Annotated in this window: 79 protein-coding genes, 1 other RNA gene and 2 pseudogenes (2 of these 82 cut by a window edge); 7 read left to right on the forward strand and 75 right to left on the reverse strand. The window is 64.9% G+C overall.

What is annotated here, in order from left to right; genetic code table 11:
- From QXH22_RS05625 to QXH22_RS05690, 14 genes are all read right to left on the reverse strand, one after another.
- A protein-coding gene (locus QXH22_RS05625; protein ID WP_306275116.1) for a hypothetical protein crosses the window boundary here: on the reverse strand, positions 1-386 show its 5' portion. 340 nt of this gene lie to the left of the window's left edge; 386 of the gene's 726 nt are visible here — the first part of the coding sequence; its start codon is at positions 384-386; its stop codon lies beyond the left edge, outside the window.
- Positions 387-430: 44 nt separating this feature from the next.
- Positions 431-1294: a fibronectin type III domain-containing protein gene (locus QXH22_RS05630; RefSeq protein WP_306275117.1), complete on the reverse strand. Its 864-nt coding sequence runs from the start codon at positions 1292-1294 to the stop codon at positions 431-433.
- A gap of 238 nt (positions 1295-1532) precedes the next feature.
- On the reverse strand, positions 1533-1994 hold the full coding sequence (locus QXH22_RS05635; RefSeq protein WP_306275118.1) for a hypothetical protein: 462 nt from the start codon (positions 1992-1994) through the stop codon (positions 1533-1535).
- 35 nt (positions 1995-2029) lie between these two features.
- The gene (locus QXH22_RS05640; protein WP_306275119.1) at positions 2030-2467 is read right to left on the reverse strand and encodes a hypothetical protein; all 438 of its coding nucleotides are present in this window, start codon (positions 2465-2467) and stop codon (positions 2030-2032) included.
- Entirely contained in the window at positions 2468-2878 is a 411-nt protein-coding gene (locus tag QXH22_RS05645) for a hypothetical protein (protein ID WP_306241624.1), read from the reverse strand.
- Complete coding sequence (locus tag QXH22_RS05650) at positions 2871-3272, reverse strand: hypothetical protein (protein ID WP_306241625.1); 402 nt, start codon at positions 3270-3272, stop codon at positions 2871-2873. The genes QXH22_RS05645 and QXH22_RS05650 overlap by 8 nt, the downstream gene beginning before the upstream one ends.
- The gene (locus QXH22_RS05655) at positions 3269-3715 is read right to left on the reverse strand and encodes a hypothetical protein (RefSeq protein ID WP_306241626.1); all 447 of its coding nucleotides are present in this window, start codon (positions 3713-3715) and stop codon (positions 3269-3271) included. The genes QXH22_RS05650 and QXH22_RS05655 overlap by 4 nt, the downstream gene beginning before the upstream one ends.
- Positions 3712-4020, reverse strand: a complete 309-nt coding sequence (locus QXH22_RS05660; RefSeq protein WP_306241627.1) for a hypothetical protein — start codon at positions 4018-4020, stop codon at positions 3712-3714. The genes QXH22_RS05655 and QXH22_RS05660 overlap by 4 nt, the downstream gene beginning before the upstream one ends.
- Positions 4021-4032: 12 nt before the next feature.
- Positions 4033-5091: a major capsid protein gene (locus QXH22_RS05665; protein ID WP_306241628.1), complete on the reverse strand. Its 1059-nt coding sequence runs from the start codon at positions 5089-5091 to the stop codon at positions 4033-4035.
- Between the two features lie 3 nt (positions 5092-5094).
- Complete coding sequence (locus tag QXH22_RS05670; protein WP_306241629.1) at positions 5095-5562, reverse strand: head decoration protein; 468 nt, start codon at positions 5560-5562, stop codon at positions 5095-5097.
- A gap of 15 nt (positions 5563-5577) precedes the next feature.
- Positions 5578-6246, reverse strand: a complete 669-nt coding sequence (locus QXH22_RS05675) for a hypothetical protein (protein WP_306241630.1) — start codon at positions 6244-6246, stop codon at positions 5578-5580.
- 147 nt (positions 6247-6393) lie between these two features.
- Positions 6394-7476, reverse strand: coding sequence for a hypothetical protein (locus QXH22_RS05680; RefSeq protein WP_306241631.1), 1083 nt, complete (start codon positions 7474-7476; stop codon positions 6394-6396).
- A gap of 82 nt (positions 7477-7558) precedes the next feature.
- Positions 7559-9100, reverse strand: a complete 1542-nt coding sequence (locus tag QXH22_RS05685; protein ID WP_306241632.1) for a hypothetical protein — start codon at positions 9098-9100, stop codon at positions 7559-7561.
- A gap of 35 nt (positions 9101-9135) precedes the next feature.
- Positions 9136-10839: a hypothetical protein gene (locus QXH22_RS05690; RefSeq protein ID WP_306241633.1), complete on the reverse strand. Its 1704-nt coding sequence runs from the start codon at positions 10837-10839 to the stop codon at positions 9136-9138.
- Positions 10840-10939: 100 nt separating this feature from the next.
- Here QXH22_RS05690 and QXH22_RS05695 point away from each other — a divergent pair, with 100 nt between their 5' ends.
- On the forward strand, positions 10940-11287 hold the full coding sequence (locus QXH22_RS05695; RefSeq protein ID WP_306241634.1) for a hypothetical protein: 348 nt from the start codon (positions 10940-10942) through the stop codon (positions 11285-11287).
- A gap of 46 nt (positions 11288-11333) precedes the next feature.
- Here QXH22_RS05695 and QXH22_RS05700 read toward each other — a convergent pair whose 3' ends face one another.
- The 27 genes and pseudogenes from QXH22_RS05700 to QXH22_RS05830 all read right to left on the reverse strand — a co-directional run bounded on the left by QXH22_RS05700 (position 11334) and on the right by QXH22_RS05830 (position 24740).
- Complete coding sequence (locus QXH22_RS05700) at positions 11334-11930, reverse strand: HNH endonuclease (RefSeq protein WP_306241635.1); 597 nt, start codon at positions 11928-11930, stop codon at positions 11334-11336.
- 171 nt (positions 11931-12101) lie between these two features.
- Positions 12102-12419: an HNH endonuclease gene (locus QXH22_RS05705; RefSeq protein WP_306241636.1), complete on the reverse strand. Its 318-nt coding sequence runs from the start codon at positions 12417-12419 to the stop codon at positions 12102-12104.
- Complete coding sequence (locus QXH22_RS05710; RefSeq protein WP_306241637.1) at positions 12419-12574, reverse strand: hypothetical protein; 156 nt, start codon at positions 12572-12574, stop codon at positions 12419-12421. Before QXH22_RS05710 ends, QXH22_RS05705 begins: the two co-directional genes overlap by 1 nt.
- Positions 12575-12584: 10 nt before the next feature.
- Entirely contained in the window at positions 12585-12806 is a 222-nt protein-coding gene (locus QXH22_RS05715) for a hypothetical protein (RefSeq protein WP_306241638.1), read from the reverse strand.
- Entirely contained in the window at positions 12806-12961 is a 156-nt protein-coding gene (locus tag QXH22_RS05720; RefSeq protein ID WP_306241639.1) for a hypothetical protein, read from the reverse strand. The genes QXH22_RS05715 and QXH22_RS05720 overlap by 1 nt, the downstream gene beginning before the upstream one ends.
- 145 nt (positions 12962-13106) lie before the next feature.
- On the reverse strand, positions 13107-13319 hold the full coding sequence (locus QXH22_RS05725) for a hypothetical protein (RefSeq protein ID WP_306241640.1): 213 nt from the start codon (positions 13317-13319) through the stop codon (positions 13107-13109).
- 355 nt (positions 13320-13674) lie between these two features.
- Entirely contained in the window at positions 13675-14241 is a 567-nt protein-coding gene (locus QXH22_RS05730; RefSeq protein WP_306275120.1) for a GIY-YIG nuclease family protein, read from the reverse strand.
- Positions 14242-14259: 18 nt separating this feature from the next.
- Positions 14260-15207, reverse strand: coding sequence for a hypothetical protein (locus QXH22_RS05735; RefSeq protein WP_306241642.1), 948 nt, complete (start codon positions 15205-15207; stop codon positions 14260-14262).
- 179 nt (positions 15208-15386) lie between these two features.
- A pseudogene (locus tag QXH22_RS05740) lies at positions 15387-15587 on the reverse strand (WhiB family transcriptional regulator); the annotation flags it as partial.
- Between the two features lie 65 nt (positions 15588-15652).
- The gene (locus tag QXH22_RS05745) at positions 15653-15841 is read right to left on the reverse strand and encodes a hypothetical protein (RefSeq protein ID WP_306241643.1); all 189 of its coding nucleotides are present in this window, start codon (positions 15839-15841) and stop codon (positions 15653-15655) included.
- Positions 15838-16089, reverse strand: a complete 252-nt coding sequence (locus QXH22_RS05750; RefSeq protein WP_306241644.1) for a hypothetical protein — start codon at positions 16087-16089, stop codon at positions 15838-15840. The genes QXH22_RS05745 and QXH22_RS05750 overlap by 4 nt, the downstream gene beginning before the upstream one ends.
- The gene (locus QXH22_RS05755) at positions 16086-16589 is read right to left on the reverse strand and encodes a hypothetical protein (protein WP_306275121.1); all 504 of its coding nucleotides are present in this window, start codon (positions 16587-16589) and stop codon (positions 16086-16088) included. The genes QXH22_RS05750 and QXH22_RS05755 overlap by 4 nt, the downstream gene beginning before the upstream one ends.
- Positions 16586-16831: a hypothetical protein gene (locus tag QXH22_RS05760; protein ID WP_306275122.1), complete on the reverse strand. Its 246-nt coding sequence runs from the start codon at positions 16829-16831 to the stop codon at positions 16586-16588. The genes QXH22_RS05755 and QXH22_RS05760 overlap by 4 nt, the downstream gene beginning before the upstream one ends.
- Entirely contained in the window at positions 16828-17205 is a 378-nt protein-coding gene (locus QXH22_RS05765; RefSeq protein ID WP_306275123.1) for a hypothetical protein, read from the reverse strand. The genes QXH22_RS05760 and QXH22_RS05765 overlap by 4 nt, the downstream gene beginning before the upstream one ends.
- Positions 17198-17581, reverse strand: a complete 384-nt coding sequence (locus QXH22_RS05770; protein ID WP_306275124.1) for a hypothetical protein — start codon at positions 17579-17581, stop codon at positions 17198-17200. Before QXH22_RS05770 ends, QXH22_RS05765 begins: the two co-directional genes overlap by 8 nt.
- On the reverse strand, positions 17578-18657 hold the full coding sequence (locus QXH22_RS05775; RefSeq protein ID WP_306275125.1) for a hypothetical protein: 1080 nt from the start codon (positions 18655-18657) through the stop codon (positions 17578-17580). The genes QXH22_RS05770 and QXH22_RS05775 overlap by 4 nt, the downstream gene beginning before the upstream one ends.
- Positions 18647-18817, reverse strand: coding sequence for a hypothetical protein (locus tag QXH22_RS05780; protein WP_306275126.1), 171 nt, complete (start codon positions 18815-18817; stop codon positions 18647-18649). The genes QXH22_RS05775 and QXH22_RS05780 overlap by 11 nt, the downstream gene beginning before the upstream one ends.
- Positions 18814-19572, reverse strand: coding sequence for a site-specific DNA-methyltransferase (locus QXH22_RS05785; protein WP_306275127.1), 759 nt, complete (start codon positions 19570-19572; stop codon positions 18814-18816). Before QXH22_RS05785 ends, QXH22_RS05780 begins: the two co-directional genes overlap by 4 nt.
- Positions 19565-20005, reverse strand: a complete 441-nt coding sequence (locus tag QXH22_RS05790) for a hypothetical protein (RefSeq protein WP_306275128.1) — start codon at positions 20003-20005, stop codon at positions 19565-19567. Before QXH22_RS05790 ends, QXH22_RS05785 begins: the two co-directional genes overlap by 8 nt.
- Positions 19998-20174 carry a hypothetical protein gene (locus QXH22_RS05795; RefSeq protein ID WP_306275129.1) on the reverse strand — a complete coding sequence of 59 codons (177 nt, stop codon included), beginning with the start codon at positions 20172-20174 and terminating at the stop codon, positions 19998-20000. Before QXH22_RS05795 ends, QXH22_RS05790 begins: the two co-directional genes overlap by 8 nt.
- Positions 20175-20406: 232 nt before the next feature.
- Positions 20407-20907, reverse strand: a complete 501-nt coding sequence (locus QXH22_RS05800; protein ID WP_306275130.1) for a hypothetical protein — start codon at positions 20905-20907, stop codon at positions 20407-20409.
- Positions 20900-21307 (reverse strand): hypothetical protein, encoded by a 408-nt coding sequence (locus tag QXH22_RS05805; protein ID WP_306275131.1) that lies wholly within the window; start codon positions 21305-21307, stop codon positions 20900-20902. Before QXH22_RS05805 ends, QXH22_RS05800 begins: the two co-directional genes overlap by 8 nt.
- A gap of 85 nt (positions 21308-21392) precedes the next feature.
- The gene (locus tag QXH22_RS05810) at positions 21393-22904 is read right to left on the reverse strand and encodes a DNA cytosine methyltransferase (protein WP_306275981.1); all 1512 of its coding nucleotides are present in this window, start codon (positions 22902-22904) and stop codon (positions 21393-21395) included.
- A gap of 17 nt (positions 22905-22921) precedes the next feature.
- Positions 22922-23380, reverse strand: a complete 459-nt coding sequence (locus QXH22_RS05815; RefSeq protein ID WP_306241656.1) for an HNH endonuclease — start codon at positions 23378-23380, stop codon at positions 22922-22924.
- Positions 23368-23604: a hypothetical protein gene (locus QXH22_RS05820; RefSeq protein ID WP_306241657.1), complete on the reverse strand. Its 237-nt coding sequence runs from the start codon at positions 23602-23604 to the stop codon at positions 23368-23370. The genes QXH22_RS05815 and QXH22_RS05820 overlap by 13 nt, the downstream gene beginning before the upstream one ends.
- Positions 23604-24014, reverse strand: a complete 411-nt coding sequence (locus QXH22_RS05825; protein ID WP_306241659.1) for a hypothetical protein — start codon at positions 24012-24014, stop codon at positions 23604-23606. The genes QXH22_RS05820 and QXH22_RS05825 overlap by 1 nt, the downstream gene beginning before the upstream one ends.
- Positions 24015-24047: 33 nt before the next feature.
- On the reverse strand, positions 24048-24740 hold the full coding sequence (locus QXH22_RS05830) for a DUF6745 domain-containing protein (protein WP_306241660.1): 693 nt from the start codon (positions 24738-24740) through the stop codon (positions 24048-24050).
- Here QXH22_RS05830 and QXH22_RS05835 point away from each other — a divergent pair.
- A complete protein-coding gene (locus QXH22_RS05835) occupies positions 24727-25149 on the forward strand; it encodes a hypothetical protein (protein WP_306275132.1) in 423 nt (140 codons plus the stop codon). The genes QXH22_RS05830 and QXH22_RS05835 overlap by 14 nt on opposite strands.
- A 145-nt stretch (positions 25150-25294) precedes the next feature.
- Here the strand turns inward: QXH22_RS05835 and QXH22_RS05840 are convergent, their stop codons facing one another.
- The 19 genes from QXH22_RS05840 to QXH22_RS05930 all read right to left on the reverse strand — a co-directional run bounded on the left by QXH22_RS05840 (position 25295) and on the right by QXH22_RS05930 (position 34134).
- Positions 25295-25531, reverse strand: a complete 237-nt coding sequence (locus QXH22_RS05840) for a hypothetical protein (protein WP_306241662.1) — start codon at positions 25529-25531, stop codon at positions 25295-25297.
- The gene (locus tag QXH22_RS05845; protein ID WP_306241663.1) at positions 25528-25785 is read right to left on the reverse strand and encodes a YegP family protein; all 258 of its coding nucleotides are present in this window, start codon (positions 25783-25785) and stop codon (positions 25528-25530) included. Before QXH22_RS05845 ends, QXH22_RS05840 begins: the two co-directional genes overlap by 4 nt.
- Positions 25785-26672, reverse strand: coding sequence for a DUF2303 family protein (locus QXH22_RS05850; RefSeq protein WP_306241664.1), 888 nt, complete (start codon positions 26670-26672; stop codon positions 25785-25787). The genes QXH22_RS05845 and QXH22_RS05850 overlap by 1 nt, the downstream gene beginning before the upstream one ends.
- A 33-nt stretch (positions 26673-26705) precedes the next feature.
- Positions 26706-27059 carry a hypothetical protein gene (locus tag QXH22_RS05855; protein ID WP_306241665.1) on the reverse strand — a complete coding sequence of 118 codons (354 nt, stop codon included), beginning with the start codon at positions 27057-27059 and terminating at the stop codon, positions 26706-26708.
- Positions 27060-27070: 11 nt separating this feature from the next.
- Entirely contained in the window at positions 27071-28219 is a 1149-nt protein-coding gene (locus QXH22_RS05860) for a hypothetical protein (protein ID WP_306275133.1), read from the reverse strand.
- Positions 28216-29148 (reverse strand): YqaJ viral recombinase family protein, encoded by a 933-nt coding sequence (locus tag QXH22_RS05865; RefSeq protein ID WP_371934158.1) that lies wholly within the window; start codon positions 29146-29148, stop codon positions 28216-28218. Before QXH22_RS05865 ends, QXH22_RS05860 begins: the two co-directional genes overlap by 4 nt.
- A complete protein-coding gene (locus QXH22_RS05870; protein WP_306241669.1) occupies positions 29145-29333 on the reverse strand; it encodes a hypothetical protein in 189 nt (62 codons plus the stop codon). Before QXH22_RS05870 ends, QXH22_RS05865 begins: the two co-directional genes overlap by 4 nt.
- 53 nt (positions 29334-29386) lie before the next feature.
- Positions 29387-29722, reverse strand: coding sequence for a hypothetical protein (locus tag QXH22_RS05875; protein ID WP_306275134.1), 336 nt, complete (start codon positions 29720-29722; stop codon positions 29387-29389).
- Complete coding sequence (locus tag QXH22_RS05880) at positions 29719-30189, reverse strand: hypothetical protein (RefSeq protein ID WP_306275135.1); 471 nt, start codon at positions 30187-30189, stop codon at positions 29719-29721. Before QXH22_RS05880 ends, QXH22_RS05875 begins: the two co-directional genes overlap by 4 nt.
- Entirely contained in the window at positions 30186-30335 is a 150-nt protein-coding gene (locus tag QXH22_RS05885) for a hypothetical protein (protein ID WP_306275136.1), read from the reverse strand. The genes QXH22_RS05880 and QXH22_RS05885 overlap by 4 nt, the downstream gene beginning before the upstream one ends.
- Positions 30332-30589, reverse strand: coding sequence for a hypothetical protein (locus QXH22_RS05890; RefSeq protein ID WP_306275137.1), 258 nt, complete (start codon positions 30587-30589; stop codon positions 30332-30334). Before QXH22_RS05890 ends, QXH22_RS05885 begins: the two co-directional genes overlap by 4 nt.
- Complete coding sequence (locus QXH22_RS05895) at positions 30586-30921, reverse strand: DUF732 domain-containing protein (RefSeq protein WP_306275138.1); 336 nt, start codon at positions 30919-30921, stop codon at positions 30586-30588. The genes QXH22_RS05890 and QXH22_RS05895 overlap by 4 nt, the downstream gene beginning before the upstream one ends.
- Entirely contained in the window at positions 30918-31067 is a 150-nt protein-coding gene (locus QXH22_RS05900; protein WP_306275139.1) for a hypothetical protein, read from the reverse strand. The genes QXH22_RS05895 and QXH22_RS05900 overlap by 4 nt, the downstream gene beginning before the upstream one ends.
- Positions 31064-31315, reverse strand: coding sequence for a hypothetical protein (locus QXH22_RS05905; protein ID WP_306275140.1), 252 nt, complete (start codon positions 31313-31315; stop codon positions 31064-31066). Before QXH22_RS05905 ends, QXH22_RS05900 begins: the two co-directional genes overlap by 4 nt.
- Positions 31312-31566, reverse strand: a complete 255-nt coding sequence (locus QXH22_RS05910; protein WP_306275141.1) for a hypothetical protein — start codon at positions 31564-31566, stop codon at positions 31312-31314. Before QXH22_RS05910 ends, QXH22_RS05905 begins: the two co-directional genes overlap by 4 nt.
- 496 nt (positions 31567-32062) lie before the next feature.
- Positions 32063-32305 carry a hypothetical protein gene (locus QXH22_RS05915; RefSeq protein WP_306275142.1) on the reverse strand — a complete coding sequence of 81 codons (243 nt, stop codon included), beginning with the start codon at positions 32303-32305 and terminating at the stop codon, positions 32063-32065.
- 286 nt (positions 32306-32591) lie between these two features.
- Entirely contained in the window at positions 32592-33002 is a 411-nt protein-coding gene (locus tag QXH22_RS05920; protein WP_306275143.1) for a hypothetical protein, read from the reverse strand.
- Positions 32999-33823, reverse strand: coding sequence for a phage antirepressor KilAC domain-containing protein (locus QXH22_RS05925; RefSeq protein WP_306275144.1), 825 nt, complete (start codon positions 33821-33823; stop codon positions 32999-33001). Before QXH22_RS05925 ends, QXH22_RS05920 begins: the two co-directional genes overlap by 4 nt.
- Positions 33820-34134: a helix-turn-helix transcriptional regulator gene (locus QXH22_RS05930; protein WP_306275145.1), complete on the reverse strand. Its 315-nt coding sequence runs from the start codon at positions 34132-34134 to the stop codon at positions 33820-33822. Before QXH22_RS05930 ends, QXH22_RS05925 begins: the two co-directional genes overlap by 4 nt.
- 169 nt (positions 34135-34303) lie before the next feature.
- On the opposite strand from QXH22_RS05930, the gene QXH22_RS05935 reads away from it, so the two are divergent.
- From QXH22_RS05935 to QXH22_RS30440, 4 genes and pseudogenes are all read left to right on the forward strand, one after another.
- Entirely contained in the window at positions 34304-35188 is an 885-nt protein-coding gene (locus tag QXH22_RS05935) for a hypothetical protein (protein WP_306275146.1), read from the forward strand.
- A 62-nt stretch (positions 35189-35250) separates the two neighbouring features.
- On the forward strand, positions 35251-35694 hold the full coding sequence (locus QXH22_RS05940) for a hypothetical protein (RefSeq protein ID WP_306275147.1): 444 nt from the start codon (positions 35251-35253) through the stop codon (positions 35692-35694).
- A complete protein-coding gene (locus QXH22_RS05945) occupies positions 35676-35912 on the forward strand; it encodes a DUF3263 domain-containing protein (RefSeq protein WP_306275148.1) in 237 nt (78 codons plus the stop codon). Before QXH22_RS05940 ends, QXH22_RS05945 begins: the two co-directional genes overlap by 19 nt.
- Positions 35909-36010 (forward strand): annotated as a pseudogene (locus QXH22_RS30440) (DUF2510 domain-containing protein); the annotation flags it as partial. The gene QXH22_RS05945 and the pseudogene QXH22_RS30440, both read left to right, overlap by 4 nt.
- A 39-nt stretch (positions 36011-36049) precedes the next feature.
- Here QXH22_RS30440 and QXH22_RS05950 read toward each other — a convergent pair.
- The 14 genes from QXH22_RS05950 to prfB form a co-directional block, all read right to left on the reverse strand.
- The gene (locus QXH22_RS05950) at positions 36050-36502 is read right to left on the reverse strand and encodes a hypothetical protein (RefSeq protein ID WP_306275149.1); all 453 of its coding nucleotides are present in this window, start codon (positions 36500-36502) and stop codon (positions 36050-36052) included.
- Positions 36503-36516: 14 nt separating this feature from the next.
- The gene (locus QXH22_RS05955) at positions 36517-37443 is read right to left on the reverse strand and encodes a site-specific integrase (RefSeq protein ID WP_306275150.1); all 927 of its coding nucleotides are present in this window, start codon (positions 37441-37443) and stop codon (positions 36517-36519) included.
- 212 nt (positions 37444-37655) lie between these two features.
- Complete coding sequence (locus QXH22_RS05960; protein WP_306275151.1) at positions 37656-38240, reverse strand: HNH endonuclease; 585 nt, start codon at positions 38238-38240, stop codon at positions 37656-37658.
- 238 nt (positions 38241-38478) lie between these two features.
- Positions 38479-38846: a transfer-messenger RNA gene (ssrA, locus tag QXH22_RS05965) on the reverse strand.
- Positions 38847-38999: 153 nt separating this feature from the next.
- Complete coding sequence (locus QXH22_RS05970) at positions 39000-39962, reverse strand: ferritin-like domain-containing protein (protein ID WP_306241802.1); 963 nt, start codon at positions 39960-39962, stop codon at positions 39000-39002.
- A gap of 133 nt (positions 39963-40095) precedes the next feature.
- Entirely contained in the window at positions 40096-40941 is an 846-nt protein-coding gene (locus tag QXH22_RS05975; protein ID WP_306275152.1) for a maleylpyruvate isomerase family mycothiol-dependent enzyme, read from the reverse strand.
- Between the two features lie 124 nt (positions 40942-41065).
- Complete coding sequence (locus QXH22_RS05980) at positions 41066-42091, reverse strand: tetratricopeptide repeat protein (RefSeq protein ID WP_306241804.1); 1026 nt, start codon at positions 42089-42091, stop codon at positions 41066-41068.
- Positions 42091-43299 carry a 26S protease regulatory subunit gene (locus tag QXH22_RS05985; protein ID WP_306275153.1) on the reverse strand — a complete coding sequence of 403 codons (1209 nt, stop codon included), beginning with the start codon at positions 43297-43299 and terminating at the stop codon, positions 42091-42093. Before QXH22_RS05985 ends, QXH22_RS05980 begins: the two co-directional genes overlap by 1 nt.
- A complete protein-coding gene (gene smpB / locus QXH22_RS05990) occupies positions 43296-43784 on the reverse strand; it encodes an SsrA-binding protein SmpB (protein WP_306241806.1) in 489 nt (162 codons plus the stop codon). Before smpB ends, QXH22_RS05985 begins: the two co-directional genes overlap by 4 nt.
- Positions 43785-43786: 2 nt before the next feature.
- Positions 43787-44680: a permease-like cell division protein FtsX gene (ftsX, locus tag QXH22_RS05995; protein ID WP_306241807.1), complete on the reverse strand. Its 894-nt coding sequence runs from the start codon at positions 44678-44680 to the stop codon at positions 43787-43789.
- Positions 44681-45370: a cell division ATP-binding protein FtsE gene (gene ftsE / locus QXH22_RS06000; protein ID WP_306244352.1), complete on the reverse strand. Its 690-nt coding sequence runs from the start codon at positions 45368-45370 to the stop codon at positions 44681-44683.
- Positions 45371-45414: 44 nt separating this feature from the next.
- The gene (locus tag QXH22_RS06005) at positions 45415-45888 is read right to left on the reverse strand and encodes a hypothetical protein (RefSeq protein ID WP_306275155.1); all 474 of its coding nucleotides are present in this window, start codon (positions 45886-45888) and stop codon (positions 45415-45417) included.
- Positions 45885-46874 (reverse strand): mechanosensitive ion channel family protein, encoded by a 990-nt coding sequence (locus tag QXH22_RS06010; RefSeq protein ID WP_306241809.1) that lies wholly within the window; start codon positions 46872-46874, stop codon positions 45885-45887. Before QXH22_RS06010 ends, QXH22_RS06005 begins: the two co-directional genes overlap by 4 nt.
- Positions 46864-47979 (reverse strand): peptide chain release factor 2, encoded by a 1116-nt coding sequence (prfB, locus tag QXH22_RS06015; RefSeq protein WP_306241810.1) that lies wholly within the window; start codon positions 47977-47979, stop codon positions 46864-46866. Before prfB ends, QXH22_RS06010 begins: the two co-directional genes overlap by 11 nt.
- Before the next feature lie 42 nt (positions 47980-48021).
- Between prfB and QXH22_RS06020 the strand changes: the two genes are divergently transcribed.
- Positions 48022-49380: an FAD-dependent oxidoreductase gene (locus QXH22_RS06020; protein WP_306241811.1), complete on the forward strand. Its 1359-nt coding sequence runs from the start codon at positions 48022-48024 to the stop codon at positions 49378-49380.
- A 58-nt stretch (positions 49381-49438) separates the two neighbouring features.
- Here QXH22_RS06020 and QXH22_RS06025 read toward each other — a convergent pair whose 3' ends face one another.
- On the reverse strand, positions 49439-50273 hold the 3' portion of the coding sequence (locus tag QXH22_RS06025; RefSeq protein WP_306241812.1) for an FAD-binding oxidoreductase. The gene runs 755 nt beyond the window's last position; the window shows 835 of its 1590 coding nt (coding positions 756-1590); its start codon lies beyond the right edge, outside the window; it ends in the stop codon at positions 49439-49441.

A 50273-nucleotide genomic window follows, 5' to 3' on the forward strand; every position in this document is an offset into this window, starting at 1 on the left:
TCTTCGACGCCCTGGAACAGTTCAGCGGCGAACGAGTCCTTCATGTTGAGTACGCCGAGTTCGATGACCTGGGTCATGGTCAACTGCCGTACCCGGACCAGCGCGCCGGACGGCAGGTCGACGTCGAACTCCGGGCGCTTGCGGAACCCGTACACGCGCGGCCGCGGCGCGGGCGTGGGTGCCTCGGACGCAGGCGAAGCCGCCGGCGCCGGCCCCGGCTGGGGGTCGGCGGCCGGCGGCTCCGGTGCAGCAGCTCGGGTGTCGCGAGGCTCGTACGCGCAACCCGCGACGTGCGGGCCCGTGACCAGGGTTCCGCAACACCAGTCCCGCTTCTTGCCTGCCGGGACTGATGTGATCTTCTGCTGCTTCTCGATTGGTGATGTCATCACGGCCTCCTACGGGCTCAATGGATGGGGGGTACCGCCGCCGGTTACGACGTGGTGGCGGAAACGGGCGAGCAGTACTCGCCGGTGGTCGAACCGAACACGCCCGCGACGCGGAACTTGTACGCCGTGGCAGTGGTCAGGGTGGTGACCGTGGTGTTCGGGGTCGTCGGCTCGCCGCCGCGCCCGGACGTCACATCGGTCCACGATGTGAACGGCGAAACGGCTTGCTGCACCTTGTAGCTGTCCGCGGTCGGCACGTCGGTCCACGACAGAGCCACCGATGTCGCGGTGATCGTGCCCACGGTCAGGTTCATCGGGATCGGCAGCGGGTTCGGCGACGGAGTCGACCCCAGCGTGGTCTTCGTCGCGTTGTAGTCGATCTCCCACAGGTAGTCGGCGTCCTCGCCGGGCATCGGCGTGCCCATGAAGTCGATGCTGGGGATCATGAACGCGCCGTACTTCGAGTCGAGCGCGATCTTGCCGTTGGCCTTGCAGCGGAAGATGCGGATGACGTTGTCGCCGCCGCCGTTGGATATGACCTGACCCTCGACCCGCCAGTACGGCCGCTGGTCGGAGCCGCGCTTACGCAGCGTCCGCTTCAGCGTCGGCCCGACACCCGACTCGATGAGCTGCGCGCCGGTGATGATCGCCAGCGTCGTCAGGTCAAGGCCGCCGCCCTCGAGCGTGCCGGACACCGTGGCGCCCTTGCCCTGAATCGCGACGGACGCCTTGTCGTCGCCGTCGAGGGTGTCGTTGTCCTCGTTCTCGGTGAACGCCAGCGTGCGCGCCAGCGGCAACCGGTAGGCCGTCTCGGCCAGGATCGTGCCGTCGGTGTCGGTGTAACCGCAGATCCACAGCCGGTGAAGACCGTAAGGCTTGGTGTCCGGGTTCCCAAGTGATGCAACCATTTAAGGGGTTTCCTTTCGGGGGGAACGGGCTCCACGGCCTCTGAGTTCTTTCAACCTGATCGTTTTCTGCGGGGTGAAATCCGGCAGCGAATAGCGGTGCAGGACAACGGAATCCTTATCGCTGCAATGCCTGCACTTCACTTCGACGGTGTCGCCGTCGACCACCTTGAAATGCAGCCCGCCCTGGCAGCGGACATCAACGACGTCCTCGGGGCTGTTGGGCTGCGGCTGCACGGGGCTACTGGTCGACTTTGTTGCCGGCGCCGTCGACCAGCTCGAACCGCACACCGTTGTACTTGCGGTCGTCCTTGAGCAGGTAGTTCAACTGCAGCTCCGACAGCCGCGACACCGGGATCCGCCAGTTGTTGTCGAAGTTCCACACCAGCGGCTCACTCGCGGGGATACCGACGGCGTTCCAGTGCTGCGGGGTGATGGTGGTCTCCGCCGACGCCACACCCACCCGGGAAGCGGGGCTGCCGTCGCCCTGGAAGCCGCTCGGCCGCGACACCACCTGCTGCGCGGCGCGCAAAGGAACCACGTACTGCACGAACCGCTCACTGGGGTCGCCGGGCTCGGCCTTCTGCTCGGCGGCCTGCGCCTGCGCTGCGACCTTCTCGTCTTCCGACACCGCCGGCGCCGCGCCCTCGGGCGACTCGATCGGCGGAGTGCTGCCGCCGCTGCGGGGGGTTCCTGCTGCCATTACCGTTGTCCCTTCCTGATGGTTCCGCACCCGCGTCAGGGTGCAATTACCTTGCTGGCCAACGCCATATACGACGCCGACTTACAGATCGTCTGGTAGCCCTCGTCCTCGAAATCCAGGCCGCGGCCCTCGAACCCGACGTAGTCCAGTTGCCAGCCGTCCTCACCGACAACGGGATCCGTGGAGTCTTCGACGGACCTGAACAGTTCGTCGCAGCGGTCGATCATGTCGTCGATCCGCCCGAACCGCGTCGACACCTTCACCGGGATATGCACATACAACTCGAAGTGCCGCTCGGCGTTCGCCTGAATTTCCTCGCTGAAATCGGTGTGCCGCCAGCAGATCACGATGAACGCCGCCGCATCCGGCCGCTGATCAGTGGCGTACTGCTCGATCACCATGAACCCGGCCCCGCCCAACTCCGCGAGTCGGGCGTCGGCGTTCAGCAGCGTCCAAACCGCGTCGCGCGCCATCTATCCGGCGTTCTTCCGAACCTGCGACAGCGAGCCGCGGAGGTTCTTCATCATCCGCTTACCCATCTCCGCGACGGCCGGCATGATGATCTGCCACTTGCCGTTGTTCTTGATCTCCAACCAGATCCCGTAATCGACGCCGTGCAGGAACCAGATTGTTTTGTGGGAGCCCTTCAGCTCCGGAACCGTCTTCAGCCCAGCCCGGGCCGCCCCGGGAATCCGGTCCTTGCGGTTACCGGTGTCGTCACGCCAGCGGGCGTGTTGCTTCATGTAGGCGGTGCCGTCGACCGCCGTCAAACCCATGACTGTGTTGATGGTCCGTTCGTAGTCGTCCTTCAACTCGGACACGTTGCCGCGCAACTTGATCAGGCCGCGATTCAACTCCGTCAGGCGGCCGAAGGACTTAGCCAAAGCTGTGCCCCGCCACCTTCAGCCATGCCGTCACCGTCGCCTTCACCTGGTAGGGCTGGGTGCGGTCGACAACCTGCACTTCGTAGCTGGCAGCGTCGTCCTCCCACGTGTCACCCTCACCGATCACCGCGTCGTAGGCGCCGATCATGTCGAACTGAAACTTCCGCGACGTGCCGCGATCGGTCTGAGAATGCTCAGCACCGTCCAGTCCGCTGGTCTTGAACTTCGCGAACACCTGCGCCGGACGTGGAGCCGCGGGCGCGTAATCCCTACCCCGCCCCTCAGCCCCGGCCCCGGCGGCGACCGGTGTCAGCGCGATCGGCTGGCCGCGCAGCTCGAGCAGTTCCGCGACGAGTGACCTTGCGTCGCCGGTCATCTCGTCGGCGGGAATCATGGGCGGATGCTGTAGGGCGGAGGTTGAATTGTGATGGTGCCGAACTTTGTTCGGCGGGTGTGCAGCCGCACGCGGTCCAGCTCGTCGGAGGTGAACTGCACGCGTCCGCGCGTCGGATCTGCCCCGAAGGTGCGGCTGACCGTGATATCGGGCATGGTGCGCGTCAACTGATTCGCGCCGTCGGGGTGGCGGTACAGGTCGAGCACCTTATCGGCGACCAGCCGCACTACCCGTTGCCGCCGATCGGGGTCGCCGGCGGCTTCGGACTCGGCGTCGATGGCCGCGGCGTCCTTGCGCAGCGACGGCACCTGGAACATCAGTTCGTCTTCGACGTCGATGATCCGCTTCACTACCCAGGCCAGCCGGTTCGAAGGGAAATCGCCTTCGAACCGGCTGGTGACATCATCCTGGGTGGCGAACTTGCCGCCGGTGGGGTCGGTCATTCGACCGGGACACCGGCTTCCTGGCAGGCCGCGATGATCTCGTCGCGGTCCTTGCCTTCCACGTCGACTTCGTGGGATTCGGCGTAGGCCGCCCACGCGTCGCGGCTGGAACCGCGCCCGGACTGCGGCGGCGGCCCGTCGGTGCCCGGCTCGTCGTCCTCCGCGTCGGGGTCGACGCCGAGAACATACGGGTTGGTGATCTGCTTGCCCGCCCACGACGGGATCTCGTCACCGGGCAGCAGGCAGTGCTGCTTGCCCTTCTTGTCGGTCACGTACACCGCGAAATCGCTTTGATTGGTTGCCATTTCAGCTTCTCCTTATGCGACTGTTGCGACGAGGATCTTGCGGGGGTCCGCGAGCACCGGCAGCACAACGCCGTCGACGAACGTGGTCTTGCGGAACGGCGGCTGCTCCTCGCGGACCAGGATGCCGATGATCCCCTGCGCCGACTGAACCTGAACGTTGTTGGCGTTCAACTCCATCGACGTCGTCGGGACGCCCCATGCGGTGAAGCCGAGCGTGGACAGATCCGACGGGAGGAACAGCAGCTTGTTCGCGGGGAACGCAGCCGTGGTGGCACCGTCGACGTCGAAGCTCGAGTTGTAGATCGAGCCGCCGGGCTGACCGTCGGTCGGCACGACGAACGGCGGGATACCGAAGCCGGCCAGGAACGCGTTGATCTCCGCGATCGACACCCACGTCACACCGGTGTTGGCGCCCTTGATCGCGTTGATCAACTGGGTGTTCTGCATCAGATGCTGAACGACCGCCAGCGACGTCTTGAACTGGCCCTGCGGCATCCCGTTGACGGCCGCGTACACGCCGGTCCACGTGATCAGGTCAGTCAGCGGCGTCGACGCGCTGTGGTTGGACCACAGAGTGCCCGCGGTGACCAGTTGGCCGCCCGCGATGCCGTAGTCGACCTGCTGCTGCACACCGTTCTCGTTGATGGTCAGCACACCGTCGGTGAGAACGTCACCCCACGCCAGCTCGACACGGTTTTGGGCGTACCGGGTCAGGTTTGTCAGGTCGTCGTAGATCGCGTCGACCAGGATGTTCTGAATGGTGCCGCCGTAGCGGGCCATTTCCTTCTGCCGGCGCTCGTACTCGCCCACGCTTAACTGGCCGCCGAGCGGGAGCATCCGCACGCGCTTCTCGGCGCCGGTGTCACGCGGAGCGACCCAGAACGAACCATCCCAGTTCCGGAACTTCGCAGCCCGGTTGGTCTTGGTGATCGTCGCGAAGTCGATCTCGTCGGTGTCGTAGTTCCGCGTCGGGAACATCTGCGTGAACATGTTGTTCGACGGCAACGGCACCTGCTGTGTGAACGTGATGGTGTCTTCCAACGGCAAAGGGCCGTCCAGGAAAAGAGCCATTTGTTACGCCTCCCAACGGATCTGGTTCACAGCCGCCTTCGCGGCGGTGAGGCTGGCTGAAGCGGTGACGGTGCCCGTGTTCGACGTTCCGTCGAGCGCACCGGTGATGCCGGTGCCGGTCGCGAAGGGCAGCTTGCCCACCGACACGATCGCGTCGTTCACGACGGCTCCGGTGCCGACCTTCGCTGCGGTCGAACCGTTCTGCCGCACCGCGCGCACATCGGCGTAGGTCAGGCCATAGGCGGTCTGCCGGCCGTCGCTGGCCGCCGCGTCGTACGGGCCGAACAGTCCGGTCGCGGTGACCTTGCCCAGGACGGTGCCCGACGGGATGAACCCGTTCGGGTAGTGGGTGCCCGACGTGAACTTCGAGATGTCCAGGGTCACGTTGAGCTTGACGTCGGGCTCTTGCAGGAGCCACTGCTTGTTGCCGACCTGATAGGTCGTCGTCTGCAACGAAATGTCGGTCGACATAGCGTGCGTCCTTTCTTACGGGGTTTTGGTTTTGCCGAAGCGTTTTTCCGCCGCGGCCTTGCCGGCATCGCCGGGTCGAGCGGGAACACCTGTCCCGCCGCTGTGCTGTCCCCACGACCGCTGCTGGTGCCCGTTGTTGTGGCCCTGCTGCTGGTCCTGTCCACCCGTGCCGAAAATGGCTGTCAGGTGGCCCATCACCTTGTCTTCGTCGATCACGCCGTTCTCGTCGGCGAACTTGGCGGGGTCCGTAACCGCCATGAACGACTTCAGTTGCTCACCCTTGAGCACCTGGCCCGCCAAGCCCTTCAGCTCAGCAGCCTGGTACTTCGGCCGCCACTCAGCGTCGGCCGCCGCGCGAGCTTCCTCCGCGGCCTTCTTCGTCGCCGCGTTCAGCGCCTTCTCGTCAGATGACAACTTTTCGTTCCGCAGGTTTTCGTTCTCCTGCTGAAGCTGCGCAACCTGTTCTGGTGTAACACCTTTGAACGCTGCCAGCTTGTTGTCCGTTTGACGATTCTGGTGCTTGTAGTAGTTCGCGCGCTGCTCCGGGTTCATGTCAGCGACGGGCGTGTTCTCCGGGAACCCCTTATCGGGCGCCCCGAATTGCTGCCCTTGGCCGCCCTGCTGCTCGCCGCCCTGCTGGGCGCCGCCGTCTTGGGCTGCCTGCTGCTGGCCTTCGCCGTTCATCGCCGCCCCCCTGTCCGTGCACCCATAACGGGCTGCGCCAGGCCGAGGCCGGAGGTTAGGTGAAAAGGTAACGTGGACAATGCAACTCCCCATATCGGGTGGTGTTTCGCCCATAACGGGCGTCCCGCCGGAATCGGCGGAAGTTCTTTACTTGGCGAGTTCGGCTTCGAACTTCGCGATCTGCGCCAGGTGGTATGTGACCTGCGGAGAATCCTCAGCCAGACCGCGTGCGCGCAGGTCTTCCAGGCTTTTCTTCAGCAGCGGCAGGTGCCGGGCCGCTATGTCCGCCTTCGACTCAGGCTTCGCACCCGGATCGATACCGGTGCCGCCGGCTTTCTTCACCGACTGCGCAGTTCGTGGCCGGTACTTCTTCTGCGGCACCAACACCGGCCCCAGCTCGCCGTGCTCGTCGACCTGATAGCGGGTGCGCTTGAGATGCGCCACCGATGTACCGCCCGCGTCCTTGTACAAGGCATTCAGATCGACTGCGTTCAGATCATCGGCCGGATCGTAGTCCTCGGTTACCGCCGCGATCGTGCACTTGCAGTGCGCGTGGATCGGCATCAGTTCGGCGATCTTGTAGATCCGGTCAGACGCCGCGATGCACATGCCACACGTCCCGCCGCGCGACAGTTCCGGATGGATAACCCGCCGGTACCCGGTGATCTTCACGCGGTTACGGCCGCGCTGCCCGCCGCCGTCCAGGTTCACCGCCTGCGCGAGCACCTGCTGTTGCGCCAACCGCTGCGCCAGCATCAGGTTGTCGTCGATCAGGCTGTCGAGTCGCTGGCTGGCCTGCTGCGCGGCGTCCAGGCCGTCCTGCGACTGCACATACCGGAACAGCGCGGCCGGGCGCTGCAGCACACTTTCGGTGGTCATATCGGCCGCCGACACCTTCACGCCATCGACAGCCGCGTAATCGACCGTCACCGCGTGTCGGTGTAACTGCAACTGACCCTTCCGGAGCGACGCACCGGGCGCGCGCACATCAACAGGGTTCGACGGTGTCCCGGTGATCCGGATCCCCAGCGCGGCGAGCTGCTGGCTCTGCCCCGCCGCAGCCACCCGTGTTGCGGCAGTCTGCGCCGACGACAACAGCCCCGCCGCCTTCACCGTGAACTCGCGGACCTGCGCGTCGTCGTACGGGTTCACCGACAACCACAACTGGCCGATCGCCGCCTTCGCCCAAGCAGCCGCACTATCCCTGGCCGTGATGATCTGCTCCGACATTGCCGCCACCGCCGCGGCGGGATCAGGCGGGGCGCTACGCGCTGCCTGGACAGCCTCAGCGGCCGCCAGCGCCTCCGCGTAACTACTGGGTTTGGCTGGCGCTGTCATTCGCCGCCGCCGAGACACCAGGCGCCGCCGAAGGCGCAGCAGCAGGCGCAGCAGCCGGTGCCGCCGACTGCGACGACGTCGGCGCCGACGGCAGCCCAGCCAGTTGATCAGCCATCAGCCGCTGCACATTGCGCGCAGTCTCATCCGGAGACATGTTCCAGATCCGCTCGCACCGATCCTCAAGGGACAGTGTGCCCATCGCCTGCGACGACGCCGACCCCATCTCAGCCAGCGTCCGGAACTCAATCGGACCCCAATGCAGCCGCATCTTCCGGCCCCGGTCCTGTGCGCCGGCCAACGCGAACGCGATACGCCACAACAGCTTCAGCGACGGCGCCGAACGGGTCCGCCGGTCACGGACCTTCGACGTCAACGATTCCCGGATCAGGCCGGCTCCCTGTGCGGAACCATTCGCCGCGTCCGGCGTGATCAGGTGCAGCGGCGTGCTGGTCAGTGCGGCGAATTCCTCAACATCATCCCGCTTGCCCTTGAGTATTCCGCCGAAATCCGTCTGCTGCGACTCCCAGATCTTGAACCCAGCCGGTATGCGCCACATCGCGCCCGGGCCCGCCCGGAAAATCTTGTTCCAGTCGACAGGCTCAGATGATTCGGGGCTGTCTTGATCGTCTTCGTCTTCGTCGCCCTCGAGCGCGCGCTGCCGCAACGCCTGATACCAGAACCCGATGATCCGCTGCAGCGTCGTGTCGATGATCCGGTCCAACAGATCCAGGTGAGGCTCGTATTCGCCCAGCCCGTCGAGGTTTTCGAACCGCACAATCGGAATCCCGCCGAGCGCATCAAGACCTTCGATCGGCTCCGGCTCTGCGTCGGCCTGCCACAACCCCATACCGCCCTGATAGCGCAGCGTCCACTTCTCACCCGGCAAGAACAGAAACGCAACGTTCTCCTGCGTGATCGGGTCGAACTGATGCACCACAGCAGCACGCAGCCGAACGGGGTTCTGCCAGTCCGGGATCCCGATGCACCGCCGCGGATCAATCGCATGAATCGACGGCACCGGACGCCCATTCGACAACGTCGGCCCACCCTCAACACCCGGAACGACCATCGCATACGACTCGCCCATCGCGAACTCGAAAGCGTAAATGTCCTTGAGAACCGCAGCGAACCCAGTCTCATCCATGATGTCGGCGGCCATGTCATCGCCATCAGTGTCCGAATCCACCAACGTCGAAACCGACTGCAACTCAAGACGATCCAACATCGGCGCAATACACATCGGCGCATAATTCGACCGCGCCTTCCGCAACACACCGCGGAACACATCGTGATACTCCGGATCGAGCTGCGGCAGCGGCGGATCACCAACCTTGTACGACCACAACGTGTCCAAATATCGGTCCCGCGGGGTGCAGTACCGGGCAATGTGACCCGGCCCCTCAAGGCTGTGCACCGTCGCCGGCCGCGGCATCCGATCCCGCCACACCGGCCGCGTCGGCGCCGTGAACATCGCGTTGATCCGGTTAAACCATTCCTCGGGTTCAAGGTCAGTCACAGGGGCAGGAGCGGTCAAAGTCGTTCCACCTCCCCTTATCTGATTCGGGTGATCACACGTTTCTTGCGCCTGTTGCCGATACCGGCAGCGACTGCGTCCAGGCGCGCCTGCCATGCCATGACAGCCGCGTACGCGGCGTCGATCTTGTCTGGCGAGTCCGGGTACGCCTTGTAAAGCAGGTAGCCGGTCCGTACCTGGCGCCGGCGCGCGTTCAGTACGTGCCTGGTGAGTGCCGAAGACCCATCGTGGGTGCATTCTCCGTGCTCAATCGCAGCATGCAGCGACTTGACCGCCTCAACCGCGTTGACGCCCTTACCGCGCGGCCAGGCCGCGATCTTCGACTGCCCTGACGCGCGCACCTTCTGGTGCAGCTTGTCGCCGAACGCCGCTTCCCACTTCGCCACATGCTCAGCCCAACCAGACGGATCCGCGTAGAAGCCGACAACGGTGTACTTTCTGAACGCCATACGGATCACCGCGTCAACCTCAGCCACCGGCGGCTGCCAGCTGCTCTGATCGCCCGTCTTCACGCGATCGCGCCGCGACATCTCCGCGCGCGGAGGCTCCCACACCGACCGATCGCCGATCTCGAACAAGTGCCCATCTCGGACCCGGCAACCGATCAGCGCAGTCGCGTCCGCTTTGCCCTTCGTTCGGCCGCGGGAACCGTCGAACCCAAGAACGATGACGTCCTTGTCGGCGACGATCGCCTCGCCGTCGAAACACGCCCCCCACTCCGGTGCGGACACCCAGGAATCGGAGGCGTGGGTGATCTGATTCAGCAAGTCCGCGCGGAGCTGCTGCACATCCGACGCCGGGTCATACACCTGATCGATGAGCGGATCCAGCTCCGAATGCCCAGGAGGGCATGGCGGGTCGTGAATCACGCAACCGTCAGGGTGTGCAGATGAATCGCCGTAGGCGACACGCAGTCCCCACGTTAGCGACTCGACATCCCACATGTCGGTGTCCGCCGGCGCTTCCCGATGGTCGTACAGCAGACCGGGGTTTCGGGCGCGCCCATCGCGAATGTCGGCGGCATAGGCCGCGCTGGCCTCAGCGACCGAATTCTGCCCCGGGATGAACGCGTTCGGCGACTCAAGCGTCCGGCCACCGTTCTTCGCCGCGTTCGTCCGGATCGCCTGCGCCAACCTGGGACCGTTGTTCGACGGCACCCATTCCTCGGTCTGGTCCAGCGTCGCGAAGATGATCGGCGCTCCCTTGGTGGTGCGCGCCGACGTCGTGATCTGCTTGATCTCACCGCGAGGCAAGAACACAACCGAATCCATCGGCCGAAGCCCCGGGTAATTGTCGACCGCGGGACCGTTACGGACCATCTCAAGCAGCGGCTGCCACGTGTTGGCCGTCTGTTCCTCCGACACCGCGGCGATATGAATCAGCGGAGTCTTGATCGACCGCCACGGCCGACCAACAGGCTGCCCATCGGCATCCCAGCCCGCCGGAACCACATCAGCGAGCCCTTCCGCCAACGCGAGCGCCCCGAGCAGCGGGGACTTGCCCCAGCCACGCGGCCGCCCGAGTAGCCCGCGGTGGTGCTTGAACCGGCCTGTCTCCGGGTCGATCTCGTACCAGCGGAGGATGAAGTCTTCCTGCTCGGTATACGGCACGAACGGCTCGTACTCGTCGCGGCCGGGCGCGGCTAGATTCTCAGTGATCCAGTCAAGGACGTAGTAACCGAGTGTCGGCACCTCCCCGGGTACCGACGGTTTCCACGGCATCTACGCCGAATCTGGAACTGCCCGCAGCGGGCCGCGGCGGGCACGAGAACCGGTCGCATGGGGGGGAGTTGGCTTCGAATTGGCTGCCGGGTCGGCGAACGTGAACTGGATTCCCAACCTGGCCCGATCCTCCGGAGTCGCACCGAACTTCGCGGTACGCAACCGCAACTCCGAAGCCACCTTTAGATCACCGGACCAATACGCCGCGTGCAGCCGCGCTGTGTCCAGCAACTCCGACCAGTCGTTCGCCGTGAACTTCTTCGACAGCTCCGACTCCGACCACATCTTCCACCAAGACCGCGTCTGCGCCGGCCACCGAAACTTCGCCGACCTCGTCACGCCGTCCTCGTCAACCCACGTCACCGTGAACGACGGCAGCGGTGGCTGCTTCGCGACCTTGGCATCGATCTTCTCCGTGCCGGACTCGCGCGCCTTCGCAGCACCATGACCGGCCAGGCGGCCCGCCTCGGTAGGGGCTGGTCCACGTCCCGCCATCAGATCACCGCCAATTGCTCGCCGCCGCCGCGGGCACCTTTGACCGAGTTGCACCGAAAGCACGCCGTGGCCACATTCGCGCGGGTGTGCTCCCCTCCGCGCGACAGCGGAATCAGGTGGTCGATCGTCGGTGCCAACGGGTTCGGCACCACTTCAGACGCCCGGCACTTCTTACGGCAGATGTGGCACCGGTAGCTGTCTCGCAGGAAAATCTCGGCCGCCGTGAACTTCTCCACCACTGCCGTCTTCTTCCGCGCGCGCCGACGACGCCCGTGCTCAGCATGAGCTGCCCAAAACTCGGCCGTCTCCCGCCGCGATTCGTACGACGCCTTCGCGCCGCAGCGATTCGAGCAGTAGCGGCGGCCGGAATACTTCGACGTGAACTCGTCGTCGCAGACAACGCATCGGCCGACTCTCATCGGCTGGCGCTTGCGTTCTGCAGTTGCCTGAGTCCACTTCTCGAAGCGGCCATCCAGGCGAGCAGCAGCAGAACAGTTCGCTGCCTTGCAGGTGTCGTTGCAGTACCTGCGGCGAATATCGGCCTCATCAGGAAGCGGTGTCGAACAGAACCCGCAAATGCGTTGTGTAGCAGCCATATCGGCTTTCCTCCCAGCGCCATATCGGCTCGTCAGAGGTGATCACGAAGGTGCCCGAATCGCCAGACCCAGGCTCAGCCCGAGCCACAGAACCCCACGGCGTCCGCCCTTGCCGCCTGGGAGGGGTGGATGCCATGGGGGGTATGCGGTGTACCGCCGGGGGTATCCCGGTCAGGTGTGGTGCAGGCGGGCCGGGTGCGACTCAGGCTGGCGTTTCCAGGCGCTCTGTCCGCGTGTGCTCTCGCCGCGGGTCTTGTCGCGGTGGCAGGGCTCGCAGATGGCGCGGGCATTGCGTGGGTCGAGCTTGGCGCCACCGGCCGCGACGTTGTGGTCGTGGTCGACCTCGTCGGCGTGGCCGATGCAGTTAGGGCCGCGGACTTGGCAGCGGTTGTGGTCTCGCTTGAGGACTTCGACGCGTAGTTTGCGCCATGCTCTGGTGCCGGTGATCTTGCTGCTTGCGGTCCTTGGCCCGGACCAAGCTGGGGGCATCAGTACCAGTAGCGGCGGCCGAGGACGGGGCGTCCGGTGGCGCCGAGTGCGAGTAGCACTGCGCCGATGAACAGCAGGATCCAGCCGAGGGTGACGAGGGGTGCGATGGCGAAGACGTAGCCGAAGATGAGCAGGATGACGGCGATGGCGATCATGGTGTTCCCCCTAGTGTTTGGCTGTTGGGCCGTGGCCGAATACGCGGACGAAGTATTCGGTTGCGAGTCCTTTGGCTTTGGCTTCGCTCATGTACTGGCGCAGCAGGTTGTACAGCGTGGTCCAGGGCTTCGGACTGTCGGCCCACTTGGCGCGGCCTGGCCCCGTGGTCCAATACGCGTTCAGCGATGCGGATGCGCCTACGCCGGGGCTGGTGTCTACTCCTGCGGCCATCAGCGGTTCCCCTTCATCAGCTTGGCCAGTGTGTTGCGGTCGATGAGTTTGTCGAGGATCGCGTTCCACAGTTCGGCGCGGAGTTCGTCGCCGGCGTTGCGGGCTTGGTTCTGGTGTTCGCGGGCGTAGGCGAATAGGCGTGGGAGTGCAGGCATGTTGGCCTCCTGCGGGCACAAAAAAGCCGCTTTGCCCGGGTCTGGGCATAGCGGTTCCAACTGGTTATTCAGGGTACTACAAATTTCGCCGCAGAATCGGCATTATTGCTCCCGACGTGTCTACCCTTACGCCGATCAGCGGTTCTTATGTTGGGTCGCAGTCGAGGTCGACAACGCCACGCTCGCGGTCGCGCGTTTTCCGTAGCAGCCGGAAATAAGCGCCGAGTGCTTCCTTCTCGTCGTCAGTGAAAGGCTGTACCGAGCAAAGGGTTACACCCTCGACGGTGGTGCTGAATTGGGTGGCATCGCCGCCGCCCACGAGATCATCGCGGCCCGTCGTGCCGTGGAAGTCAGGCATGTTTCCTCCTACCGATAATTGAGCGGACGGTCAGCTTGTCGAGACGTGGGGCGTCATGCGACTTGCCCTTTGAGTCTCCGCTTGAGGCGGACGAGTTCGATGTCTTCGATTAGCCAACGATCGTTGGTGGGGCGCACGCCGTACTGGCGTGGCCAGTTGGACCGTATTGACGCTGGCGACAGCTTGAACTCGAGTGCGACTTCGACCGTCGTCATCCAGTTCGGGGGGGCTTCGCTGTCAGGTATCGCCCAGGTCGCGCCGAGTTGATGAATGGCCGGTAGGAGTTGTGATCGGACTGTCTCGGGTGTGGCTTCCCAGAGCAGGGCAACTAGTTTGCTGAGTTTATCTTCCCGATTCATGGTCCGGTGACCCTGTTGTTGAGCAGTTCGATGACGGCGTTGGTCCATTCGTCGTCGGACCATTCTGTTTCGCAGTAGAAGCAGCGCAGGGTGTCGGTGGTTGGGATTCCTTCGGCGTCGACTTCTCGGTAGACGAAGAAGCGGCGGCATTTTAGGCATGGGTAGTGTTGGTGGGAGAATTCTGGTGGCGGGTCGTCGTCGGCGATGCTGTCGGGGCTTTGGAAGTGGTTGGCATCGCGGCCGAAGACGGATTGCGCTTGGGCGCGCGCTTGGCGCAGCCTGATTTCGGATTTGGGCGGCGGCTGGGGTTGCCAGGTGCCGGCGATGTTGTACTTCGGCGATTCACGGCGGATCGCGGACAGTTCGGCATCCATGAGTTCTTGCCGGGAGGTGAAGTGTTCCATGGTGGAGCTGGTGACTTCGGAGAACCAGGACTTTTCATGCTGGTGTGATTTGAAGCGGGAGCTTGGGTTTCGGGTGATTCCGATGTACAGCAGTTCGCCGTCCACGTTGAAGAACCGGTAGAGCACGTGGTGGCGTTCGCGTTGCTCGCGTCGTTGCATATTTGTCATTTTATCTTGCTACACAGACGTTTTGGTGTGTTCTAGTACGGCGTTGGCGAAGTCTGCTGCGGATACGTTGGGGCAGTCGAGTGCGAGGGTGAACTTCCACGTCATCTCTGCGAGCAACCATTCCGCCCATGTGCGTTTTGTGCGTTCGTCTTCGATCGTGGTTTCGAACTGTTTGAGTTTCTCGGCGTCCATGTGTGTGGCCTCCATGTCTTCGGCGTCGCGGCGGCATCGGAATTGGTAGATCTCGAACGTCCAACTGCTTTTACATTCGGCGCAGGCAACGAAGTCGTCTACTCCGCCGTTCTTCCGGTGGGTAACGGTTCTGCTGCAGCGGCGTGTGTGGCAGTTCGGGCAGGCTAGTTGCACTGATTGGTGGGTGTTCTGGTCCCCGAGGATGGCATGGGCGACGCGGTGGCATCGGACGATCTCTAGTGCTATGTCGATTCCGGTTTTGTCGACGTAGGTGGTGGATTCTCCGGTCTTGCGCCATACGGTGACGGTTTCTGCTGGTGCTTGGAGCAGGCGGTCGATGTTGGGTTCGACGAGCCGGGTGCACGCTTGGACGATTCGTCGTTGTTCGCGGTCAATGCGGGACTTGGGTTGGGGGGTGTCGGTGTTGAGGTATTCAGATACGCGGGCTGCGGCCGCGATGAGCCATTCCGCCAGCGCGTCTTTCGCTGCGTCGACCTCGACGTCAATGGGAATGGGTGGAGTTTTGGTTCCGGAGATGCGTTCACTGCTGCCGCGCATGGCGCGATCGCCGAGTGCGTTGTGCAATGAGTCCCAGACTGTCAGTGATTCTGTGATAACGGTGTGTACGTTGCGTCGGCAGGAGTCGCAGAGGGTGTCGGGTTTCTCGGTGATGGCTGGAAGTTCGACGTTCTTTCCTTCGACTTCCTCGACGGCTTGGCTGCGGCACGCGCGGCCGGCGAGGCACCGGTGGCGGCTTTCGGTCATGCGGTTGCTCGGGTTTCGAGTCGGTTGCGGCGTGCGTCGCTGCCTGCTTGTTTGCATGCGTCGCAGGAGTTTTCACCTTCGCGGGAGTGTTTTTTCTGCCCCGCTTCGGTGCCGCATTGGGGGTGCTGGGTTGGCGGTTTCAGGGGTATGTGTTCGGTTCGTTGCGGGCGGCGGGGTCGGCCGATGTTGAGTTTCCGGCGTTCGCATACGGACAGCCCGGCTCTGACTCCGAATCGGTCATCGTGGGAGAGTGCGTCGGTCAGGCATTCTTCGCGGACCTCGCAGTTCGCGCAGACCCGTTTGGCTTCTTTGGTTGACCCACCTTTGTCGGGGAAGAAAATTTCGGGGTCAACTTGTCGGCAGAGCGCCAGATCACGCCAATTCTCTTTGGGTTCATTGGCGTCAAGTCCCCAGGATGATCTGCGTGTGGACGTGTGATCTTCAGTCACGGGTTCCTCCTGGGGTGGGTGCCGGCTTGGCATGCTGGGCAGGTGGTTTGGTCGTTGGCGGTGTGGATGAGCCAGCCTTGGTTGCGTGCGGCCATGTGTGCGGCTTCCTGGTCGGCCGCGGTGACGGTGAACAGGGCGCCGCCGCAGTAGCGGCGGTCCCGGCAGCGGATCGTGTGGTCGGTCATTCCGTCGGACCCGCCAGATCGTCTGTCAGATAGCGGATTCCAAGAGTTGCGACACCCAGCGCGCCCTGCGGTGAAGCGTCAGAGGTTGCGTATCCGGTGACGTAGGAGATTCCGTTCGGTGTGTCTTCGCATTGGGTCATCACGCCGTATGAGACGAACCAGTCGGTGAGTGCGGCGACGTCGCCGTTGGCGTCGGCAATGTGGGCGCGGATCGCTGATTCGATCGCTTGCAGGGTTTCGGCGCTCATCGTTGGATCTTTCGGCGGATGGTGTCGCGGATTCCGCGTCCGCGGCCGTGGTTGGTGGCGTCGATGAGGCGGCGTGTGGCGAGGACGAGTGCGACCCAGGAGTCTGCGTTTCCGGGCCAGGATGCTTCGAGCATGTCGGCGAGTGCGCAGACGGCTAGGGGGTCGTCGGGGTCGGTGAAGGTTCCGCGGATTTGGGTGATGGTTTGGTCGAGGTGTTGGGCGGTTTCTTGGACGTACTTCGCTTGGAGGTCGAGTTGGGCCGGAATGACTAGGTGCGGCCTGTCACCCTCGGGCGCCCCTGAAAGTTCGTCTCCGGGCGAATGGGGCCGGTTTCCGGCGGCCTCTGGCTCGCTCCCGGCGGGCCGGAAACCTTCGCAGTCGCAGTCCGCGCACGCGTACGGCTCAAACTCAGCATGCTCATGCTGGTACGTGCCGATGACTTGGCCGTCGGCGATCAGCAGGTCGTCGCAGACGCACGGATCCGGGTTCGGCGCGGTCACGCGTCGACGCTCCACGTGAACTCCAAGCCGTGAACCTGGGCCGTCTTCACAGCGCCGCCGTCCAGATTCCAGGGGATGCCCGCCATGCTGGTGATGCCGCAGCCGTACTGATCACCGATGACGCTGATGGTGCACACGTGACGTCCGTCGGACGTGATCTGCACGGTCTCCTGGTACTCGGCGGCGTGCAACCGGTGCGCGATCTGCACCAGCTTCCACGCCAACCACTGCCGAACCTTCACTGCTGGCCGCCTTCCTGTGCCGGTGTGGGGTGTTTCTCGTCGAACGCCGTGTACAGCGCCCGGATCTGCTTCACCGCGGCCGACGACAGCAGCGCCTGGTTCTCCGCGATCCGGCGTACGCCGTGGAACACCTCGAGCTGGGAGTTGAGGACGTGGAGCCGGGCGACGGCTTCGGCGATCTTCGGCTCACGATCCGGCGCCGGGGTTTCCAGCTCACTCGTCGGATATCCGAACGGTGCCGACGCGGCTGGTCCGGTGTGCTTGCCGCATGTGACGCAGTTGCCGTCCGGGGCGGCGGTGGATCCGTCGCGGATCGCGCAGGGGTCGGATTCGCGCGGCTGATCCGCGCACGCGATGTCGAGGCGGTCACTCATGGTCGACTGCCTTCATGGCGGCGAAGCCGCCCGTGATCGCGGCCATGCGGTCGCGGTTGCGCGCTTCCAGGGCGGCGTCGCGCTGGTCTTCGCGGGCCCGCCGCGCAGCCTCTGATTCGCGCTCGGTGCGGTCGCGACGGATCTCGCGGGCAAACGCGATGATCTCGGCCGGCTCCGGGGCGTCAGCGGCTCCGAGCGCGCGTTTCTTGACGGCCGCGATCAGGTCTGGCAGCTCAAGGTGGTGGACGCTGAACAGGTCTGCCCAGACGCGCGCGGTGGCGAGCGCGGCTTGTTCGTCGTCCATGCGGGGGGCGGTGCGGTGGTGGCATGCGGCGACGATGGTCATGACTTCGAGTGCGTCGGCGGGGGTGGTCATGCGATGCCTTTCGGGGTTTCGGTGGTTTCGATGGCGGCTTGTTCTCGGGCCCGTTCGCGTTGGGCGAGTTCGGCGACCGCACGGAGCTTGTTTGCGGGGCGGCCGGTGTTTCCGGGCTGCGCCCGGGCGCGTTTGACGCAGTCGCTGTAGACCGAGGGCAGGAACTCTGGGAGTCGTGCGTCCTCGCGTCGGTCCCATTCGCGGATGGCTTCGCGGATCAGGGCGTCGGGGTGGTCGGCGTGGAACAGTTTGTCGACTTGGACGGCAAGCCGTTCGATGGTCTGCCGGGGGTAGGGCGCGTCGGTGCCGAGTTCCTGGCGGACGACGGTTTTCGCGGCGCTGGATGGGTGCTGTTTGGTGGGTTTGGCTGCGTTGTCGATGTATTCGGGTTCGGCGGCGGGGAGCGGCGGCTCGTCTTGCGAGTCGTCGTCGTCGCTTTTTGTAGCGGTAGCGTTAGTAAGAAAAGCGTTAGTAGGGCCACCCTTGGAGCCACCCTTAGCGCCGTTCTGGCCGTAAGGGTTAGCGGCACCGTTAGACGCAGGGTTAACCCCACCGTTACGGCCACCGTTGGGGTCGGGGTTGTGGGCACCATTGAAGGGCTCCAGAGATGCCGGATCGATCGCCTTCTGTCCGAGCATGCTCTGCACTGCCGGACGTTCCCAGGACGTCGATTTCGGCTCGGCGGCGCGTAGTTTCAGCACCTCGAAGACGATCACGCCGCGCAGGATTCGGGATGCCAGGTTGGCTCTGGCGTTGGCTACAGAGACGGCCATGTTGGGTGTGCGCCAGAGGCCGTCATGTTTGATCCATGACCGCAGTAGGCACTCATCGGTGTCAGTGTCGATGATGAGGAACAGTTGCTGGGAGAGGGTTTCGGCGGCGGCTTCGATGCGTGGCACGGTCCAGTCGGCGGCGCGTTGGGCGAGTTTGCTGGGGCTCCACTCGTGCGCACCGCAGAGCGTGCGTCCAGGGCTGGTGTAGAGCGTCATGTACAGGCATTGGGCGTCGGCCGGCAGGTCGAGCCAGTCGTCGTCTCCCCAGATATCAAGGTGAATTCGGGCATGGTCACGCGCCACGTTGCGCCTCCTCACGTCTCGTCAGTCCCGGCTCATACGGCGTCACATGTGCCCGGTGGCAGTCGTCGCACCGCACCCGCCCCGCGCTGTAGGGCACCAGCCCGCACACGCAGCACAACCCCTGCCGGTACCGGGCGTTCTGCTCGTCGCGGGTGCTCATGCGCCAGCCTCAAAGTCCAGGCACTGTTGACCTAGGCGGCGCGCGGCGGCCTCGCACTGCGCCTCACGCAGTTCAACCCCTATCGCTCGCCGCCCAATATTTCGGGCCGCGACGAGTGTTGATGCAGATCCCGCGAAGGGGTCGAGTACAAGTCCATTGGGGGGACAGGCGTACTCGATCAGTGGCTGAAGCAAACCGACAGGCTTCTCGGTCTCGTTGATCGCGCGGCCATGCATAGATCGCGCGAAGATGACCGAGCGCATGAGGCGGGGACCGCCGTCAAATGACTGATATGCGGAGCCATCAATATTTCCCGTGTGTGTCGGGCGCGTCTTACGTCGAACCGCTCGCGCGGTGGCATCGGGCGTTGTCGGTACTCGGTGATAAATGTCCGACCAACGGACGTCGCTGCGGTACCAGTGCAGTGCGTGCTCATGAACCCGCTTGAAACGATCGGCGTGGAATCCGCTGCCATTGTGCTTCTCCCAGACCAAATCTTGTGACAGCCGCCAGTCGTCAAACTCAGAGGCGCGCTGAAGAAACATGCGCATGGAGCCGAAGCACCACATGGACTTGCCGTGCGGCGACACCGCATTGGGCCAGTTGGCAGGCCACTTGTCCCAAGCTAGCGAGGTCTCTCCATATGGCGGATCGGCCACGATGACATCGGCTATGGCGCCAAGACTCGGAAGCAACTCTCGAAAGTCGCCCAGGAACAGTTGGACCTGCTCGTCGGTGTAGTACGGCTCAGGCATCGGTCGTCACCACTTCCCACTCGCCCACTTCCGCGCGTTCGACGTGTGCCCGGCAACCCCACTCACGGAGCTGCTTGGCCATCGCGGCAGGTCCGCTGCGTTGCATGAATCGGCGTGTTGGCGCGATTGGCACTGCGATGACGTCGTAGCCCGGTGCGCCGGGGTATCCGGTTGCGTAGTCGGGCGTTTCGCCGTCGTCACCGATGCAACGGGTGTGGCGAGGTGGGTAGGCGAAGCTCGCGGGGCCGGGTAGGTATTTGTCGAGGTCGGTGGGAAGCCAAGCGGGGCAGGCGCAGTCGGGGTCGGCGTGCTTGCTGCTTGCGCAGGCCGCGATGACTTCCCACCAATTCAGCGGCTGGTCGGCGAACGGCTTGCCGTCGGGTGTAGGCCAGTGGTCGACAACGAGGCGGTACACGTAGCGGCGCTCAGGCATCAGTAACCGCCTCTGCAGCGTTGATCGGCCGCCTGGCCGCCATGGACTCGGCAACTTTGCGCAGGTGTTCAGGACGGTCGGTTGGGTAGCCAAGGCGGAGTAGGTAGTGCGCGATGCAGTCGGCGGGGTCGTCACCGGCGACAACGACACCGTTGATCGAGGCCTTCATGACGGGTGTCCAGTCCGTGGGGTGGGTTAGGCCGCAGCCCTGGATCTGGCAGGTGCAACTGAAGTGCTTGCAGCTCACCGCTTCACCGCCTCTGCAGCGCGTAACTCACTCAGCCGTTCGCAGATGCGTATCCATGCCGGGCCGTGATGAACGCACGACGCGGCGACCTCACGTCTGCAGATGCATGGCGGGACGTCTGTCATTAAGCCCGCCGTCACCAAGGGTTCCGCGCTCATGATTGCGCCGCCCCGCAGCCTGCGCAGTACTCGACACCCTCGAAGCGGTCGTAACGGCCCCTGTGCTCACACTCTGGGTCGTGTTCACCGCCCGCCGCTTTCGCAGCGTCAGCAGCGGCCAAGAGCACAGCGGCGAGAGCGCGGGCCTGGTCGGGCGTGTGTTCGTGAATCGCGCTGGTGTGGACCTTGCCGTGCTCTGCCCACACGTCGTAGCCGGCCCAACGCGGTGCGTGGTGGGGATCGTTATCGGGGTATCGGCCCCACCATGCGTCGAACTCACCGCCCTGGCCGCTGCCGGTGTCGTCGGGCTCCGGTAGTGCCACGATGGCGACACCTTCCAGAGACAGCAGCACATCGGCCACGTGGTCTTCGTGGCATTGGAAGTTGTGGAAGTCTGCGTGGCAGCCGCCGCAGACCCATTCCTCCGGTCGGCCGGCGCGGTGGAGTTTGAAGTGGTTGCGCAGTGCTTCGGCGAGTCGCGCGCGGACGTCAGACACCTTCGGCCTCCGCTCTCTCAATCAGCGCGAGCAGGTTCAGCCAGTACCATTCCTCGCTGTGATAGGTGGAGCGAGCCGGTCCCGTTCGCGCACGGTCACTGATTGCCTGCATCCGTGCGAAGTGCTCGACGCGCGTCATTCCGGACCGTAGTTGTTCCAGTTGCGCCCGTGTGTTTTTCAGCTCGGCGGCGAGCTGGTCAACCACCTTGAGCAAGACCGGAACATCGTCGCAGACCAAGTCGTGTAGCGCGTTCTCGTGCGGCCCCTCAACGCAGTTGCACTCGCTGGCCTCGATGAAAGAGAGTCGGCATTTGATGTCCGCCAACGATTCTGGGGCAAATATGCTGTCGCTACATCCCTGGACGATCACGTCGACGCGGTCTGCTACGTCGTCACTCATTGGTGATGTGGAGTGATTGGGTCGCCGTGCTCCTCCACCATCTTCGTGTGCTGCGGGAAGAGTTCGGCGGCGAAGTGGAGGTTGGTCATGCTGTGACTCCCAGCGATTCAGCGACGACGCCGACGAGATCCCGCGCGGCTGGCGGCGTTACGGCGTTCCCGGCCTGCCTGACCTGTTCGCGGCGGTTGCCGAGGATGCGGTAGGTGCCGGGGAAGTCCATCGCGGCGGCGATCTCGCGGGGCTCGAGCATCCGGAACAGGACGTCGTCGAGGTCGATGGTCGGCCGTTCGGCGGTCAGCAGCGACTGGTGGCCTGCGGTGGTGACGGTGCGGGCCGGTTCGCTGGCGGGCGTGACCATCTCGGCCCCATCGCCCTTGCTGCTGTTGTTGCGCATCAGCAGCGCGTGCCGCTCGGTGGCGGTGACGGTGGCCAGGGCGTCGCTGGTTGGCCGGGTGGTGCCGTTGCCGTAGTAGGCCGTGACGAGGCCGTGGTGGTTGCCGTTGGCGACTACCGTGCACAGCGGGTCGGACACCGGCCGGTGCTTGGAGCCGCCGCCGCGCAACTCGGCGATGAACGCCAGGCCGTCGTTCTCCCGTGTTGTGCGGGTGGGCGCCGGATCAGCGAGGGCCGTGGCGCGGTCCCGCCACGTACCGCCAGTCGGTACAAGGAACCCAGTCTCGCTGCGCGTCGTCATCGTGCGCACCGGCTGATCAACCGGCGCAGCCTGCTTGCCGTCGCGCCCTTCAACGGGCACCAGCAGCGGAGCCCAATACCGGTCAATCCCCGCCTGGATACGCGCCAACGTCTTCGCCGCAAGAGGCTTCGCCCGGTCCCCGATCCGCTGGCCCAACAGCGCCCAGTCGATGATGTCGGCGGCCGGACGGTAGTGCGGCTCAACGACGGTCACGCAGCCCCGCACCGGGCAGGTGTAGACGTACTGCTGGCGGTAGCGGCCCCACGGCGCGCGGTCGGCGCGCTTGAACACCTGCCGCGCCCGCACCTGCCCACACTCCGGGCACACCGCCGCGGGCGAAGTGACTCGTGTGAAGTCCGGACGCGGGTTGCCCTTGCGCCAGAACACCACGTACATCCGGTCCCGGGACTGCGGTGCGCCTGCGCCGAACGCCTGGGCGTGCATGGAGTTCAGGAATACCACGTGGTGGTCGTAGCCCAGCGAGTCCATCGCCATCAGCCACGCCTGAAACGGCTGCCAATGCCAGGCGTCGACGACGTTTTCGACGATCACCGCCTGATAGTGGTGGGCTTCGGTGAACCGTGGAACGTCCCACATGGTTGCCCGCGATCGTTCGGCCGCCGCGTCCGGCAGGACCTCGCCGAACAGATCCGGTTGCGCGTCGACACGCTTCTTGCCGCGAGCAACACTGTGCGAAGTGCATTCGGGACTTGCCCAGAGAAGATCTGTCCGGGGGAATCGGCGCGGGTTGATCTGCGAAATGTCCGCGCAGATGTGATCCGCCTGGCGATGGTTCGCCCCGTGAGTCTCAATCGCCAACTGCCAGTGGTTAGTAGCCACGCGTACCTCAACACCCGGCACCTGTATCGCACCAGTGCTTGAGCCGCCCGCTCCGCAAAACATATCCAGAAGTTGCAAAGTCACTGTGCTGCAGCCTTTCTAGCCAAATACCGCTGACGTAAACTGATACGGTCACACTCGGCGCAGTACCGGCGACCATTCGGGCGCGTCCGCACATTGCGCGGGTCGCTCCAATCGTGACCCTCCCGGCGGCAACTGGTCTGAGCCTTGCCGAGCCGCTTCATGTTCTCGGTATGGGTGACCGCGTCATGATGGGATGGTCTGACGCAGGCAACATTTCGGCAAACGTGGTCCAGATCGAGCCCAACAATGTCTTGGCCCGTCATCATCTTGAAGACGACCCGATGCGCGGGCTGGTCCCGGCCATCAACGCGGATGTACGGATACCCAGCGGAGTTGTGCCAGGAGTCGAACAGCCAGCACCTGCCTTCAACTGGTCGCAGCGGGCCACTTGGGATCGGGCCATTCGTGTCGATCTTGTATTTGATCCGATCGGGCAGATCCGTCAGTGTGAGCATCCGGCCACCTCCCGCTGCAGCGCGTACGCGGCCCGCACACCCCGGTCTCGCTCGGCGATCTCAGCAGCCGTCAGCGGGCGGCCACCCGGGCGCAGCATCGACCCGAACGCGGTGCGGCAGTCGCAGCACGGCTCACCCACGGCGGCGACAGGGTTCGGGCAGCCCGGGATGACGCAGTCGGGGAAAGCGGCGAGTTGCCCCGCCGCCCCCACCATCGCGTGCATCAGTCCTGCACCATCCGGATTTCTTCTGCCATCTCACGCTGACGACGAATTTCGTAACTACCCGGCGCGATCCCGTTGTAGCCGTGCTCCGGATGCCCCAGATACGCGGTCGACCCCTCCGGCACCGACAGCAAAGCCACCCGCAAATCCCGGGCGGAACCGGGCAGCACGTCGCAGAACACCGGTCCGTCCGCGGCGTAGATGGCGTGCGTGTTACCGCCGGACTCGCCTTGCACCACCGGCGTTCCAGCCGCCGGCACCGGACTCGTGGCCGTCACCGCGGCAGGCCGGACCAAGACATCACCCTGGCGTTGCATCCCGCCCAGCACGGGGATGTCGACATCCGCCATGTCCGTCGCCGTGACGACATCGACGCCAGTGGCCTCGATCATCTCAGTTGTTGTTGCCATTCTTATTTCCTCTCTTTGTGTTTCGACCCGTTGCTAGGTTGCGCGGGCCAGTTTCTTGTACTCCCGTTCGGTGAGGTCGAACGTCCACGCTGACGCCGCTATCGCAGTCCGGCAATCCGTCGGCACGGTCAGCCCGAATGTGTGGCGCGAGCCGTCGCGTTCACGGGTGGCGTTGTGCGCAACCAACACCCGAACCGGCCAGTCCAAGACGTTGCGGGGAACGTCGTACAGGCGCAGCACCTGGCCGGGGTTACCGGGGTCGGGAGCCTCGTCGGCGAGCTTCAACCCTGCCGCGGCCACATACCGGTCCCAGCCCATCTTCTCGATCGCGCAACGCCGGACCTCGGTGTTGCGTTCGGACATGATCCGTTCGATGTCCCAACCGGTTTCGATCAAATCGGCGGGAACACGGGTTCCGTGCCAGTAGTGCAGGCCCCACCCGTCCGACCAAGCGACTGCGGGGCCGGTCTCGCAGTGCAGACGGTGCGCACCGGTCGCCGACTCGACGTGCAAAACGGCGGGGGTGTCGCACACCATGACGAAGTCGCGGTTGGGCCACCAGTAGCCGGCGGACTGCGCATCTTGGTAGGCCTTGGATCGTTCCCAGGTGTCGCCGTCGAGTTGCAGTTCGACGACGTCGCGGAAGTAGGAGACGAACGCGGGCCAGTAGCACCAGTGGCGGCCGCCGATGTAGCGGTGCCAGAACAGTTTCTTGCCCTTCTTCACGGCGCTGCCCACGGCGCTGTACACGGCGCTGCCCACGGCGCTGCCCACGGCGCTGTCCACGGCGCTGTCCACGGCGCTGTACACGGCGCTGTCCACGGCGCTGTCCACGGCGCTGTCCACGGCGCTGTACACGGCGCTGTCCACGGCGCTGTACACGGCGCTGTACACGGCGCTGCCCACGGCGCTGTACACGGCGCTGTCCACGGCGCTGTCCACGGCGCTGCCCACGGCGCTGTCCACGGCGCTGTACACGGCGCTGTCCACGGCGCTGTCCACGGCGCTGCCCGGAGAAGAAATTTTCCGGACCGCCTCAATCGCCAAAGCAGCCAACGGAGCCGCGAACGCACCAACCATTGGCGACGACACCCGAATCACCGTGTTCGGCCACGGAATACCAGCGAACTCGTAACACCTCCGCGCCCCGGCTTCCCAAACCGCCCACTCCTCGTCAGTGAGTGGGGTTGTGCGCCAGCCGTATTCGATCCACTCCTGCGCGAAAGAGGACATGCGGTCGCGCTGGGCGGGCGTAAGTTCCGTCAGCTTTTTCTTGGTTGTCATTTCCAGCGTCCTACTCGTGGTTTGCGTGTGAGTCGTTGTCTGCGTGAGCGTTTGGGTTGTTGGTTGGCGGTGTCGCGGGCCATCTGCATGCGGGCGCCGTACCAGGCGGGCGGGTGTTTGATTGCGGTGGATTTGGGGCGGGCCGGGGTGGTGGCAGCCAGCAGGTGGGCGGGGACGTCGTCGACGCCCCATCCGTCTGGGCCGACGCCGGCGCGGATGTCGCGGAACCTCATGCGTGGGCCGCCAGTCGGAGGCAGGTGTTGCCGTGTTCGGCTTCGCGCATGTAGGCGGCGGTGTTGAAGCCGAACAACTGCACGATGGCGTCGATGCAATCCTGACGGTTCGTGTACCGCTCAGAGCTGACGGCGAGGACGCGACCGTTTCCGGCGTTGAGTGCGCGCCAGCGCCAGGGTTGTTGGCGTCCGAGTAGCCGTACGAGCGCGGGCGCCCGGATCAGGTCGACGTAGACGAGAGCGGTATCGGGCATCACTGCACCGCCAGGACGGGCTTGCCGGTCTGCCCGGTGACGGACTGGGTGATGGTGTACCAGGCTTCGCGGAGGATCTGGGCGGTCGGTTGGAGTTTGATCGCGAGTCCAAGGGAGCCGTTGGTGATGCGGGTCCGGAACTTGGCTTCGACGGGGTAGGTCTCGGGGTGTCCTTCCCACGGGCGCAGGTTGAGGATGATCACCTGTGGTACTTCGAGTTCGCGGCCCTTGCCGGCGGTGACGGTGTGGTCTTCGCGGTAGGTGAGTTTCAGGCCGCCGTGTGCGCGTTCGACTTTCGATTCGAATTCGCCGCTGGTTGATGAGCGGATGCTGTCGATGACTTCGAGCAGTTCGGCTTGGTCTGGGCTGGTGATGGTGTGTAGGAGTTCTTCGATTTTGTCGCCGAATTCGTTCTGGGGGTAGAGGCGTCCGGACATGGCGTGCCAGGCGGCCCAGTCGTCGTCTGCGGTGAGTTTCAGGGTGAGTTTGTCGTCGCGCCAGCCTGCGCCGGGGTCGTTGGTGGCGATGAGTCCGGCGTGGTCGTTGTAGATGGCGGTGAGGACGCCGCGCTTGGCGCTGCCCCACAAGGTGCCGGTGTCGCCGATCTGGTCGAGGGGTCGGCGGGCGAGTTCCGCGAGGAAGGAGTCGAGGTCGGCGACGGTGCGCTCGCCTTTGACGCGCAGCGGGGATGGGAATTCCGTGGGGTCGACTGCGATGTCGGTGACCTGCAGTCCGTGTTCTTCGGTGACGGCGACTGCGTGCTTCTGGTGCGGTAGCAGGCCGTTGATGATCTGCGCCTCATGCGGTGTCCGGACTATCGCCCCGGCTGGACCTTCGTAGCTGATAACGCCGAGTTCGGTTGCGGTGTCGTCGTTTGTGCTTGCCATGTTCAGAGTTGCCTTTCAGGGATTGGGTGAGGGTCAGTTGTCGCGGCCGGCGGCGGCGGATTTGTTGTCGGCGGGTTCGTCGTCGTAGAGGGATCGTTGGTTCGGGTCGTTGCGGTGCAGGCCGCCGTGGTCGTCGCCGAACCACATGGATGTGCGGGGGTCTTCGGGGATCTTGGCGGTGATCGAGTCTTGGATGCGGAATGCGTTGGGGATCTTGTCGACTGGCTTGATGTCGAGCTTCACGGTTACCGAGGCGGCTTTGCCGGTCTGCTGGACGGCTTCGACGGCCTCGCGGAGTTTCTTCGTGGCTTCGTCGTGGGCGCGGCCTTTGGCGTGTGTGAGTAGCAGGGTGGCGAATTCGGTTGCTTGATCGTTGTTTTCGGCCATGATGTTTCCTTTCAGTTGGTGCCGTCGAGGGTTTGTTGTTCGCCGCTTTCGACGTTGGCTTCGGCCAACGTGGCGGTGTTCAAGATCTCGGTGATCTCCGCACCGAGCCGGTTCTTCTTGTCATATTCGTTGAGCTTGTTCACGACTGCCCGGAGCTGGTCGTCGTCAACGCCGTCGCGGTGTTCGAGTTGTCCGACGGGTTTCCCGGCGAGTGCGGCGATGACGATGCGCTGGTCTGCTTCGTCGGTGCAGTCGCCTTGGCCGAGTAGCTGGAACATGCGGTTCAGCCACTTACGGCGGGTGGCCGGCGCCATGTCGTACCCGGCCGCGGCCACCTTCGGTTCCTGGGGGTCGGGGTCGCTTACCTGTTCCGGTTCCGGAGATTCAGTAACCACCGTCGGTTCCGGTTCCACGTCGACGTTGATGGCTTCACGCAACCCTTCGACGCCGCGCCGCTGCCGCTGGCTGACCACGCGCACCGGCGGCGCTGATTCGGACACCGATTCCTCAGTTGCGAGCTCGTCCGCCGAGTACGGCATGCCGAGTAGAATGTGGGGCGCGATCTCACGGCACACCACGGCCGTCGCCTTCGCCCGAAGCATCGTCCGAGGCTCGGTGATGTACTTCATGTTGCCCTGCAACTTGCCGTTCGAATTCTTCTTGTACTCACCGGGTTTGACCTCGACCGGCACGTACTGCGCCTTGACCGCGTCGGCCATTGTGAACCGGCACCGCTCGGACTCGCTGCCATCTGGTGACCAGGCTTCGATGTCGCAGGCTTCGTCGGTCGATTCGTGGGTCTGGAACCGGTAGCCCTTCGATTTCAGCAGCGCCTTCATCGTCCTGGCTTCCAGGCCGGGCTGCCCGTGGATGACGATGACCGACCGCAGCGCGGCGATGGGTGAGAGCCCAATTTCGGCACCGAACAGGATGGCTGCGGCACCGTCTCCGGGCTTGCCGCGGAACCGGTCTGGGACTAGAGCGGTGTAGCACATGCCTTCGGCGAAGAACTTCGCTTCGCGCATCGCGCCGACGTGTTCGCGCAGGGTGGTGATTGCCCCCATGTCGGGCAGGCGTGCTGGCGGCAGTAGTTCGAGCGAGCTGCCCGGTTCTGTGTCCTCGTCGTCGTAGAAGCGGGCGTCGGTGTCGGTGTCGGTCATGCGGTCCTCAGTTCTTCCAGTTGGGGCAGGTTCTTCGTTGCGAGGTTCAAGGCGACGCTGCCTTTGGCGTGCGGGCGGCGGTCAGCGATCCGCAGGTCGCCGACGCACGCGTATTGGGCGTTGCGCATCCGGTCGAGCAGTTCGGTTTTCAGTCCACGTAACCGAGCTTCGTGGTCTTTTGAGTCGGCGGCCGCTGCGAGTAGTTCCACGGCTAGATCGGGATCCACCTGCACCGTCTCCCCGGGTGTGATGTCGGGGTGGAGCTCGCGGACGCACTGGTAGGTGGCGACACTGTCGTCCAGGTCGGGCGGGAACTTGCCCTTCAGGGAGTGCCAGAACTCGGTGCAGCGTTGGTGAATCATCGCGACGACGTCGGCGTCGTAGTGGATGACGTAGGTGTGCGCCTCGAAGTACGGGCCGAGGACCAGCAGCTCGGCGGGGTGCTTCGTGTAGCCGGTGTACGCCATCTGCGCCAGGATCTGCGCGACGTAGTCGGCGGGTGCCTGGTCGGTGAAGAAGTCGCCCCAGTCTTCAAGGTGGCGGGCGGTCTTGAACTCGATCACCTTGCGGGCTCGGCCACGGCGGGCCCGCCGGTCCAGGGTGGCGGCGGCCGGGTAGCCGAACTTGTCGGGGGCGATGATCTGCACCTCCCCCGGGGAGAGTTGCCAGCCGGGGTTGCGGCGTTTCCAGATCGCGGCCATCGCCGGCTCGAAGTCGTGCCCCATGTCGAAGATGTCTTTCGGCGGCTCCGGATCAACCAGCCCCTTCAACCGGTGCCAGAGCCGATACGGCGACTCCCAACGCGAAACACCGAGGATGGCGGCGACTTTCGAGGGGGTGATGATTTGCATCCACTCCGGGCTGCCCGGCTCGACGAAGACGGGCGGGTTCGGTTCCTCACCGGCAACGAATTCGGTTATGGGGTTCACCGCGCGGCCTCCCATGCGCGTGACATTTCCCGCGCCGCTTGCGCTTTCACGATCAGCTGGTCCAGCGACGTCTGCGACATGTCCATCGAGCCGTGTCGGAAACGGACCGCGTACAGGGGTTCGGGCCAGCGGGACGCGTAGGGGTGGATGTGGATCAGTTCGCCGAGATTGATTGAGGCGGTCACGAACCTGTCATTGGAACGGACCAGGGTTGTGTGCGCGGCCGGCTTGTCTGTGCTCATGCGTTGGCCTCGAGCGTTTGGGCGTAGGCGATGGCGCGGCGTAGGCGTGCGCTGTATTGGTCTTTCCGCAGGCCGAGTTGGGCGGCGATTTCGGCGAGGCTGGCGTCGGGGTAGTCGACGCGGGCGTTGAGCGCCCGGTAGTAGCGGGCGAACATGCCGGCGGGTTTGCGGGTGTCGGGGTGGCCGTCCCATTTCCTCATGACGCGGACGGCTTTCCGTGCGGCGGCGACGGTGTGCAGGGCTGCGTGTTCGGTGCGGACGCGGTTGGCGGCGTGCAGCGATTCGATGCACTCGGGGTTTATCCAGCGGGCGCGGGAGCGATTGGCGGTCATAAGTCTGTCCTTGCTGCGGCGGGTAGTTCGTGGACCCAGGCGAGTAACTGGTCGCGGGTCATGTCGATGGGGATGGCGGCCAGGGCGATGACGGTGAGTTCTTGGAGTTGGCGGCGCCCGAGCCGGCTGAGGGTTCCCCACGAGAGATTGGGGTCTTCGTCGCGGAGCAGCATGGCTAGGTGTAGTGCGAGGTCTGCTGTGTCTTCGAGTTCGGCGGCGCGGGCGTCGGTGACTCTGCCGTCGGGGACTTGTGGCCGGTCTGGTTCTGGTGGGCGGTTGCGGATTCGGTTGACGGTGTTGGTGGATATGCCTGTGACTGCAGCGGTTTCGACTTCGGATGCGCCGACGAGTGCGAGGTGTCGGACGCGGCGTTCTTGGTCGAGGTCGTCGCGGTTGCGGTCGTAGTGGGCGAGGTGTTGGCGGGTGGCGCGGAGTGCGGGGTTGTACCGCTCGGTGGCTGCGGTCATGCTGCACCGCATTCGCTGTCGTGGGGGTGGTGGCGTTCCCAGAGGGTGACGGCGCGTGCGCTGGTGAGCCAGCGGTGGCAGCCGCAGTCGGTGCACAGGGCGAGGAAGCGGGCGGTGTCTACGGCACCGGCGTGGGTGGTCGTCATGCTGCACCGGTCCCGAACAGGTGCTCGATGCGTTCGGTGATGTCGCGTTGGGCTTGTGCTTCAAGGGCTTTGATGATTCCGCGTTCTTGGATGACGCCGCGCGGAATCGGGACTAGGTGCAGGGTGGTCTGGTCGGTGCCGGGCTGGTATTCGGCGTCGAACGCGCGGTAGCAGCCGCCGAACAGATCCGGCCCGTAGATGTGCTCAGGATCGAAACGCGTGCAGTCGCCCGGGAAGTTGATGGTGTCAGTCATGCGAGTTGGCCTTTCGGGGCGGGTGCGTAGGTGTCGGCGAACCGCTGCAGCAGCGGCAGGTGCCTGACGCATCGGGTCTGTACCGAGATGACGAGAACCTGCACCGCCTGGTCTGTGGTGAATCCGGAATCGTCTTGGATTGCTTGGATGACACCGGAGATTCCGGGGAAGCTGGGGTGGTCATCGAGGGTTCCGCAGACTGCGGGCGCGGCGATGCTGGCGTAGTTGATGACGTAGGGGGCAACGGGATCCGCATGCGCGGGCGCGGCGTTGCAGGCGGCGACGATGAGCGCGCCGAACAACATCAGCAGCAGCGCACGGGCGGCGGTCATGCGCGGACCGCCTGCAGCTCGCCGGACTCCCCACGGACCAAGGTGAACCCGGACGCGACCGCCGCGAACGCGATGACGATCTCCGCGCCCGGCAAACCAGACTTGCGGACATTCGCGATGAACTCCTGGAACGCTTCAGGATTCACCGCGCACACACCAGATCGAGGTGGTACCGGGTTGAGACCGTGCACAGGCAGTCGGCGGGGTGTTCACGCTCGCGGCGGGCGCGCTGCCGCTCGAACCGGAAGTTGATCCCGGCGGTCGCGGCCAGGCACAGGAACGCGAGCACCGCGCCGACCAGGAACACGGTGTCCATGCCGGTCAACAGACCGGCCCACGTCGCCGCGGTCGCGATTTTCGCGCCGACGACCAGCACCGGAACCAGCGGCCTCACAGCGACGCCCCAGACAGCCGCAGCGACACCGACGCCGCAATAGCCTGCTCCACGACCGCGTTCCACTGCCGCCAACGCTCAATCGTGATCGAAACATGAACGCCGTCAGGATGCCCGGTCGGGCTGGTGCGGATCATCGTGCCGTACTTGTCTTCGTAGACAACAGCGGTCGGCGGTGTGTCCAGGTCGACGTACTGGCCCATGCACGTATAGGCGCGGCGCGGGGTCTTGGTAGAGTTGGTGTCGCTCACAGCATTTCCTTTCGAACTGTTGTTGTTGTGGGTTTTGGCCCGTCCCGGTGTGCGCCGGGGCGGGCCTACTTATTTGGAAACCGCTGCGGCTTCCAGCTTTTCGGCCAGATGCGTCCACGCTTCCGCCCCGATCACCGAAGTCGGTCCGACACGATCAGTGATGTGACGGCGCACCGCATACGCGGCGTCCTCGAGCTCGCCGACGGTGAACGATGGTTGCCCCGCGCTGGCCTCTGGGGGGAGGGAGCCGAGCGCGGGGCCGTCTTCTGCTGTGGGGCCGCGGTCAGCGTTGTCGCAGGACTCACCGTCTCGGCAGCAGAAGTCAGTTGAGCGCGCTCAGCGCAGCGAGCTTTCGCCCGTTCCCAATGGGCGTCTGCGACGTCGTTGAACATGTCGAAGTCGAAAAGAGCGACCGGGAACGCAGGCCAGCGCATCGGCCATAGGCTGCCCAGAGTGAACGACGCGGCGCCACCGTCCGCGCGCAACAACGTCCCGATCATCGCGTTCCCCCTGTGGTGGCTAGTGCTTTCGCGGTGTCGCGTTCCGCGCAGACCCGCTGGTTCTCCCTACGCAGCCGCGCAACCTCAGACCGCTCCGCTTCCAGACACGCCTGCAGATTCGCCTTCTCGCTCCGCAGCTTGTGGTTGTCGCGGCGCAGCGCGTCCAGCTCCCGCGTGTTGGCGTCCAGCCGGGAGTACACAGAGGCCGCGGTGACCACCTCGGGCGCCGCGGCGGTCATGAGGCGCTCCGTAGCCGGCGCCGGCCGCGTGAGGTCAACCCGTCAGCGATCGTGGTAGCGGCCGGTTCAGTGGGTATTGCTTCCACCGGCTCAGGAAGATGTTCGGGTCGGTTGTACAACGCCTCTTCCGCGGCGGCGATATCCGCATCCGTCATGAACCAGACCCGGTCAATCTTCTGTCCCCGGAACCGCTTCCGCTTCAGCTGCGTCGCCACCCAACGCTCCGGGTCACGCAGGCCGTGGTTCTGGCCGCAGATACGGCGGGCGGCCTCAGGCAACGGGTGCTTCATGAGGCGGGCCCCATTGATTGGTGAATGTCACGGAGTTTGCCGATCAACGTGCCCAGTTGTTCACGCGTCATAAGGACTTCGCCGTAGCAGACACCCTTCCCTCCTGCGCCGACATAGGCGTACTCGGTATCTCCCACCGACCCGAGCCCAACGACGGATTGTGCTTTCTGGCAGGCGACCTCAACAGGCTCGGCATAGAAGCTGAATCCCGGCATCGTGTTGGGCGGATAGTGGGCCGCAATCGCACGCAGACTCTGAATGTCTTCCAGGTCGGTCGACAGGATCAGCGGCGTCTCGTCATTGCCGGCAACGGTGATGTAGCAACCACCTTCACGGAGTTCGTAGGCGTAGATAGTGCCGTCTAACAGATTTGGCTGTGCCGGATCAGTCCGGATGAAATCACTCATTTTTTGACCCCCAACCCAAGCTTGTCTGCGATCTGCAGCGCGAATTCCTGCCGCACATAGAGGGTTTGGCGGACCTGCCCGTTATGGTGGCGCGCAACGTCGTGCTGCGGTCGAAGGTCGAACCAGTCGATGTACCGGGCGTAGGCCCGGTACTCGTACTCGTCAACGACGCGGCCCTGCTTCTTCGAGTACCGCTTCATGATCAGCCGGCGGTAGATCATCTTGTGCTCAACCAGGAGGGCGAACGCCTGGGGGCGGGTCAGTCCGAACTGTGCCCCCCACACCTCGACCAGCACGGCATCGTCGTTGGAGATGTAGCGGTCGTGGTAGGCGATCATCGGCGCGGCCGATTCGAGCGCGGCGGCGATGGCCGCCTTCTCCTCCTCGATTTCCAGGACCATGCGAGCGAGGTCCGCCTTGGTTACCAACTCGGCCTGCTGCCGCGGAGCGATCTCGGCCTGCCGCGTCTTGATCGCGAAGTAAGCCTGTGCCTCAGCGATTTTCGGCTTACGCGGGTCACCGTTCATCAGGACTAGGTAGCAGGCGAGTCGCGATAGTTCGAAGTCTTCGATTTGGCGTTCGCCGAAGCCGACGGTGACCATTTTGTTGACGCCAACAAAATTGGTGTGAACAGGCACTTTGGTGTTCTCAGCGGCGACCATGGCCCGCTCGATGGCGGCCGCGAAGTTGCGCCACGTCTCGTACTCGACGACGTTGCAGAGGTCGCGCGCGGTCCAATACTCCGAACCGTTGGCACGGACACGGCGGATCGCGTCAAACGGCGAACCACCGGAGTCAGCTTGAACCAGATCGTCACTCATGCCGCACCTGCCGCGGCCAGTTCCTCGCGCACGATTTCACGGATCAGTTCGCGAAGCGCAACATCATTGCCTTCCGCATCGACGTGCCGACGCCGTTCTAGGACAGATACCGGGACGTTGAGCGCGGTGGCCAGTCTGCGAGTGGCGTCGGCGCTCGGCATCTGGCGGCCGCGTTCCAGATCTGACAAATACGAGAGCGACATCGGAGGGTCGCAGGAGGCGGCAAGGTCCGTCAGGCTGCGGCCATCTTTGGTGCGCATGATGCGGAGCTCGTGCCATACCCCATGGGGATTCCGGGCGGTGATGGGCATGATACCGAAGCTACGCCGTAGCTTCGCGTAGGTCAAGCGTAGTACGCCGTAGGTGTGTCGGACCTACGCTGACCTGCAATGTTCGAATATGACATGCGTGTTATTACGTAGTTTGGCGAACCTACGAAGATTAGACTTCGTAGGTCTACGCGTAGGAAGCTGTTGCCTTATGGACGACGACTTGGTTCAGCCCCCCGAGGCAGTGCTAATCGAGGATCTTCGACAGGCATTTCCAAAGAAGGAAAGGGCGGTCTCGCGGTTCGCGAAGCTGGCCGGCATTAGCGAAGGTCGCTGGCGACAGATTGCCAAGGGGTACCAGCAAGCAACCCGAGACACACGGGTGCCTGTAGTGGCGCCGGCGGACACTCTGGCGCGGATGGCACGTGCGGTCGGGGCTACGCCCGACCAATTGCGATCAACCGGCCGTGATGACGCCGCCGACGAGCTCGAACGGATGATGACCGTCCGCGAAGCCGCTCAGTATGTGCGCGATGGAGGCACCCTCCGCACGGGAGGCATGCCGGAGGGTCTGGGCAAGAATCTTGCGAAGCTATTTCCTCCCGAGGTAAACGAACCCCCCGCGCCAGCCGAATACACAATCTCCGACGAGAAGGCCGTGATCGAGTCCGGCTGGTCGACAGCGACCGATCTCGCTGCCGCAGTCCTTGGGCAATCCGAACCTTCGGAGGAACTACTGGCTGCGTCCCGCCGCGTCGTTTTCGATATCTCTGCGTATCTGATCATTCGGATCCTGGAGAGCGGGTTTGCTCCGCAATTGGAAAGTTGGCTCGCCCGCATCTATAGCGAACGCGAAAAACTCTATCGCCAACTTTCGACCGGTGAGCCAAATTTTCCGTGGGCAAAGGAAGCCTTCGCCGACGCCACAGAAGCTGCATCAGAGGTCGTACGCGAGTGGGGACATATTGGTCGTGGGCCCGAGCATGCCCCTCACTCGGCGACCGATCAGTCAAACCCGTGGTGGGAAGACCTCGGTCGATATAGCACGGCCGCCCGTGAAGAGGATGAAGCGAAAGAGGACGATCCCATCGAATGACAAGGGTGTAATTGCTGGTCAGGTGGGGTTCTTGTCGGTGCCATCTCATAGCGTCCGGTTCCATGAGCCAACGGTGGCATCCCTGGAAGCATGCGGCAGAGCACTATCCGCATGTCACGATCTCTTGTCAGCAGGAACTCCCCGATCGCGTGTGGGGGTTGCAGATTGGCCAGATGATCTGGCTGTGCAGGAAGCTGAACCAGGTCCGGCGCCGCTGCACACTCACTCACGAACTGATTCACCTTGAGCGGGGTCCTGTGCCGGCGGAACCGCGAGCACGGGCAAGGGAAGAGCGGACCGTCTCGGAGCTGGCGGCGCGGCGGCTCATTCCGATCGCGGCCCTGATCGACGCCTACCGCTGGTGCCCGGCCGGGAATCCGGCCGAGCTCGCCGAAGAACTGTGGGTAGATATCCCGACGCTGCGCACCCGAATGGCGACGCTCGACCCCTTCGAAGTCGCCGAACTCGAGCACCACCTGAACGGAGAATGGCAGTGGATAGCCTGACCGACCACGACACCGCGATCCTGGCGATGGAACGCCAGTTCTGGAAGACCTCGGGCGCGAAAGAAGAAGCCATCCGCGACCAGCTCGGGATGACGCCGATCCGCTACTACCAGCGTTTGAACCAGTTGATCACCCGCGAGGCCGCGTTGGCGCACGACCCGGTGACCGTGAATCGGCTCCGCAGGATCAGGGCTCCGCGTAGTGTTCGGAATCTATGACGTGGCAGGTCCCGCCGGGCTGGTATCCGGATCCATCGGGCGCGCGCGCTTGGCGTTGGTGGGATGGGCGTGGTTGGAGCGCAAATCCGGCCGCGGGCCGTCCGGCCCCACAGGGCCGGGTGGGTCGGCGACGGCGTTCACGATTCTCGACGGTTGAACTGCTCGCCATGGTGGTTTACGTCTTCATCTTCGGAAACCTCGCCCTTGGCTTCTTGATAGACGGCAGATGGCAGGCGGTTGGGGGCGTGGCAATTCTGGCCGGCGTGAGCGCCGTAGCGGCGATCCTGGTGGCGTACGGATTGCGGCGGGCACGGGGACGTCGTCAGGATGATGCGCGTCGCCGCCGACGCGAGGCCCAGTTGGCGGCCCGCGCCGACCAGGAACATCAGGCGATGATGCGCGGCGATATCGAGGCAGGCGTGTTCGGGGCATTCCAGCCGCCGCGGCTGGACCGCAACGACCTTCCCGACGCTGATCAGATGCGTGCGCAGGCATGGCAGCCCGATATGGCTGATGCGCCGCCGGCGGTGCGGCCGAATAACCCGGCGCCGTGGCACGTCGTGACTCAGTGGCCGACGCGGCAGTTCCACAAGCCCACCCAGAGTTAGGTGAGCCATTTGCCCATCGAGTCGGCGAGGTCTTCCCCGCTGCGCCGGTCGAGGTGGCCGTAGACGTCGACGGTCGTTTTGATGCTTTCGTGGCCCAGGTGTTGCTGGATGGCGGGCAGGGGCTTGCCGTCTTGAATGAACCAGCTCGCGGCGGTGTGACGGAGGTCGTGGATGCGGGGCCGCAGAGGATTGGCGATCGGGTTGCCCTGCTCGTCGATTGCAGGCCATGCCCGTTTGATTGCGGGCCACCACACGTTGGCGCGGAAGTTCGGTGCCCGCACGGGGCCGCCGGCGGCGCGGTTGCCGCGGCCGGGGTTGGTGAACAGCCACTCCTGTGTGTAGTCGAGCTTGTCCAGCACCGAGGCGGGCACGTTGATGGTGCGTACTGAGCGGCGGGTTTTCGGCAGACCGATCCGGTATCCCCCGCCGCCGCGTCGCCACGCCTTTGAGATCCGCACGGTGTTCCTGTTGCGGTCGACGTCGCCGGGCTTGAGTGCGGTCGCCTCTCCCCAGCGGCATCCGGAGGCGACCAGGAATAGGACAAGCGGCTTCCAGTGGTCGGGGATTTCAGCGAGCAGGGTGTTGAAGTCTTCGTGGGTGAGGAAGACCATTTCTTGGCGTTCGCCGCGGGGCAGGCGGGTGCCGGCTGCGGGATTGGCGCCGAGGCGGCCGGCGGCGACGGCGGACGACAGGGCGGTCGACAGCAGGGCGTGTTTGTTGGCGATCGTTTTCGCGCTGGCCCCTGACTGTTCGAGTGCCTGCACCCAGCGCCGCACATCGTCACGTGACAGTTTCGTCAGCGGGATCGCGCCGACACCGGGGCCGATGTCGGTGCGGAGGTAGCTTCGGTAGTCCTCGACGGTGCGCGGGTCGACGCCGGTGAGATGGTCGATGTGGTGAGTGACCCATTCGGCGACGGTCATCCCGGTAGTACTGTCGCGGCGACGCGGGCGCGGATCTATCCCGTGCATTTCCAGCGCGCGCGTCGGTCCATGCGCGTTTACTGCGGCGCGGAAAGCCTCTGCCGCTTTCGGGTCGTCGAATGGCAAGCTACTCTGGCGCCCATCGATGGTGTAGAGCACCGCATACGCGACCGTCCCGTCACGTCGGGGGCGTTTCCGGATAGACGCCACGTCTAGGCGCTCTCATGCTCATGGGAGCGAAGAGACCTGATGAGGGCTTCGAGTTCTTCGAAGCGGCCGGCTTTGATCAGATCAAGTGGAGTTTGATGACTTCCCAGCTGCCGATGAGACGAAACGAGCCAGCGGTGAGCATTTTTCGGCCCGTAATAGCTCAACAGTCCGGCCCGTAGGACTGCGGGCAGCATATCGATTGGCTTGTAGGGTCGCGGATCGACCAGGCAGGGCGTCGTCCGCACTACCTGCATGAATTGGTGAGCTTCCTCGACTGATGCAAAGTCGCGGCCGCGGCGGATCAGGCGCCCGCCGTCGAGTGCCATCCATTGCACCTCGTACCGGCGCCGGCTGTTCAGCTCGAATTGCGTGAGCGCCGGCTCTGGGATTGGTATCCAACCTGGCGCCGGACGATGAACCCGGCGGCTGTTCTCTGCGGGGGTGACAGCTTCGAGGTGGTGCGCGCTGACGCATGGCCGGTGGCAACACAGATGGTCGATGGCCAGGCCGGGCGGGACTAACTGGTGATGGTGCAGCATCCAGGCGACACGGTAGGCTCCGATGCTGCGGCCGGCGACGGTCACCATCCCGTAACCATTTTCGTCACGCGGTCCGATCCACTCTAGGCACCCCCAGTCAGCGACGCGAACTCTGCTTCGGAACCGCTCGAGGAAGCGGTGGTCGTAGAGATCTGCCAGCGTCAGCGGAGGTCTAGTAGATTTTCGCTTCGCGGCCGCGCCCGCGGCCCTACTGGATTTTTTTTGATTGACACGGGGCATTGACACGGCGACTATAGTAACATTATGTCGCCTGACCAGCATGTATTGGTGGAGCTGCCGGGAATCGAACCCGGGTCCTACGGCATTCCCTCAAGGCTTCTCCGTGCGCAGTCCGCTATGTCTCTGCTCGGATCTCCTGGTCACGCGAACTAGCCAGGATGACGATCCCAGTCGCTGTTGGTGTCCCGATGAGTCCCGCGACCGAACTCATCGGTTGATCCCTCTAGCTGATGCCGGGGTCCGGGGCGAGGGCGTTCCCGGTCCGACAGACTAGCCGTCGCTTAGGCAGCGAGAGCGTAGTCGCGCTGATGTGAATCGGCGCTTATATGGTTGCAACGACGCTTACGGTGGTCTCTTGCCTGCACCGGCACGCTTCCCTTGATTCGATGCGCGAAGTCGAAACCGTTCAGCCCCTTGTCTTGATTCTTCGAGCATCCCTGCCGGTCTCCCGGCAGGACAACCAATGGTACGCCAGTATCAACCGGCGGCCACGCATTTTTCTTCCCGGCCACGTGCGGCCGAGTCCCCCCGGTTGGCGGCCCGGGGGGACTCGGTCGAAACACAGTGCTAGCTGATGCCGACGGCCTCTTTCGCGATGGCGGCAACGCGGGTCTGCCCAGCGGAGACGATCCGCTGCCGCGCCTTGTGCGCCTCTTCATAAGCGATCACCACGCGGACGTCCCGGGGAGTGGTGAGGTCCTTGATCGCGGCGACGGCGTCACTGATGTTCAGCTCGTCGTAGTTCGCGATCGGCAACTCACTGGCGTCCAAGACACCCACCGACTCGCGACCCTCGTGCAGTGCGTCGGCCGCGTTGTCCGCGCCCTCGCTGCGGGTGACGCGCTCGGCGGCCCGCAGTGCGGCGTTCTGCGAGGCGGACAGAGCCTTGGCCGCGATCTCGCCGGCGTTTCCGCCGCGCTCCACCAGCTCCCGGAACGCGGGACCAGCGGTGCGCAGACTTTCGACGGCACGGTCGATGCCACGCGCCGACCAGGTGACCGGCAGGTTGACCAGCTTCACCGCAGTGCCGGCGGCCATTTGCACCGGTGTGCGACGCAGCGCCGCCGGACCGCCGAGGGCGTCCTCGGCAAGCACCGTGGTCAGCCACTCCACCGTCGCGGTGTGCGCGGTGATCAGACGGTCGGCCAAGTTCTCGACGTCCTTGTTCTTGGCGGCGATCGCCAGCGCTTTGGTGTAGCGCGCGCGGTCCAGCAACTGGTCTTCGAGCGCGAGGTCACCCAACAGCGCCTCGTCGAACGGCTCGGCCTGCTCGGTCAGCGCCTTGACCGCGGCCGCGGCGCGACCCAGGAACGGGCCGATCACGTCCGGGTAGCCGCCCAGGTCCCGAATCCTCGCCTGGATCGCTTCGGCTCGCTCACGGCCGTTTTCCGCGTTCTGACTCAACTCGCGGCGTACCGCCTCGGTGCGCGCCTGAATCACCCGCGTCTCAGCTATTTGAATCTCGGTGTTCGTCAGATCGAGCAGAGTGCGAAGCTGCGCGAGCAGTCTGGTCGTATCCGGTGCAGTCATTATGTCTAGACCTCCCTGAGTGGATTTGGGTGGCGCGATGGCGCCCGTATTAGTCGGCTACCCATCTGGGCCGCCGAGCCAACATCCCTTTAACAGGTGTGATCCAGGTCGCTCCAAGCGACGAAACGCTTTGTCAAATAACGAAGTTGATGCGCTCGACGATCCGCCCCGCGACGTCGCGGTCACCGTCCAGTTCGACGTCCTGGCTGCGTGCGGGGCACAACGGACGCCCGCCGGCCAGCCGGGTGAACTGCAGTGCGTCGACGCGGATCGTCGCGGTCGGCTCTTGCCCGCCGAAGTCGTCGACGAGCTGGGCGCGGCCGTCTACGCTGACGCGGATCTCGTGCGCCGCCGGCCCGGTGAGGTCGAACAGGACGCGCGAACCTTCGGGCGCTTTCGCCAGTTTTCCGACGACGAAACCCATCGACGTCTCGACCTCGTCCAGCGACAGGCGCAACGCCGGTCCCTGCAAGTCTTCGTCGGACGACGGCCGCTGCAAACCGATCCGGATGTCCTGCTCGTGCATCCAGCAGTCGAACACCCGGATCCGCATGAATCGTCCGTAGCTGTCCGGCCCCGCCGGTGTGAACGACACTGCGTTCCACGCGTCTTCGGACATGTCCTGCAACACTTTTCGGCGCTGTCCGGTGACCTCGCGGAACTTCGCCAGCACCTGCGCACCCGATTCCGCGCTGAGGTGGCGGACCCAGCATTCGTTCATCACGCCGATGTCGTTGCGCACGTGGTCAAGTGCTTTGACGTCGATGTCGGGTTCGGGCGGACTGACGCCCTGCAGGAACGACTCGGTGCCGATGATGTGCGACACCACGGCCTTGACGTCCCATCCGGCCAACGCGCTCGGTGCCTGCCAGTCCGCCTCTGACAACCCGTCGAGCAGGACGTCCAGGGCGTCCCAGACGGCGAACAGACCCGTCAGTACGTCGGACTTGTCGAGCAGGGTCACAGGACGGTCGGCCATGGATCGGATCCTAGTGGCGATCGCAAGGGCGGCGAAGCCGCTCGCCGCGGATCGCCACCATCGGCCTAGTGGCGATCGCAAGGGCGGCGAAGCCGCTCGCCGCGGATCGCCACCATCGACCGATCTAGACAAGCAACCCGAACCGGACGATGAACAGTCCGCTGATGGCCACGAACACTCCTGCCGGGATTGCCCACGGCCCGCCGAACGCCACCGCATATGTCCCGACGACGGCCGCGAGCACGGCGTGAACGATGCGAACCACGACGCCGGCCCGGCTGCGCGCGGCCGACACCAGGGTGCGCCGCGGCACCGCGCGCAACAGCCAGACGAAGTTGCCGATCAGCACCACGACACTCATCACGATCAGCACCTGCATCAGCACGGTGCGGAAATCCCTGTCGTGCGACGAGCCGACAAAGGCCGACAAGATCCCCACCACCAGTGCCAGGACCGTGACGCGGCGCAGGATTGTCGCGAGAACCGCACCGATATTGCGGCGGACCAGGTTTCCCAGCGTCGGGTCGCTACCCGCGGCACCGAGGAAGCCGCGCAACGCGTGACCGAACTTTCCGCCGCGCAGCCGGTTGACGGCCAGGTTGTTCTGCGCTTCGGCGTTGCCCGGGTCCAGTGACAGCGCCCGCTCGTACGCCGCGGAGGACTCTGCGATGTAGCCGAGGTCGTGCAGAATGGTGCCGCGCAGCACCAGGGTGTCGACGTCCGCCGGCGCGAGCCGCAACGCCTCGTCCACCTCGATCAGCGCGTCGTGATGACGGTGCGCCTTCTGCAGGATTCGGGCGTAGAGCCGGTGCGACAGAACCTCATTCGGGTGCTGAGTCACCGTCCGCCAGGCCATCCACAGCGCTTCCTGACCACGGCCCTGCCCGTCCAGTGCCAAAGCGTAGATTCGCATGGCGAGTTCGTCGTGCGGTGCCGCGGACAGGGCGGCGTAGGCGCTGGAAGCAGCCTGTGCATGGTCTCCGATCAGATACTCGGCCCGGGCGTGGTGGGCCAGCAGCCCCGGATCGTTGGGATGCTCGGCCAGTACCTGACGCAGCACCTCACGTGCGCGCTGGTAGTTCTTCGACTCGATGTAGGCGTCGGCGACCACGATGGCCTCGGCCACCGGGTCGGGGCCGGGCTGCGTCATTAACGAATTTTCCTGCGGCGCAGATATTTTGCCAACTCGTCGTAGCTGCCGTCGTTGTTGGCGAACTCGACGACGTTGCGCGCGGCCTCGAACCAGGGCCCGGTGCTGGGGCGGACCTGTGCGAGGGAGGCGGTGATGTCGGCCATCGACACGGGTCGCACCTGCCCGCTGCGCATGGAGTCCGCCATCGCCAATTGTGTTGCGCTGTCGCACACATGAGCCAGATCGGCACCCGAGAAGCCCTCGGTTCGCCCGGCAATGGCCTTGAGGTCGATACCTGCCGCCGGCCGATCCCTCAGGTGGTAGCGGACGATACCGGCCCTGGCTTCGGCGTCGGGTAACCCGACGAAGAGGGTGCGGTCGAAGCGTCCGGGCCGTCGCAACGCGGGGTCGACGTCCCACGGGGCATTGGTCGCGCCGAGCACGTACACACCGTCGTTGACCGAACTGGCCGAGTCGAGTTCCTCCAGCAAAGCGTTGACCACCGTGCGAATTCCCGTGTTACCGCCCAGCGCCGAACGGCGATGCCCCAGCGCATCGACCTCGTCGAAGAACAGCACGCAGGGCGTGTTGCGGCGGGCGTTGTCGAAGACGTCGCGCATGCTGCGCTCGCTCTCCCCCAGCCAGCGCTGCAGCACGTCGGCAATGCCCACCTGGTAGAAGCTGGCGCCGAGCTCACCCGAAATCGCTTTGGCAATATGGGTTTTGCCGCAGCCGGGCGGACCGTACAACAGCATGCCGCCGCGGGCGGATATCTTGAACGCCTTCATCAGGTCGGGGTTGCGAATCGGGCCCAACAGCGAAAGTTCAAGCTGCTGTTTGACATCGGCCATGCCGGCGACGTCAGCGAGTCGCACGTCACTGCGCTGCAGCACGTCGTAATCGCCTTCGTGGACGACGTCGGCGCTGTCCTCGCCTTCGACGAAGGCCGGCTCGATGATGTCGGCGACCTGCTTCTCCGCGCTGGACCAGTCGAACTGCGGCTCGGCCGGTCCCCCGCCCGCCAGCGCCGCACTGCAGCGCTGCAACACGCTCAATGCGTCGGCGTTGCCCGGGTCGCGCGTCAGCGCGGCGCTGCAATGTCCCAGGGCTTCGGCATGGCGGCCCTTGTCGGCCAGCAACCGCGCCAGGTGCACCCGCAACTCGACCACGTCGGGGCTGCGCTCGACCGCTGCCGAGAGCTCCCTGATGACGGGGTCTTCGCTCATCCCATGCCCTTGGCCCGGCGGCCGAGCTCTCTGACCACTTCACGCTGGGCGTCACGCTTGGCCAGGTCCTGGCGTTTGTCGTGCGCCTGCTTGCCGCGTCCCAGCGCCAGTTCGACCTTGACCTTGCCCTCGGAGAAGTACATCGACAGCGGCACCAGCGCGTAGTTGCCCTCGCGGATCTTGCCGATCAGGGTGTCGATCTGCCGACGGTGCAACAACAGCTTGCGGTTGCGTCGCGGCTCGTGGTTGGTCCAGCTGCCGTGCCGGTACTCCGGGATGTGCACGTTGCGCAGCCAGATTTCGCCGTCGTCGACCGTGGCGAACGCGTCGACCAGCGATGCGTGCCCCTCGCGCAGGCTCTTGACCTCGGTGCCCTGCAGCGCGATGCCGGCCTCAAAGACGTCGATGATCGCGTAGTTGTGCCGAGCCTTGCGGTTGCTCGCGATGATCTGTCTGCCGTCTTTTTTGCGCGCTTTGGTGGCCATGACTAGCGCCGTATGTAGAGGCGCAGCGTCGCGTATGCCGTCAAACCGGACATGGCCACGCCGAGCAGCAGCAGGATGGGTGAGATGTAGACGATGTCGGCGTAGTCCACCTTCGCGATCAGGTGGGCTTGATAGAACTGGCTCAGCGCGCCTTCCAGGAACAACGCCCGCACCAGGATCAGCCCGACGATCGCGATGACGACACCGACCGTCGCCGCCAGCACCGCCTCCACCAGGAACGGCAGCTGGGTGTACCAGCGACTGGCGCCGACCAGCCGCATGATGCCGATCTCGGTGCGCCGCGTGTAAGCCGCGACCTGCACCATGTTGGCGATCAGCAGAATGGCGCCGATGGCCTGCACCAGCGCCACCGCGAACGCCGCTTTACTCAGCCCGTCCAGCACCGCGAACAACCGGTCGATCAGCTGCTTCTCGTTGAGGATGCCGCGCACTCCGGGCTGACCCTCCATCGCGGCGGCGAACTCCGCGTGCTGGTCGGGGTTGCTGAGCTTGACGATGAACGACGCCGGGAACGAGTCCTTGCCGGCGACATCCTTGAACTCCGGAAATTTCTTGATCGCGTCGGCGTAGGCGTCCTGCTGGTTGATGAACCGAACCGACTTGACGTCCTGGCGCCCCTCGATCTTGTTGCGCAGCGCCTTACAGACGTCGCCGCTGCAGGTGGGGTCGTTGGCAGAAACGTCCTCGGTGAGATACACCTGCGTCTCGACCCGGTCGAGGTAGATGGCGCGGGAGTTGTCGGCCAACCGCACCACCAGCAGACCGCCACCGAACAGGCCGATGGAGATCGCGGTGGTGAGGATCATCGCGATCGTCATGGTGACGTTGCGACGAAGGCCGGTGACGACCTCGTTGAGAAGGAATCCGGCGCGCACTCAGCGATCCATCCCGTAGACGCCGCGCTGTTCGTCGCGAACCAGCCTGCCCAGCGACAGCTCGACCACCCGTTGGCGCATCGCGTCGACGATGTGGTGGTCGTGGGTGGCCATCAACACCGTCGTCCCGCTGCGGTTGATCCGCTCCAACAAATCCATGATGTCCTTACTGGTGTCTGGGTCGAGGTTGCCGGTGGGCTCGTCGGCCAGCAGAACCAGCGGACGGTTGACGTATGCGCGAGCGATAGCGACCCGTTGCTGCTCACCACCGGAGAGCTCGTGCGGCAAACGGTTGGCCTTGCCCGAGAGTCCGACCGTCTCGAGCACCTCCGGAACCACCCGGTTGATCGCATCGGCGCGGCGGCCGATGACCTCGAGGGCGAAGGCGACGTTGTCATACACCGTCTTCTGCTGCAGCAACCGGAAGTCCTGGAAGACGCAGCCCATCACCTGACGCAGCTTGGGAACGTTGCGCCCACGCAGCTTGTTGACGTGAAACTTCGAGACCCGGATGTCGCCGGTGGTCGGCGTCTCCGCGGCCAGCAACAACCGCATGAACGTCGACTTCCCCGATCCCGACGGACCGATGAGGAAAACGAACTCACCCTTGTCGATCTTGACGTTGATGTCATCCAAGGCCGGACGGGCCGACGATTTGTACTGCTTGGTGACATGTTCCAGGGTGATCATCACGGCACGCCAGTGTAGCCGGGTGGTTCGCAGGGGCGCGAAACTCAGCGCGGCGGAGGCGCTGAGCTGGGCCCCGGAACAGGCGAGGGTCCCGGCCCGGGCGGCTGCTGGTCGGCGGGCGGTGTGGTCGGGGTCGTGGTTGCAGGGCAGAAGGGCGGCGGCAGCAGGCACGGCAGACCCGGTGTGGTCGTCGTGGTCGTCGTGGTCGGCGGAGGCGACGGCGTTGTCGTGGTCGGCGTGGGCGTCGTGGTGACGGGCTGCTGCTGCACCCGGGTGCGCGGCACCCACGTGTAGCCCGGGTCGGGGACGAAGCCGGGGGGCACCACCTGGCCGGGCGGCGGCGTGTCGCTGCGCGCCGGCTCGGGATGCGGACGGTAGGTGGCGTAGGTCCACCACAGCGCGAAGAACGCCACGATCAGCACCACGGTCGACGTCCGCACACGGCCCCCGAACAAGTGGCTGGGGGTGCGCTGCCTGTCACGCAGCCTCTGCAGCAGCGTGGATCCGAACTTTTTCATCGCTGCGCCACCGAACCTTTGTCGGCCTCAGGCACCTCGTCGGATGCGGGCACGCCGGCGTCGTCGACCACTCCAACCGTCGCGTCGGCCGCGGTCACGATGCCGGCCCGGCCCAGCGCACGGATGACCAGGACCCGCAACAGCCGGCCGGCCTCGAACTGCTTGCCGGGCAGGGTGCGAGCCACCAGCCGCAATGTGACGGTCCCGACTTCGATGCTCTCGACGCCCATCACTGTGGGCGAATCCAGCAGCAGCTCGCCCAACAGCGGGTTGTTTTGGGCGTTCTCACACTCCTGGTGCAGCACGTCGTTGACCCGGTTGAGGTCGGCGTTCGTCGACACCGGGATGTCGACCACCGCGCGCGCCCAGTCCTTGGAGAGATTGACCGACTTGACGATCTGGCCGTTGGGGACAGTAAACACCTCGCCGTCCGCCGAACGGAGTCTGGTCACCCGCAGCGTCACGTTCTCGACGGTGCCGGTGGCGTCGGTGGTCGAACCCTGAATCGTCAGCTTCACCAGGTCACCGAACCCGTATTGCCGCTCGACGATGATGAAGAACCCGGACAGCAGGTCTTTGACCAGTTGCTGGGCGCCGAAGCCCAGCGCGGCGCCGACGACCGTGGCCGGTGCGACCAGACCGCCGACGGAGAACTGCAGAACATCGGCGATCTGCATCATCACCATGATCGCGATGATCACGATGGAGACCCACCGGATCACCGAGGCCACGGCCTGACGGTGTTTGGTGGCCTCCGAGCGGACCAGCGCGTCGCTCTCGGCGAATCCCAGGTCGAGCTGGCGGGTGATGCGCTGGGCCACCCAGCTGACGAAGCGGGCCGCAAGCACTGCGGCGATCACCAGCATGGCGACCCGCAATCCCCTGGTGATGATCCATTCGCCGAGGGGGCCGCGCCAGAAGTCGTGCCATCGCTGCGCCGCGGAGGCGATGCCTTTTATGTGTAAAGCGAGGTTATTAGTCGTCATCTTTTCTGTTGCGCCACCGGATCCCGGCTTCCAGGAACCCGTCGATGTCTCCGTCCAGCACGGCCGCCGGGTTGCCCACCTCGTATTCGGTGCGCAGATCCTTGACCATCTGGTAGGGGTGCAGTACGTAGGACCGCATCTGGTTTCCCCAGGAGCTGCCGCCATCGCCTTTCAAGGCGTCCAGCTCCGCGCGTTCTTCGGAACGCTTGCGCTCCAACAACTTTGCCTGAAGCACTCGTAATGCCGAAACTTTGTTCTGCAGTTGCGACTTTTCGTTCTGGCAAGTCACGACGATACCCGTTGGGATGTGGGTTAAACGAACCGCCGAGTCGGTGGTGTTGACCGACTGGCCCCCCGGCCCGCTGGATCGGTAGACGTCGACACGCAGGTCGCCTTCCGGGATTTCGATGTGGTCGGTGGTCTCCACCACCGGCAGTACCTCGACCTCCGCGAAGGACGTCTGACGTCGACTTTGGTTGTCGAACGGGCTGATTCGCACCAGCCGGTGGGTGCCCTGTTCGACGGAGAGAGTTCCGTAGGCGAACGGCGCGTGCACGGCGAAGGTCGCGCTCTTGATGCCGGCCTCTTCGGCGTAGGACGTGTCGAAGACCTCTACCGGGTATTTGTGCTGTTCGGCCCAGCGGATGTACATCCGCATCAGCATCTCGGCCCAGTCGGCGGCGTCCACCCCGCCCGCACCGGAGCGGATTGTGACCAATGCCTCACGTTCGTCGTACTCGCCGGACAGCAAAGTGCGTACTTCGGTGGCCTCGATGTCGGCGCGCAGTGCCTTCAGTTCCGCGTCGGCCTCGGCGAGCGCGGCTTCGGCCGCGGGTCCCTCTTCCTCGGCGGCCAGTTCATAGAGCACCGGCAGGTCGTCAAGCCGGCTGCGCAGCTCCTCGACGCGGCGCAATTCCCCCTGGGTGTGCGACAACTCGCTGGTCACCTTCTGGGCGCGGGCCTGGTCGTCCCACAGGTTGGGATCTGACGCCTCCTGCTCGAGTTTCTCGATGCGGGTTCGCAGACCCTCGACGTCAAGCACCCGCTCCACCGTGGTCAGGGTGGAGTCAAGTGCGGCGATATCGGCTTGACGGTCAAGTTCCACGGGCGACAACGTTACCGGCACCACCGTCTAGCATGCTTCTACATGCGTCCCTATCACGTCGCCATCGTCGGCTCCGGTCCGTCGGGCTTCTTCGCCGCAGCGTCTTTATTGAAGGCGGCCGACACCACCGATGAGATCGACGTAGCCGTCGACATGCTCGAGATGCTGCCGACACCATGGGGGCTGGTGCGCTCCGGTGTGGCGCCCGACCACCCCAAGATCAAGTCGATCAGCAAACAGTTCGAGAAGACCGCGACCGATCCCCGCTTCCGTTTCTTCGGCAACGTGGCCGTCGGCGAACACGTCCAGGCGCAGGAACTGGCCGAGCACTACGACGCAGTGATCTACGCCGTCGGCGCGCAGTCGGACAAGCCGCTGAACATTCCCGGGGAGAACCTGGCCGGCAGCATCTCCGCGGTCGATTTCGTCGGCTGGTACAACGCCCACCCGCATTTCGAGGAGAAGACACCGAACCTGTCCGGGGCGCGTGCCCTGGTGGTCGGCAACGGCAACGTCGCGATCGACGTCGCCCGCATCCTGGTGACCGACCCCGACGTGCTGGCGCTCACCGACATCGCCGACCACGCGCTGGAGTCGCTGCGGCCCCGCGGCGTCGAAGAGGTGGTGATCATCGGCCGGCGCGGCCCGCTGCAGACGGCGTTCACCACGCTGGAGTTGCGCGAGCTGGGCGAGCTCGAAGGGGTCGACGTGATCGTCGACCCGGCACAGTTCGCGGACATCACCGACGAGGACGCCGAGGCCGCGGGCAAGACCACCAAACAGAACATCAAAGTGTTGCGGGGCTACGCGGAGCGCGAGCCGCGCCCGGGACACCGGCGAATCGTGTTCCGGTTCCTCACCTCTCCGATCGAGATCAAGGGCGAGGAGCGCGTCGAGCACATCGTGCTGGGTCGCAACGAACTGGTCACCGACGAAAGCGGATGGGTGTCGGCCAAGGACACCGGCGAGCGCGAGGAACTGCCCGTGCAACTGGTGGTCCGCTCGGTGGGCTACCGCGGTGTGCCCACTCCGGGCCTGCCCTTCGACGAGAAGCGCGGCACCATCCCGAACACTGCCGGTCGTATCGAAGGCAGTCGCAACGAGTACGTCGTGGGCTGGATCAAGCGCGGGCCGACCGGAGTGATCGGCACCAACAAGAGCGACTCCCAGGAGACCGTCGACACGTTGATCGCCGACTTGGCCGGTGCTGCGCTGGCCGACTTCCCCGCGGATCACGCCGACCGGATCTCGGCCTGGCTGACCGAACGGCAGCCGAAGGTGATCACCTCAGAGCACTGGGACGTGATCGACCGGTTCGAGCGCTCGGCCGGCGAACCGCACGGACGTCCCCGGGTCAAGCTGCCCAACCTGGCGCGCTTGCTGCACATCGGGCACGGCTGATCCTTATCCCAACGTGGCGGTCGCGAACGCGGCCGAGGCCGGGCGAAGCGGGCCGCCACTATCCCACTAGCACTCCGGGATTGAGGATTCCGGCCGGATCCAGCGCGTGCTTGGTCGCGCGAAGCGCTTTCGCGAACGGGTCGGGCCGCTGCCGGTCGTACCACGGGCGGTGGTCGCGGCCGACGGCGTGGTGGTGGGTGATGGTGCCGCCGGTGGCGCTGATCGCTTCGGAGACAGCGGCTTTCACCTCGTCCCACTGCGCGTCCAGCGAACCCCACCGGCCGGCCGCGTAGATGCCGTAGTACGGCGCCGGGCCGTCGGGATAGACATGGGTGAACCGGCAGGTCACCACGCCGGTGCCACAGACCTTCTGGATCGCATCGCGGGCGGCACCCATTACCGCGTTGTGCAGATTCTCGAATCCGGTCCAGGTGCACGCGGTTTCGAACGTCTCGGCGATGACACCGCGGCGTGCCAGGGCATCCCGTTGGTAGGGCATCCGCAGGAAGGACGAGCGCCAGTTGGTCGCCGCATCATCTGGCCTGTCTTCTGTTGCGTCACTGTCGGATTCGCGGTTACGGCGGGATATGACCGTGCCGCCGTGTTCGGCCGTGATCTCCAGTGCGCGGTTCAGCCAGGGGTCGATCGGATGATCGGCGGATTCGAACGCCAGCACCAGCAGGCCACCGTGCACCGGTACGCCGGCGTTCAGGAATGCTTCCGCGGGATCGAGCAACCGGCAGTTCGCGGGAAACAGACCCGCTTGGGCGACGGTCCGGGTGGCGGCGACAGCTGCCGCCCAACTCTCGAAGGCCACCGAGGCGGTGACCTGCCAGCGTGGACGGTACTGCAACCGCATCCAGGCCTCGGTGATCACACCGAGAGTGCCCTCC

The organism is Mycobacterium sp. TY814 (assembly GCF_030755175.1).
Classification (GTDB): Bacteria; Actinomycetota; Actinomycetes; order Mycobacteriales; family Mycobacteriaceae; genus Mycobacterium.

Bases quoted from the DNA above. Each gene is read 5' to 3' on its own strand.
- QXH22_RS05785 (WP_306275127.1), bottom strand. From the start codon at position 19,572: ATGCCTGAGCCGTACTACACCGACGAGCAGGTCCAACTGTTCCTGGGC.
- QXH22_RS05735 (WP_306241642.1), bottom strand. From the start codon at position 15,207: ATGACCGAAAGCCGCCACCGGTGCCTCGCCGGCCGCGCGTGCCGCAGC.
- QXH22_RS05895 (WP_306275138.1), bottom strand. From the start codon at position 30,921: ATGACCGCCGCCCGTGCGCTGCTGCTGATGTTGTTCGGCGCGCTCATC.
- QXH22_RS05980 (WP_306241804.1), bottom strand. From the start codon at position 42,091: ATGACGCAGCCCGGCCCCGACCCGGTGGCCGAGGCCATCGTGGTCGCC.
- QXH22_RS05860 (WP_306275133.1), bottom strand. From the start codon at position 28,219: ATGACCGACACCGACACCGACGCCCGCTTCTACGACGACGAGGACACA.
- QXH22_RS05885 (WP_306275136.1), bottom strand. From the start codon at position 30,335: ATGACGACCACCCACGCCGGTGCCGTAGACACCGCCCGCTTCCTCGCC.
- QXH22_RS05670 (WP_306241629.1), bottom strand. From the start codon at position 5,562: ATGTCGACCGACATTTCGTTGCAGACGACGACCTATCAGGTCGGCAAC.
- QXH22_RS05930 (WP_306275145.1), bottom strand. From the start codon at position 34,134: ATGCCCATCACCGCCCGGAATCCCCATGGGGTATGGCACGAGCTCCGC.
- QXH22_RS05675 (WP_306241630.1), bottom strand. From the start codon at position 6,246: ATGAACGGCGAAGGCCAGCAGCAGGCAGCCCAAGACGGCGGCGCCCAG.
- QXH22_RS05960 (WP_306275151.1), bottom strand. From the start codon at position 38,240: ATGGTGACCGTCGCCGGCCGCAGCATCGGAGCCTACCGTGTCGCCTGG.
- QXH22_RS05805 (WP_306275131.1), bottom strand. From the start codon at position 21,307: ATGAGTGACGACGTAGCAGACCGCGTCGACGTGATCGTCCAGGGATGT.
- QXH22_RS05750 (WP_306241644.1), bottom strand. From the start codon at position 16,089: ATGAGCGCCGAAACCCTGCAAGCGATCGAATCAGCGATCCGCGCCCAC.
- QXH22_RS05855 (WP_306241665.1), bottom strand. From the start codon at position 27,059: ATGGCCGAAAACAACGATCAAGCAACCGAATTCGCCACCCTGCTACTC.
- QXH22_RS05815 (WP_306241656.1), bottom strand. From the start codon at position 23,380: ATGCTCACACTGACGGATCTGCCCGATCGGATCAAATACAAGATCGAC.
- QXH22_RS05790 (WP_306275128.1), bottom strand. From the start codon at position 20,005: ATGCCTGAGCGCCGCTACGTGTACCGCCTCGTTGTCGACCACTGGCCT.
- QXH22_RS05650 (WP_306241625.1), bottom strand. From the start codon at position 3,272: ATGATTCCCGCCGACGAGATGACCGGCGACGCAAGGTCACTCGTCGCG.
- QXH22_RS05730 (WP_306275120.1), bottom strand. From the start codon at position 14,241: ATGCAACGACGCGAGCAACGCGAACGCCACCACGTGCTCTACCGGTTC.
- QXH22_RS05840 (WP_306241662.1), bottom strand. From the start codon at position 25,531: ATGAGGTTCCGCGACATCCGCGCCGGCGTCGGCCCAGACGGATGGGGC.
- QXH22_RS06010 (WP_306241809.1), bottom strand. From the start codon at position 46,874: ATGACGACTAATAACCTCGCTTTACACATAAAAGGCATCGCCTCCGCG.
- QXH22_RS05795 (WP_306275129.1), bottom strand. From the start codon at position 20,174: ATGAAGGCCTCGATCAACGGTGTCGTTGTCGCCGGTGACGACCCCGCC.
- QXH22_RS05955 (WP_306275150.1), bottom strand. From the start codon at position 37,443: ATGACCGTCGCCGAATGGGTCACTCACCACATCGACCATCTCACCGGC.
- QXH22_RS05925 (WP_306275144.1), bottom strand. From the start codon at position 33,823: ATGAGTGACGATCTGGTTCAAGCTGACTCCGGTGGTTCGCCGTTTGAC.
- QXH22_RS05715 (WP_306241638.1), bottom strand. From the start codon at position 12,806: ATGGCCGCAGGAGTAGACACCAGCCCCGGCGTAGGCGCATCCGCATCG.
- QXH22_RS05915 (WP_306275142.1), bottom strand. From the start codon at position 32,305: ATGACCGCCGCGGCGCCCGAGGTGGTCACCGCGGCCTCTGTGTACTCC.
- QXH22_RS05765 (WP_306275123.1), bottom strand. From the start codon at position 17,205: ATGAGTGACCGCCTCGACATCGCGTGCGCGGATCAGCCGCGCGAATCC.
- QXH22_RS05745 (WP_306241643.1), bottom strand. From the start codon at position 15,841: ATGACCGACCACACGATCCGCTGCCGGGACCGCCGCTACTGCGGCGGC.
- QXH22_RS05770 (WP_306275124.1), bottom strand. From the start codon at position 17,581: ATGACCACCCCCGCCGACGCACTCGAAGTCATGACCATCGTCGCCGCA.
- QXH22_RS05945 (WP_306275148.1), top strand. From the start codon at position 35,676: ATGGCAGTGGATAGCCTGACCGACCACGACACCGCGATCCTGGCGATG.
- QXH22_RS05890 (WP_306275137.1), bottom strand. From the start codon at position 30,589: ATGACTGACACCATCAACTTCCCGGGCGACTGCACGCGTTTCGATCCT.
- QXH22_RS05850 (WP_306241664.1), bottom strand. From the start codon at position 26,672: ATGGCAAGCACAAACGACGACACCGCAACCGAACTCGGCGTTATCAGC.
- QXH22_RS05640 (WP_306275119.1), bottom strand. From the start codon at position 2,467: ATGGCGCGCGACGCGGTTTGGACGCTGCTGAACGCCGACGCCCGACTC.
- QXH22_RS06005 (WP_306275155.1), bottom strand. From the start codon at position 45,888: ATGAAAAAGTTCGGATCCACGCTGCTGCAGAGGCTGCGTGACAGGCAG.
- QXH22_RS05825 (WP_306241659.1), bottom strand. From the start codon at position 24,014: ATGGCAACAACAACTGAGATGATCGAGGCCACTGGCGTCGATGTCGTC.
- QXH22_RS06020 (WP_306241811.1), top strand. From the start codon at position 48,022: ATGCGTCCCTATCACGTCGCCATCGTCGGCTCCGGTCCGTCGGGCTTC.
- QXH22_RS05700 (WP_306241635.1), bottom strand. From the start codon at position 11,930: ATGGCTGCTACACAACGCATTTGCGGGTTCTGTTCGACACCGCTTCCT.
- QXH22_RS05820 (WP_306241657.1), bottom strand. From the start codon at position 23,604: ATGCACGCGATGGTGGGGGCGGCGGGGCAACTCGCCGCTTTCCCCGAC.
- smpB (WP_306241806.1), bottom strand. From the start codon at position 43,784: ATGGCCACCAAAGCGCGCAAAAAAGACGGCAGACAGATCATCGCGAGC.
- QXH22_RS05970 (WP_306241802.1), bottom strand. From the start codon at position 39,962: ATGACTGCACCGGATACGACCAGACTGCTCGCGCAGCTTCGCACTCTG.
- QXH22_RS05810 (WP_306275981.1), bottom strand. From the start codon at position 22,904: ATGTTTTGCGGAGCGGGCGGCTCAAGCACTGGTGCGATACAGGTGCCG.
- QXH22_RS05690 (WP_306241633.1), bottom strand. From the start codon at position 10,839: ATGCCGTGGAAACCGTCGGTACCCGGGGAGGTGCCGACACTCGGTTAC.
- QXH22_RS05985 (WP_306275153.1), bottom strand. From the start codon at position 43,299: ATGAGCGAAGACCCCGTCATCAGGGAGCTCTCGGCAGCGGTCGAGCGC.
- QXH22_RS05845 (WP_306241663.1), bottom strand. From the start codon at position 25,785: ATGCCCGATACCGCTCTCGTCTACGTCGACCTGATCCGGGCGCCCGCG.
- QXH22_RS05875 (WP_306275134.1), bottom strand. From the start codon at position 29,722: ATGACCGCCAATCGCTCCCGCGCCCGCTGGATAAACCCCGAGTGCATC.
- QXH22_RS05940 (WP_306275147.1), top strand. From the start codon at position 35,251: ATGAGCCAACGGTGGCATCCCTGGAAGCATGCGGCAGAGCACTATCCG.
- QXH22_RS05710 (WP_306241637.1), bottom strand. From the start codon at position 12,574: ATGATCGCCATCGCCGTCATCCTGCTCATCTTCGGCTACGTCTTCGCC.
- QXH22_RS05630 (WP_306275117.1), bottom strand. From the start codon at position 1,294: ATGGTTGCATCACTTGGGAACCCGGACACCAAGCCTTACGGTCTTCAC.
- ftsE (WP_306244352.1), bottom strand. From the start codon at position 45,370: ATGATCACCCTGGAACATGTCACCAAGCAGTACAAATCGTCGGCCCGT.
- QXH22_RS05725 (WP_306241640.1), bottom strand. From the start codon at position 13,319: ATGCCTGACTTCCACGGCACGACGGGCCGCGATGATCTCGTGGGCGGC.
- QXH22_RS05780 (WP_306275126.1), bottom strand. From the start codon at position 18,817: ATGAGCACCCGCGACGAGCAGAACGCCCGGTACCGGCAGGGGTTGTGC.
- QXH22_RS05920 (WP_306275143.1), bottom strand. From the start codon at position 33,002: ATGAGTGATTTCATCCGGACTGATCCGGCACAGCCAAATCTGTTAGAC.
- QXH22_RS05655 (WP_306241626.1), bottom strand. From the start codon at position 3,715: ATGACCGACCCCACCGGCGGCAAGTTCGCCACCCAGGATGATGTCACC.
- QXH22_RS05660 (WP_306241627.1), bottom strand. From the start codon at position 4,020: ATGGCAACCAATCAAAGCGATTTCGCGGTGTACGTGACCGACAAGAAG.
- QXH22_RS05975 (WP_306275152.1), bottom strand. From the start codon at position 40,941: ATGGCCGACCGTCCTGTGACCCTGCTCGACAAGTCCGACGTACTGACG.
- QXH22_RS05720 (WP_306241639.1), bottom strand. From the start codon at position 12,961: ATGCCTGCACTCCCACGCCTATTCGCCTACGCCCGCGAACACCAGAAC.
- QXH22_RS05935 (WP_306275146.1), top strand. From the start codon at position 34,304: ATGGACGACGACTTGGTTCAGCCCCCCGAGGCAGTGCTAATCGAGGAT.
- QXH22_RS05880 (WP_306275135.1), bottom strand. From the start codon at position 30,189: ATGACCGCAGCCACCGAGCGGTACAACCCCGCACTCCGCGCCACCCGC.
- QXH22_RS05665 (WP_306241628.1), bottom strand. From the start codon at position 5,091: ATGGCTCTTTTCCTGGACGGCCCTTTGCCGTTGGAAGACACCATCACG.
- QXH22_RS05705 (WP_306241636.1), bottom strand. From the start codon at position 12,419: ATGCCCCCAGCTTGGTCCGGGCCAAGGACCGCAAGCAGCAAGATCACC.
- QXH22_RS05635 (WP_306275118.1), bottom strand. From the start codon at position 1,994: ATGGCAGCAGGAACCCCCCGCAGCGGCGGCAGCACTCCGCCGATCGAG.
- QXH22_RS05680 (WP_306241631.1), bottom strand. From the start codon at position 7,476: ATGTCGGAGCAGATCATCACGGCCAGGGATAGTGCGGCTGCTTGGGCG.